The sequence below is a fragment of the Streptomyces sp. NPDC089919 genome, from assembly GCF_040684615.1.
Taxonomy (GTDB): Bacteria; Actinomycetota; Actinomycetes; order Streptomycetales; family Streptomycetaceae; genus Streptomyces.
Genome location: NZ_JBFBGK010000016.1, coordinates 1 through 56678, shown reverse-complemented (window position 1 = coordinate 56678; position 56678 = coordinate 1). Strand labels below are relative to the sequence as shown.

General features: G+C 74.3%; 46 protein-coding genes and 1 pseudogene (1 of these 47 running past the window's edge). 18 read left to right on the top strand and 29 right to left on the bottom strand.

Annotation, left to right across the window (positions count from 1 at the left end; genetic code table 11):
- The 3 genes in view from AB0O40_RS09810 to AB0O40_RS09800 are tightly spaced (at most 3 nt apart) and all read left to right on the top strand, a layout consistent with a single transcriptional unit that may run on beyond the window.
- Positions 1-590, top strand: partial view of a type III polyketide synthase gene (locus AB0O40_RS09810; protein ID WP_365037549.1) — the 3' portion only. Its footprint begins 526 nt before the window's first position; the window shows 590 of its 1116 coding nt (coding positions 527-1116); its start codon lies off the left edge, out of view; the stop codon is at positions 588-590.
- Positions 591-593: 3 nt separating this feature from the next.
- On the top strand, positions 594-1838 hold the full coding sequence (locus AB0O40_RS09805; protein WP_365037546.1) for a cytochrome P450: 1245 nt from the start codon (positions 594-596) through the stop codon (positions 1836-1838).
- On the top strand, positions 1832-2353 hold the full coding sequence (locus AB0O40_RS09800) for a cupin domain-containing protein (RefSeq protein ID WP_365037689.1): 522 nt from the start codon (positions 1832-1834) through the stop codon (positions 2351-2353). The genes AB0O40_RS09805 and AB0O40_RS09800 overlap by 7 nt, the downstream gene beginning before the upstream one ends.
- Here AB0O40_RS09800 and AB0O40_RS09795 read toward each other — a convergent pair.
- Complete coding sequence (locus AB0O40_RS09795; RefSeq protein ID WP_365037543.1) at positions 2325-2735, bottom strand: hypothetical protein; 411 nt, start codon at positions 2733-2735, stop codon at positions 2325-2327. The genes AB0O40_RS09800 and AB0O40_RS09795 overlap by 29 nt on opposite strands.
- Positions 2736-3074: 339 nt before the next feature.
- Positions 3075-3992, bottom strand: coding sequence for a MurR/RpiR family transcriptional regulator (locus AB0O40_RS09790; protein ID WP_365037540.1), 918 nt, complete (start codon positions 3990-3992; stop codon positions 3075-3077).
- A 347-nt stretch (positions 3993-4339) separates the two neighbouring features.
- Here AB0O40_RS09790 and AB0O40_RS09785 point away from each other — a divergent pair, with 347 nt between their 5' ends.
- Positions 4340-5251, top strand: coding sequence for an ion transporter (locus AB0O40_RS09785; RefSeq protein ID WP_365037537.1), 912 nt, complete (start codon positions 4340-4342; stop codon positions 5249-5251).
- Here the strand turns inward: AB0O40_RS09785 and AB0O40_RS09780 are convergent.
- The gene (locus AB0O40_RS09780) at positions 5223-5819 is read right to left on the bottom strand and encodes a hypothetical protein (protein WP_365037534.1); all 597 of its coding nucleotides are present in this window, start codon (positions 5817-5819) and stop codon (positions 5223-5225) included. The two genes, AB0O40_RS09785 and AB0O40_RS09780, sit on opposite strands and share 29 nt — an antisense overlap.
- Before the next feature lie 162 nt (positions 5820-5981).
- Here AB0O40_RS09780 and AB0O40_RS09775 point away from each other — a divergent pair, with 162 nt between their 5' ends.
- Complete coding sequence (locus tag AB0O40_RS09775; protein WP_365037531.1) at positions 5982-8390, top strand: serine hydrolase; 2409 nt, start codon at positions 5982-5984, stop codon at positions 8388-8390.
- Positions 8391-8439: 49 nt separating this feature from the next.
- Here AB0O40_RS09775 and AB0O40_RS09770 read toward each other — a convergent pair whose 3' ends face one another.
- Positions 8440-9120 carry a hypothetical protein gene (locus AB0O40_RS09770; protein ID WP_365037528.1) on the bottom strand — a complete coding sequence of 227 codons (681 nt, stop codon included), beginning with the start codon at positions 9118-9120 and terminating at the stop codon, positions 8440-8442.
- Positions 9121-9260: 140 nt separating this feature from the next.
- Here AB0O40_RS09770 and AB0O40_RS09765 point away from each other — a divergent pair, with 140 nt between their 5' ends.
- Positions 9261-9476 (top strand): hypothetical protein, encoded by a 216-nt coding sequence (locus tag AB0O40_RS09765; RefSeq protein WP_365037525.1) that lies wholly within the window; start codon positions 9261-9263, stop codon positions 9474-9476.
- Between the two features lie 158 nt (positions 9477-9634).
- A complete protein-coding gene (locus AB0O40_RS09760) occupies positions 9635-11167 on the top strand; it encodes an SPFH domain-containing protein (protein ID WP_365037522.1) in 1533 nt (510 codons plus the stop codon).
- Positions 11168-11256: 89 nt separating this feature from the next.
- Here the strand turns inward: AB0O40_RS09760 and AB0O40_RS09755 are convergent, their stop codons facing one another.
- Positions 11257-12594: a M64 family metallopeptidase gene (locus tag AB0O40_RS09755; protein ID WP_365037520.1), complete on the bottom strand. Its 1338-nt coding sequence runs from the start codon at positions 12592-12594 to the stop codon at positions 11257-11259.
- 141 nt (positions 12595-12735) lie between these two features.
- Between AB0O40_RS09755 and AB0O40_RS09750 the strand changes: the two genes are divergently transcribed.
- Positions 12736-14106, top strand: coding sequence for a helix-turn-helix transcriptional regulator (locus tag AB0O40_RS09750; protein WP_365037517.1), 1371 nt, complete (start codon positions 12736-12738; stop codon positions 14104-14106).
- On the opposite strand, the gene AB0O40_RS09745 is transcribed toward AB0O40_RS09750, so the two are convergent.
- The gene (locus AB0O40_RS09745) at positions 14096-14683 is read right to left on the bottom strand and encodes a putative glycolipid-binding domain-containing protein (RefSeq protein ID WP_365037514.1); all 588 of its coding nucleotides are present in this window, start codon (positions 14681-14683) and stop codon (positions 14096-14098) included. The genes AB0O40_RS09750 and AB0O40_RS09745 overlap by 11 nt on opposite strands.
- Before the next feature lie 139 nt (positions 14684-14822).
- On the opposite strand from AB0O40_RS09745, the gene AB0O40_RS09740 reads away from it, so the two are divergent.
- On the top strand, positions 14823-16550 hold the full coding sequence (locus AB0O40_RS09740) for a GNAT family N-acetyltransferase (RefSeq protein ID WP_365037511.1): 1728 nt from the start codon (positions 14823-14825) through the stop codon (positions 16548-16550).
- A 45-nt stretch (positions 16551-16595) separates the two neighbouring features.
- On the opposite strand, the gene AB0O40_RS09735 is transcribed toward AB0O40_RS09740, so the two are convergent.
- Both AB0O40_RS09735 and AB0O40_RS09730 read right to left on the bottom strand, forming a co-directional pair.
- Positions 16596-18554: an AMP-binding protein gene (locus tag AB0O40_RS09735; protein ID WP_365037508.1), complete on the bottom strand. Its 1959-nt coding sequence runs from the start codon at positions 18552-18554 to the stop codon at positions 16596-16598.
- A gap of 78 nt (positions 18555-18632) precedes the next feature.
- Positions 18633-19367: an SDR family oxidoreductase gene (locus tag AB0O40_RS09730; protein WP_365037505.1), complete on the bottom strand. Its 735-nt coding sequence runs from the start codon at positions 19365-19367 to the stop codon at positions 18633-18635.
- A 218-nt stretch (positions 19368-19585) separates the two neighbouring features.
- Here AB0O40_RS09730 and AB0O40_RS09725 point away from each other — a divergent pair, with 218 nt between their 5' ends.
- Entirely contained in the window at positions 19586-20536 is a 951-nt protein-coding gene (locus tag AB0O40_RS09725; RefSeq protein ID WP_365037502.1) for an SMP-30/gluconolactonase/LRE family protein, read from the top strand.
- A gap of 48 nt (positions 20537-20584) precedes the next feature.
- Here the strand turns inward: AB0O40_RS09725 and AB0O40_RS09720 are convergent, their stop codons facing one another.
- The gene (locus AB0O40_RS09720) at positions 20585-21397 is read right to left on the bottom strand and encodes a glutamate ABC transporter substrate-binding protein (protein WP_365037499.1); all 813 of its coding nucleotides are present in this window, start codon (positions 21395-21397) and stop codon (positions 20585-20587) included.
- Positions 21398-21757: 360 nt separating this feature from the next.
- On the opposite strand from AB0O40_RS09720, the gene AB0O40_RS09715 reads away from it, so the two are divergent.
- Positions 21758-24487, top strand: a complete 2730-nt coding sequence (locus tag AB0O40_RS09715) for a LamG-like jellyroll fold domain-containing protein (RefSeq protein ID WP_365037496.1) — start codon at positions 21758-21760, stop codon at positions 24485-24487.
- 64 nt (positions 24488-24551) lie between these two features.
- Here AB0O40_RS09715 and AB0O40_RS09710 read toward each other — a convergent pair whose 3' ends face one another.
- From AB0O40_RS09710 to AB0O40_RS09700, 3 genes are all read right to left on the bottom strand, one after another.
- Positions 24552-25490 carry an aldo/keto reductase gene (locus tag AB0O40_RS09710; protein ID WP_365037494.1) on the bottom strand — a complete coding sequence of 313 codons (939 nt, stop codon included), beginning with the start codon at positions 25488-25490 and terminating at the stop codon, positions 24552-24554.
- A gap of 68 nt (positions 25491-25558) precedes the next feature.
- The gene (locus AB0O40_RS09705; RefSeq protein ID WP_365037491.1) at positions 25559-26335 is read right to left on the bottom strand and encodes a beta-glucanase; all 777 of its coding nucleotides are present in this window, start codon (positions 26333-26335) and stop codon (positions 25559-25561) included.
- Between the two features lie 111 nt (positions 26336-26446).
- On the bottom strand, positions 26447-27259 hold the full coding sequence (locus tag AB0O40_RS09700; protein WP_365037489.1) for a helix-turn-helix transcriptional regulator: 813 nt from the start codon (positions 27257-27259) through the stop codon (positions 26447-26449).
- Positions 27260-27396: 137 nt separating this feature from the next.
- Here AB0O40_RS09700 and AB0O40_RS09695 point away from each other — a divergent pair, with 137 nt between their 5' ends.
- Positions 27397-28413 carry an NAD(P)-dependent alcohol dehydrogenase gene (locus tag AB0O40_RS09695; RefSeq protein ID WP_365037487.1) on the top strand — a complete coding sequence of 339 codons (1017 nt, stop codon included), beginning with the start codon at positions 27397-27399 and terminating at the stop codon, positions 28411-28413.
- A gap of 40 nt (positions 28414-28453) precedes the next feature.
- Here AB0O40_RS09695 and AB0O40_RS09690 read toward each other — a convergent pair whose 3' ends face one another.
- From AB0O40_RS09690 to galT, 10 genes are all read right to left on the bottom strand, one after another.
- On the bottom strand, positions 28454-29389 hold the full coding sequence (locus AB0O40_RS09690) for an RNA polymerase sigma-70 factor (RefSeq protein WP_365037485.1): 936 nt from the start codon (positions 29387-29389) through the stop codon (positions 28454-28456).
- A 5-nt stretch (positions 29390-29394) separates the two neighbouring features.
- Complete coding sequence (locus AB0O40_RS09685) at positions 29395-30330, bottom strand: NAD(P)-dependent oxidoreductase (protein ID WP_365037483.1); 936 nt, start codon at positions 30328-30330, stop codon at positions 29395-29397.
- A 160-nt stretch (positions 30331-30490) separates the two neighbouring features.
- Positions 30491-30883, bottom strand: coding sequence for a VOC family protein (locus tag AB0O40_RS09680; protein ID WP_365037482.1), 393 nt, complete (start codon positions 30881-30883; stop codon positions 30491-30493).
- 126 nt (positions 30884-31009) lie between these two features.
- Entirely contained in the window at positions 31010-31576 is a 567-nt protein-coding gene (locus tag AB0O40_RS09675; RefSeq protein ID WP_365037480.1) for a DJ-1/PfpI family protein, read from the bottom strand.
- A gap of 159 nt (positions 31577-31735) precedes the next feature.
- The gene (locus AB0O40_RS09670; RefSeq protein WP_365037478.1) at positions 31736-32905 is read right to left on the bottom strand and encodes an endonuclease/exonuclease/phosphatase family protein; all 1170 of its coding nucleotides are present in this window, start codon (positions 32903-32905) and stop codon (positions 31736-31738) included.
- Between the two features lie 389 nt (positions 32906-33294).
- Complete coding sequence (locus AB0O40_RS09665) at positions 33295-33960, bottom strand: DUF305 domain-containing protein (protein WP_365037476.1); 666 nt, start codon at positions 33958-33960, stop codon at positions 33295-33297.
- A gap of 80 nt (positions 33961-34040) precedes the next feature.
- The gene (locus AB0O40_RS09660) at positions 34041-34526 is read right to left on the bottom strand and encodes a DUF6153 family protein (protein ID WP_365037474.1); all 486 of its coding nucleotides are present in this window, start codon (positions 34524-34526) and stop codon (positions 34041-34043) included.
- A gap of 94 nt (positions 34527-34620) precedes the next feature.
- Positions 34621-34959: a hypothetical protein gene (locus tag AB0O40_RS09655; RefSeq protein WP_365037473.1), complete on the bottom strand. Its 339-nt coding sequence runs from the start codon at positions 34957-34959 to the stop codon at positions 34621-34623.
- Positions 34960-35770: 811 nt separating this feature from the next.
- Positions 35771-36943, bottom strand: coding sequence for a galactokinase (gene galK / locus AB0O40_RS09650; RefSeq protein WP_365037686.1), 1173 nt, complete (start codon positions 36941-36943; stop codon positions 35771-35773).
- 23 nt (positions 36944-36966) lie between these two features.
- Entirely contained in the window at positions 36967-37998 is a 1032-nt protein-coding gene (galT, locus tag AB0O40_RS09645) for a galactose-1-phosphate uridylyltransferase (RefSeq protein ID WP_365037471.1), read from the bottom strand.
- Between the two features lie 60 nt (positions 37999-38058).
- Here galT and AB0O40_RS09640 point away from each other — a divergent pair, with 60 nt between their 5' ends.
- Complete coding sequence (locus AB0O40_RS09640; protein WP_365037469.1) at positions 38059-38853, top strand: DeoR/GlpR family DNA-binding transcription regulator; 795 nt, start codon at positions 38059-38061, stop codon at positions 38851-38853.
- A gap of 28 nt (positions 38854-38881) precedes the next feature.
- Here the strand turns inward: AB0O40_RS09640 and AB0O40_RS09635 are convergent, their stop codons facing one another.
- From AB0O40_RS09635 to AB0O40_RS09615, 5 genes are read right to left on the bottom strand one after another with little or no spacing between them, the layout of a single operon-like run.
- A complete protein-coding gene (locus AB0O40_RS09635) occupies positions 38882-39883 on the bottom strand; it encodes a LacI family DNA-binding transcriptional regulator (protein ID WP_365037468.1) in 1002 nt (333 codons plus the stop codon).
- On the bottom strand, positions 39880-41682 hold the full coding sequence (locus tag AB0O40_RS09630; protein WP_365037466.1) for a glycoside hydrolase family 36 protein: 1803 nt from the start codon (positions 41680-41682) through the stop codon (positions 39880-39882). Before AB0O40_RS09630 ends, AB0O40_RS09635 begins: the two co-directional genes overlap by 4 nt.
- Before the next feature lie 2 nt (positions 41683-41684).
- Positions 41685-42557: a carbohydrate ABC transporter permease gene (locus AB0O40_RS09625; protein ID WP_365037464.1), complete on the bottom strand. Its 873-nt coding sequence runs from the start codon at positions 42555-42557 to the stop codon at positions 41685-41687.
- Complete coding sequence (locus AB0O40_RS09620) at positions 42554-43471, bottom strand: sugar ABC transporter permease (RefSeq protein WP_365037462.1); 918 nt, start codon at positions 43469-43471, stop codon at positions 42554-42556. The genes AB0O40_RS09625 and AB0O40_RS09620 overlap by 4 nt, the downstream gene beginning before the upstream one ends.
- The gene (locus tag AB0O40_RS09615) at positions 43468-44823 is read right to left on the bottom strand and encodes a sugar ABC transporter substrate-binding protein (protein WP_365037460.1); all 1356 of its coding nucleotides are present in this window, start codon (positions 44821-44823) and stop codon (positions 43468-43470) included. Before AB0O40_RS09615 ends, AB0O40_RS09620 begins: the two co-directional genes overlap by 4 nt.
- 201 nt (positions 44824-45024) lie before the next feature.
- Here AB0O40_RS09615 and AB0O40_RS09610 point away from each other — a divergent pair, with 201 nt between their 5' ends.
- The 3 genes from AB0O40_RS09610 (at position 45025) to AB0O40_RS09600 (ending at position 51779) form a co-directional block, all read left to right on the top strand.
- A complete protein-coding gene (locus tag AB0O40_RS09610) occupies positions 45025-46932 on the top strand; it encodes a hypothetical protein (RefSeq protein WP_365037459.1) in 1908 nt (635 codons plus the stop codon).
- 171 nt (positions 46933-47103) lie between these two features.
- Positions 47104-48906: an RNA ligase family protein gene (locus AB0O40_RS09605; RefSeq protein ID WP_365037457.1), complete on the top strand. Its 1803-nt coding sequence runs from the start codon at positions 47104-47106 to the stop codon at positions 48904-48906.
- On the top strand, positions 48906-51779 hold the full coding sequence (locus AB0O40_RS09600; protein ID WP_365037455.1) for a poly(A) polymerase: 2874 nt from the start codon (positions 48906-48908) through the stop codon (positions 51777-51779). The genes AB0O40_RS09605 and AB0O40_RS09600 overlap by 1 nt, the downstream gene beginning before the upstream one ends.
- Positions 51780-51798: 19 nt before the next feature.
- On the opposite strand, the gene AB0O40_RS09595 is transcribed toward AB0O40_RS09600, so the two are convergent.
- The gene (locus AB0O40_RS09595) at positions 51799-52728 is read right to left on the bottom strand and encodes a hypothetical protein (protein ID WP_365037453.1); all 930 of its coding nucleotides are present in this window, start codon (positions 52726-52728) and stop codon (positions 51799-51801) included.
- 58 nt (positions 52729-52786) lie between these two features.
- Complete coding sequence (locus AB0O40_RS09590) at positions 52787-53359, bottom strand: dihydrofolate reductase family protein (protein ID WP_365037451.1); 573 nt, start codon at positions 53357-53359, stop codon at positions 52787-52789.
- 115 nt (positions 53360-53474) lie between these two features.
- On the opposite strand from AB0O40_RS09590, the gene AB0O40_RS09585 reads away from it, so the two are divergent.
- Positions 53475-55958: a Helicase associated domain protein gene (locus AB0O40_RS09585; RefSeq protein WP_365037449.1), complete on the top strand. Its 2484-nt coding sequence runs from the start codon at positions 53475-53477 to the stop codon at positions 55956-55958.
- Between the two features lie 316 nt (positions 55959-56274).
- Positions 56275-56493: pseudogene (locus AB0O40_RS09580) on the top strand (helix-turn-helix domain-containing protein); the annotation flags it as partial.
- Positions 56494-56678 lie beyond the last annotated feature (185 nt).

Sequence of the window (56678 nt, the reverse complement as noted above, 5' to 3'; positions counted from 1 at the left end):
ACCTGAACGTCGGCAACCTGCTCTCCAACGGGCTCTTCGGGGACGGCCTGGCCGCCGCCGTGGTGCGCGGGGAGGGCGGCACCGGCATCAAGCTGGAGCGCAACGGCTCCCACCTGGTCCCTCACACCGAGGACTGGATCGCCTACGACGTCCGGGCCACCGGCTTCCACTTCAAGCTGGACAAGCGGGTGCCGGGCACCATGGAACCGCTGGCGCCGGCCCTGAAGGACCTGGCCGGACTGCACGGCTGGGACGCCGCCGACCTGGACTTCTACATCATCCATGCCGGCGGGCCGAGGATTCTGGACGACCTCAGCAAGTACCTCGGCGTGCCGCCGGAGGCGTTCCGCTTCAGCCGGGCCACACTCACCGAGTACGGCAACATCGCCAGTGCCGTCGTACTCGACGCCCTACGGCGGCTGTTCGACGAGGGCAGCACCGAACACGCGGCGCGCGGTCTGATGGCGGGCTTCGGCCCGGGCATCACCGCGGAGATCGCACTGGGCCGCTGGAGCAGCGCGCCCACCGCCCCCGGCCCGGTGGCCGTGGCCGGATCGGCCGACCAGACCCGAGCCGCTCGGAGGAAGTGACCCATGTTGGAGGCGACTGCCCCGTCGGACGAGCTGCGGCCCCCGCGCAGCTGGCCCGCCCAGAACCTGCCCGGTGTCGACTTCGACCCGGTGCTGGCGGACCTGATGAGCGAGGGACCGGTGACCCGGATCAAGCTGCCCAACGGCAGCGGCTGGGCCTGGCTCTTCACCCGCTACGAGGACGTGCGTCAGGTGACCAACGACCCCCGCTTCAGCCGCAAGGCGGTCGTGGAGGCCAACGTCACCCGTCTGGCCCCGCACTTCATCCCCGTCGACGGGGCAGTCGGCTTCGAGGACCCGCCCGACCACACCCGGCTGCGCCGGGCGGTGGCACCCGCCTTCACCACCCGCGGGGTGGAGTCCCTGCGGGCCCGGGCCAAGGTGATGCTGGACGAGCTGGTGGACGGCGTGCTCGCCGACGGTCCGCCGGCCGATCTGACCGAACGCCTGCTCGCGCCGTTCCCCCTGGCGGTGGTGTGCGAGCTGATGGGAGTGCCCGCCGAGGACCGGGGGCGGGTGCACGGCTGGACCGCGCTGATCCTCTCCTCCACCGCCGGCGCCGAGAAGAGCGAGCAGGCCAAGCAGGAGATGTGCGGGTACTTCGCCGAGCTGATGACCGCGTACCGCAGCGGCGCGGCCCACCCGCAGGGCGACGGGATGGGCGGCGAGGGCGTGATCGCCCTGCTCGCCAAGGCCATCGCGGCCGAGGAGATCACGCAGTCGGAGGCGGTGGGACTGGCCCTGCTGCTGCAGATCGGCGGCGAGGCGGTCACCAACAGCACCGGCAACATGATGTACATCCTGCTCACCCGGCCCGAGCACTGGGCCCGGCTGAAGGCCGAGCCCGCGCTGCGGCCGGCCGCCATCGACGAGCTGCTGCGCTACATCCCGCACCGCAACTCGGTCGGCCTGTCCCGGATCGCCATGGAGGACGTGACCGTCGCCGGCCAGCACATCAAGGCGGGCGAGGCGGTCTACGTCTCCTACCTGGCGGCCAACCGGGACCCGGAGGTCTTCCCCGACCCGCACGAGCTGCACCTGGACCGCAGCCCCAACCCGCACGTGGCCTTCGGGTACGGGCCGCACTTCTGCCCCGGGAACATGCTGGCCCGGCTGGAGCAGGAGCTGCTGGTGTCCGTCCTGCTGGACCGCTTCCCGGGCCTGCGGCTGGCCGTCCCCGAGGACGAGCTCCAGTGGCGGCCGGGCGCGCTGATCCGAGGCCCCGAGGCCCTTCCGGTGACCTGGTGAGCGGCCTGCTGGTACCGCCGGGACACGGCCGGTCGCTGCGTTCGGCGGCCCAGGACGTCACGTTCAAGGTGACCGGGGAGCACTCCCGGGTGGCCTCGAGCTTCGAGGTCGTGGTGCCGCCGGGCTTCGACGTCGGCGCCCATGTGCACGCCCACAGCGAGGAGTTGTTCTACGTGCTGGAGGGCGAGCTGGAGGTGCTGGCCTTCGAGCCGCGGGTGCGCACCGGCGGCGACTGGCGGGACTGGGACTGCCGGGACGGGCGGCGGCCGGTACGGGCGGAGCCGGGCACCGTGATCGCGGTGCCGCCGGGCTGTCCGCACGCCTTCGCCAACCGCTCGGACACGCCGGCGCGGATGTTCTTCCAGGCGTCCCCGCCGCCGGACCACGAGCGCTACTTCGAGGAGCTCTTCGCGATCCTCGACGATCCGGGGCCGCTGGACCACGCGGCCATCGCGGCCCTGCGGCTGCGCTACGACATCGAGCAGCTCACGCCGATGCGGCACCGCGAACCGTAGTGCGGCGGGGCGCCGGGCCGGCGGCGGCCAGCGCCTCGCCGACCAGGCGGACGCCGCGGGCGAGCCGGCCGAGCTGGGCCAGCTCGACGGCGTACATGCGGATGGTGTTCTCGATGACCGCGTCGACCACGCCGAGGGCGGGCAGTTCGACCCGGCTGGTCTCCAGGGCGACCCGGACGGCCCGCATCTCGTGCTGGATCTGGAGCTGGGCGTGGCGGGCGAGCAGGACGTGGTGGCGGGTGAGCGTCGAGTAGCCGGCGTAGCGGGCGGGCAGCAGGTCCCGCAGCCACCGGGTGGCCGTGCGCTCCCAGTCGTGCGTGCCCGGGGACTTGACCTGACAGGGCCAGTCCGGGCTGAGCGTGGTGAGGACCGTCTGTGTCATCTCGTCGCTTCCAAGGGTGGCGAAACTCTGATCGAGAGGTGGTGCGGCGGACCCGGCCTAGGGGTTGGCCGGGTCCACCGCGGGGCGCTCTGCGGCGTGCGAGAGCCGGGGCGAACACGTCGGGTACGGCGCGAGGAGGGAGCGCCGGCTCCTGGTGTTCCGGAGGACGTAGGGGTTCGTCTCCGTTCGGTTGGCATCGGATGACCCGAGCGCCGTATGAAGTAAATATATATACCGTCGAGTAAGCAAGGGCATGAAAAATTTCATGCATCGTGCAGGTGCGCAAAAGCTCCCGTCCGGGCGGCGCCGGACCGGGTGACATCCGCTGTCAGGGAGCCGTCAGAGGAAGAAATTGTGCAGGTCGGCGACCTGCTCGTAACTCTCCAGACGCGCCTGGGTACGCTCCGGATCCGCGTCGGCCATCGCCTGGAGCAGGGCCGCCGCCAGCACGCCCGGCGCCGCGTACGAGTCGAAGACCAGCCGGGAGCCGGTGCCGGCCGTCAGGGCCACGTCCGCCTCCTCGACCAGCGGCCCCAGGGTGAGGTCGGTGATCAGGGCGACCTTCAGCCCGGTGCTCCGGGCGGCCCGCAGGGCGGCCAGGGTCTCCTTGGCGTGCCGGGGCATGGCGAAGGCCAGCACCCAGCTGCCGCCGGCCGCCCGGGACTGGAGCAGCGCGTCGTACGCCACGCTGCCGCCGCGGGTGACCACCCGCACGTCCGGGTGGATCCGGCGCGCGGCGTACGCGAAGTACTCCGCGAGCGAGACCGAGATGCGCAGGCCGAGCACGGTCAGAGGGACCGAGCGGGCCAGCTCGCGGCCGATGTCCAGGACCTGGTTGGTGTCGGCCAGCAGCCGCCGGACGTTCTCCAGGTTGGCGATCTCGGCGTCCACCGCGGCCTGGAGTTCGTTGCGGCGGATCTCCTCGCGGCTCTCCGGGGAGCCCGCGACGGCGCTCAACGCCATCGGCTGCAGCACCTCGCGCAGCGCCGGGTACCCGCTGAAGCCGAGGGCGGTGGCGAACCGGGTCACCGACGGCTGGCTCACCCCGACCCGCTCGGCGAGCTCGGTGATGGAGAGGAAGGCCGCCTCGGTGAGGTGGTCGATGAGGTACTGGGCGATCCGCCGCTGGCCGGGCGAGAGCCGATGGCCGTCGAAGAGCGCGCGGACCCGGTCCGCCGGGACGCGGTCGTGGTCCACCGACTGCCCGGCCGGCGTGATCGCCGCCGCCTGCGCGCGTGCCTGCTGCCCCGATGGCACCGGTGCGCCTCCTTCTCCCCCGCTCGCGTTCCAACATAGCTCACGGTCTGCGACGGAACCGGGCAGGTTGATCTTCCGCCGGGTCCGGTGCGCCGGGGCGTCCGCGCTTTCCGCTCACCTGTCCGGTCCGGTCCGAAATGATCACTCGATCGGGTCGTGTTCCCCGCCGGGAACGGGGAAGGGCGTTCCGCCCTGCCATGATCGACCGGCTACACCGCCCCCGCCCTCCGCAACCGGCAACGGCCTTTCCGTGACCGGCACTTCCCCGTGCCGTGACGCCCCGTCGGACGCCTGCGGACCGGGGGCCGTACCCCACTCCCCCGCCGTCCGCACCGATGAGGAGCACCATGAGGGCCCCGACCCACCGCCCCGACCGCAGGAAGCTGGCCGCCCGCTGCCGGGCGATCACCGAGGACCCGGCCTTCGGCGTCCTGGTCTTCGCGGTGATCCTGTGCAACGCCGCGCTCCTGGGGGCCGAGACGTACAGCGGGCTCGCGGTCGAGTACCGGCAGGCGCTGACGGCGGCCGAGCGGTGCTGCCTGGCGGTGTTCACGGTGGAGATGCTGCTGCGCGCCGGCGCGCACGCGGACCGGCCGAAAGCTTTCTTCCGGGACCCCTGGAACCTCTTCGACCTGGCGGTCGTGCTCTGCGCCTTCGTACCGCTGGTGCGCGAGAACACCACCGTGCTGCGGCTGCTGCGGCTGGCCCGGGTGCTGCGCACCGCGCGGTTCCTGCCCCAGCTGCGGGTCCTGCTGGTGGCGGTGGGCCGCAGCCTGCCCGGCACCCTGAGCTTCCTCTTCGTCGGAGCGCTGGTGCTGTACGTCTACGCCATGGTCGGCTGGGTCTGCTTCGCCGGGCCCGACCCGGCCCACTTCGGCTCCATCGGCCGGGCCATGCTCACGCTCTTCCTGCTCACCACCCTCGACGGGCTCGGCGACGCGGTGCACGCGGGCCTGGAGATCTCCCGGCTCTCCCTCCTCTACTACGCCTCGTACGTCCTGCTGGCCTCCTTCGTCCTGGTCAACGTCCTGATCGGAGTGGTGCTCAACTCGCTGGACGAGGCCAAGGAGATGGAGGCGGAGGCCAACCGGCTCGCGGCGCTGGAGGCCGAGGGGCCGCTCGGTCCGGAGGAGGTGCGGTCCCGGATCGTCACCGCCCGGCGGGCCCTGGACGACCTCGAAGCCTCGCTGGGCGTCCTGGGGACGCCCGCGGACCGGCCCCTGGAGCCGGTCACCAGCCGTGCTGGGGCGGGCCGATGACCCGCTGTCCGATCTGCCCGGCCAGCCACTCGGCCCGGTCGGTCTCCCGCGGGCCGACGTGCACGAAGACGGTGTGGTCCGCGGCCGGCGCGCCGTCCAGGTAGATGTCCCGGTGGTTGAAGACCACCTGCACGTCGGCGTACTTGGGCCCGGCGGCCAGCCCGAGCTCCGGCACCGGCGGCCAGCACAGCCACCACCAGCCCAGCTCGGCGGGGGTGGACCCGACCAGCTCCAGCAGCTCCGCGTCGAGCCGGCCCGGCGCGACGTCCTCGAAGCGGAGGGTCAGCGGCAGGTGGGGCTCGATCGCGTACGGCGGCTCCGGCCGCCAGCCCTCCGGCAGCTCGCGCGGGGCCTCGCCCTCGGGCGGCGGCCCCAGCTCCAGGTCCGTGACGTAGCCGTGCCGGAAGAGCGGCCGGCAGCGCTCGACGTCCGCCCCGGTGGGCAGCTGGACCTCGCCGTGCATCGCCGTCCTGGGCGTGGTGCCGATCGCGGCGAGCCGGCCGGCCGTCGCGTGGGCCTCGTGGACGTCGGTGGTACGGAAGACCGGTACCGCGCGGGTGTTCCCCATACGGGGGATCTTCCCAGGGCGTCCTTGTCGGCGCACCGTCATTTTCCGTGACGGCGGAACCCCGAAGGTGCTTTCGAACGTCAAGCAGGGCAGACGAGGAGCACGGCACGGCGGACCGGCAGCAGGCGGTCCGGCACGAAGTGAAGCAAGGCGGCGCGACGGATGACGGCGGTACCGGTCGAGGGCGACGAGCCCGACACCCGGCAGGACGACAAGCACGAAACGGCGGGGGCGCCCGACACCGCCCCGACGGACGCGGCCGGCAGCGGTCCCGCGCGGGCCGCCGCCCCGGAGGAGGCCGTCGAACCCACCGGGGCCCCGGCCCCCGCCCCGTCGCCTGACGAGGACTCGGCTGACGCCGGGGCGACGGCCGCGGAGACCTCCCCCGCCGCCGACACGGACCCGTCCGCCCCGGACGGCCCCCTCGACGAGGGATCCGCGTCCACGGCCGACGACACGGCGGCGACCGCGCCGCAGGAGGAGACCGCCCCGGCCGCCACCGACGCCCCGTCGGATCCCGCCGACGGGAGCGACCGCAGGCCGGAAGCGGAAGCCGAGGAGCACACCACCGGGGCGGAGCCGGACACCGTGGCGGACGACGACTCCGCCGAAGCAGGCTCCGGCGAGGGCGACGACGTCGCCGCAGAAGCCGACGCCACGGCCGTGACCGCGAACCCCGAGGAGGACACGACCGCCGCCGAAGCGGCCGCCGACGAGGGCGAAGCCACCGCGGCAGCCGACGCCGAGGACGACGCCGTGACCGCGGGCCCCGAGGACACGCCTGCGCCCGCGGGTGACGGCGGCGGCGAAGCCGCCCCGGAGGACACGGCCGACCCCTCGTCCGAGGACGAGGGAGAGCGTGGGACCGAAACCGCCGCGCCCGCCGACGAAGCGGCCCCGGAGGCCGCTGCGGAGGAGAAGGACGGGGACGAGGAGGCCGGTGCCGGGACCGACGCCCCGGGCGAGGAGGCCGAGCCCGCGGCGACCGGGGGCCCGGTCAAGGCCGAGACGGACGCCGAGCGGACCAGCACGTTCGTCGCGCTCAAGCCGCTCGAGGCGGCCCGGGAGCGGCCGACCTGGGCGACCGCGGCCGACAAGGCCGAGGCGCCGGCGAAGGACAGCGGCGCCCCGAGCGCCGGGGCGGCCAAGGACGGCGCCACCGAGGCCGAGAAGCCCGAGGTCAAGAAGCCCGGGCCCACCGCGGTCGCCGCCGCGGAGGCCACCGCCGCGGTGCCGCTGCCGGAGCTCACCAAGGAACAGCCGCTGCCGCCGCTGGACCTGCTGGCCCAGCTCACCAACACCCCGCCGCCGCCCGAGACCCCGGTCCGGACCTGGACCCGCCGCGTCAAGATCTGGACCCCGCTGCTCCTGCTGGCGGTCGGCGCCTTCGCGACCGTACAGGCGCTGCGCCCGCTGCCCGCGCCCGAGCTGACCACCGACGGAGCCGCCGCCTCCTTCACGGCCGAGGGGAACCTCACGCTCCCGTGGCCCGCCGCGGGCCAGGGCGCGATCCGGGTCCAGGGCAGCGGCGACGTCGGGACGTTCGGGCCCCAGAAGCCCGTCCCCACCGCCAGCGTCGCCAAGATCATGACCGCGTACGTCGTCCTCAAGGGGCACCCCCTCAAGAAGAACGAGGAAGGCCCGAAGATCACCGTCGACGACAAGACGGTCCGGGACGGCACCGCCGGGCACGAGTCCCGGATCCGGGGGCTGGACGTCGGCAGCAAGTTCAGCCAGCAGGACATGCTCAAGATGCTGATGATCCCCTCGGGGAACAACATCGCCCGGCTGCTGGCCCGCTGGGACACCGGCAGCGCCACCGAGGCGGCCTTCGTGGCGAAGATGAACGCCGCCGCCAAGGACCTCGGCATGACCAACACCACGTACACCGACCCCAGCGGCCTGGACGCGAAGACCGTCAGCACCGCCGTCGACCAGCTCAAACTGGCCGAGGCGGTCATGAAGTTCGACGTCTTCCGCAAGATCGTCTCGCTGCCGAACGCGAAGGTCCCGGGCCTGGCCGAACCGCTCAACAACAACAACGACGACCTGCTCCTGGCCGGCCTCAGCATCAAGGGCATCAAGACCGGCTCCAGCTCGCCGGCCGGCGGCACCCTGGTGTGGGCCGCGTACAAGACGGTCGGCGACAAGACCCCGCTGATCATCGGCTCGATGATGGACCAGCACGCCCCCGGCCCCGACATCGACGGCGCCGACAGCCTGAAGCTGGTCAAGGCGAACAGCCAGAAGGTGATCGAGGCGGTGCGCGAGGCGCTGGCCCCCGTCACCGTCGTCAAGAAGGGCCAGGTCGTCGGCTACCTCGACGACCGGCTGGGCGGCCGCACTCCCCTGGTGGCGACCCGGGACGTCCAGGTCGTCGGCGTGCCGGGGCAGAAGCTCGCGCTGACGCTGGGCGACGGCGGCAAGGGCGTGCCGCACGAGGCGAAGGCCGGTACCCCGGTCGGGACGCTGACCATCGGCAGCGGCCCGGACACCGCCACCGTCCCGGTCGCGGTGCAGGGCGAGCTGTCCGCCCCGTCGTTCGGGGCGAAGCTGACCCGGCTGGGATAGCACGGACCGGGGTGGCGTGGGCTCGGGTCACCGGCCCACGCCACCCGGCTCACGGCCGTGGCAGATCGGCCGTCTTCGGCATCAGGTCGCTCTTCACCGGGTCTCCGGGAACCACCCGCACCGGGACGCCCCCCGTCAGCTTTTCCAGCTCGTGGCGGAACGCCTCCGACGCCGCCCCGGCCTCGCTGGACTCGAAGCGGACACCAGAGCCGTCGTGTTCGGCGGTGCCCGTGTAGAGGGGGAAGGCGAGGTGCTTCGCCGTGATGACCTTGTCGACCGCGGCCATCAGCCGCCGCTCGGTGAAACGGGCCCAATAGAGGTCGACATGGCCCAGGTCCACCGTCGGGTCGGCCTTCTTCGCCGCGGCCATGAGGTCCCGGCCCCGCTCCAGGTCGGTGACGCACAGCGTCACCCGGTCGCCGGCCCCGTTCCTGGCCTGGGTCGAGTAGACGTCCGCGAAGGCACCCATGCCCTGGTCCCCGATCGCCTGGGCGAGCGCCATCGTCCTGGGGTCGTCGGCGGGCGTCCCGTCGACGGTGGTGGGGGCGGCGCCGGTGTCCGCCACCTCGCCGGGGCAGGCCGGTCCGGCGGAGCGGGGCTTGGCCGGCCCCTCCCCCACCACCGGCTGCCGTCCGGTGCCGGGCCCGTCCCCCGTCGCCGAACCGCAGCCGACGAGCAGTACGGCGCTCCCGGCAACCGCCGCGCACAGCAGGGCCGTTCTTCTCTTCACAGAGGTGGTGCAGGGCATGGTTCCCCCGGTGTCTCGGTCCACGTCCCGGGCCGGTCGTGCCCGGGCGCGACTGTGACGTGCCGCCCCGGTCACCGGTTCCACACGTACCCCCGCCGTCCCGCTCTGGGTAACCTCCCGCCATGGACGTGGACATGGTGGGGCTGACCGGGCGGGTCACCGGGACGGTGGGGCCCGGGCTGGTGGGCGAGGTGATCGTGCGGGTCCGGGGCGGCGCGGAGCACTTCCTCGCGTACCCGGCGCTGGGGAGCGAGCGGATCGAGGTGGGCACGGTCGTGACGATCGTGGAGTACCTGCCCCCGCGGACGGTGTACGTGAGCGCCGCGTACGGCATCTGACCGCGCGGGCGGGCCGGAAGACGCCCGGCGGGACCCGCGCCGACCTGTATGTATCAAGATTGCGATAAAGATCCTGCGGTCTCTTCACCCCGACCCCGGCGAGGAGCAGTATCCGGTCAGCGGCGCCGATCGGGCGCCGCACTAAGGGGGCGTTGCCGATGGTCATCGGCGTCGTGGCGGGCGTGGTGCTCGCCGGACTACTGGTTCTGATCGGCCTGTTCAAGCTGATGTGGCGGGTGGCCGAGCCGAATGAGGCCCTGGTCATCTCCGGCTCGGCCCACAAGACCGAGGGCCTGGGCGAGGGCATGGGGTTCCGGATCGTCACCGGACGCGGAACCCTGGTCATCCCGGGCGTGCAGGCGGTCCGCAAGCTGTCGCTGGATCTCAACGAGACCATGCTGTCGGTGGACTGCGTGACCCAGCAGGGCATTCCGCTGCGGGTCAAGGGCGTGGTCATCTTCAAGGTCGGCGACGACTTCGTGTCGATCGCGAACGCCGCGCGGCGCTTCCTCGACCAGCAGAAGATGATGCCGGAGCGGGTGCACATCGTCTTCGCCGGTCATCTGCGCTCGATCGTGGGCGGTCTGACGGTCGAGGACATGATCCGCGACCGGGAGAAGCTGACCGGGCAGACCCGGGCCGCCTGCGGTACGGAGATGGAGAAGCTCGGCCTGATCGTCGACTCGCTGCAGATCCACGAGATCGAGGACCCGACCGGGTACATCAAGAACCTCGCGATGCCGCACGCCGCGGCCGTGCAGCGGGACGCGCGGATCGCGCAGGCGGAGGCCAACCGGCTGGCGACCGAGGCCGAGCAGACCGCGCAGGCGCGGATGGCGGAGGCCACCCGGGACAGCGAGATCCTGCAGGCCGGGTACCAGGCCGAGCGGGACAAGGCGGCGGCCGCGGCCCGGCAGGCGGGTCCGCTGGCGGACGCGGCGGCCCGGCAGGAGGTCGTGGTCCAGGAGACCCGGGTGGCGGAGCTGGAGGCGCACCGGCGCGAGCAGCAGCTCCAGGCGGACGTCCGCAAGCCCGCGGACGCGCAGGCGTACGAGAAGCGGACGCTGGCGGAGGCGGAGCGCGACGCGCGGATCTCGGCGGCGCAGGCCAAGGCCCGGGAGACCGAGCTCGCGGCGGCGGCCGAGGCGACCCGGGTCAAGACGGCCGCGGCCGCCGAGGCCCAGGCCACCGAGGCGCGGGGCGTGGCGGCGGCCAAGGCCACACGGGCGACCGGCGAGGCGGAGGCGGCGGCCACCCAGGCCAAGGGTCTCGCCGCGGCCGAGTCGGCGCGGGCGGCGGGTCTGGCGGAGGCCGAGGCGATCAAGGCGCGGGCCGCGGCGCTCGCGGAGAACCAGGAGGCGGTGGTCGCCCAGCAACTCGCCGAGAACTGGCCGGAGATCGTGGCGGCCGGGGCCGGGGCCTTCGGCAACGTCGAGCACATGGTGCTGCTCAACGGCGCGGAGGGCATGTCGGAGATGTTCGCCAAGGCGCTGACCATGGGCGGCACCGGGCTGGGCCTGGCCCGGCAGCTGCTGTCGTCGATGAACCAGCAGGGCGCCGCGGGCCAGTCCGCGGAGAGCCGGAACGGCCGGGCCGCGGCGAACGGTCACGCGGTGCCGGCCGGGGCCGGGGAGGTCCCGGCGGCCCGGATCCCCATCGCCGACGGCGACGGGGACGCGGACCGGTCCTGACACGACGGAGCCGGTGGCCCCCCGTTCGGGCGGGGGGACACCGGCTCCGTGCTGCCCGGCCGCCGCTCAGCGGCCGGTGGCCGGCCGGGTCAGCGGCGGACCTTCCAGTGGACCGAGTCCTTGAGCGTCGCGGCGATCTTCGGGTCGCGGACCGACCTGGTCGGATCCGTGACCGTGACGGTCAGCTTGTGCGTGAGCGCGTCCGACAGGTGCAGCGAGGAGACGCTGACACTGGTCTTGCCGTCCAGCGAGCGGACCGCCTTGCCGTCCAGGTACCAGCGGACCGTCAGCTTGCGGCCCGAGGAGGTGACCAGGTGCGGCACGGTGAGCTTGGCGCTCTTGCCGGTGCGCAGCGTGGTGCCGGTGGGGGTGACCGCGGTGGCGATGCGCGCGTGCCGGTAGAAGCCGGCGATCATCGACTCGACGCCGGGCAGGTTGAAGGGCACGCCCAGGATGCGCATCAGCGAGTTCTCGGTGGGGCGGTAGAGGCCCTTGGTGTAGTAGCCGGCGCCCTCGAAGGCGCCGACCTTGCCACCGTCGGGGGACTTCTCACCGATCCAGCGGTACCACTTGGCGCGCCGGTCCTTCAGGCGGGCGGCGGTGTAGATCGAGATGTTGGACTCCCAGGCCTCGGGGCCCGTGTACGTGTCGTACGGGTAGTCGTACTCGTCCGCGAGCTTGCCGAGGGAGTGGCCGGTCTCGTGGATCGCGACCTGCTCGGAGTCCTCGTTGTTGGCCGAGGCGGTGGAGATGCCCTCGTAGCCCAGCTTCGGGTTGGGCTGGTTGTAGCCGGCGCCGCCGTACTTGGAGCTGTTGGCCAGGACCAGGACGAGGTCGGCCGCGGGGGCCTTGGCCACGTACTTGTCGACCTTGGTCTGGTCGATGCAGAGCAGCCGCTCGGTCTTCTCGCACCAGAAGTACGAGCCGAGGGCGGTGTCGCGGTGGACGCCCTTGGTCGGGTCGCCGGAGACGCCGGACTGGTTGGAGACGGCGTCGACCGTCCAGACGTTGAAGAGCTTCTGGTAGGTCTTGTACGGCTCGACCTTGAGCAGCGCGGCCCACTTGGCCTTGGCCGCGGCGTGGAAGCTGCCGAGCTGGGAGGCCTTGTAGCCGTCGCCGACGACTACTACGTCCAGCCGGTCGCCGGTGCGGCCGTTGTCGACGATCTTGGTGACCTTGCCGTCGGCGGCGCGGTCGGCGGCCGAGAGCGGGGCGCTCAGGGCGCCCGCCCGGCCGCCGGCCGGCACCTCGATGTGGCCGGAGCCGGCCTGGGTGCCGCCCTCCGGGCCGGGTATCTCGACCTCGACGGTGGGTCGGGCCGTCGGTTCGGGACCGGCGAGTGCGGCGCCGGGCGTGGCGGCCAGGACGGCGGTCGCGGTCACGGCCACACCGGCGGCCGCAAGGGTTCGGCGCAGGGATGCGCGCATGAAGGTCTCTCCCCGTGGTGCGAGTTAAGTCATTTGATAACTTCAATGAACGGGGTGCTTAACTTATGCGGAGCGTGAAGCTCTGCGCAATGGCGTACTGCCCGTAACGGGCGGCGAGTTGACGGTCCGAGGGGGACAGCAATGGACGAACCGGTCGAGATCGGGCGCCGCGTGCAGCGACTGCGCGCCGAGCGCGGGCTGACCCAGAAGCAGCTGGCCGAGCCCGCGTACACCCCCGCGTACATCTCCACGCTCGAGGCGGGCAAGGTGCGCCCCTCGGAGGCCGCGCTGCGCTACCTCGCCGAGCGGCTGGGCGCCAGCTACGACGAGCTGGCCACCGGGCGGCCGGCCCGGCTGGCCACCGAGCTGCGGCTGGCACTCACCGACGCACAGCTCGAACTGGCCGCCGGCACCGCCGACGCGGCCGCGGTCCGCTACCGCCGCGTGCTGACCGACGCCGAACACCTGGGACTGCCGGCCGAGCAGGCCGAGGCCCTGCTCGGACTCGGCGACTGCGCCCTGGAGACGGGCGAACTGGCCGACGCCCGGCGGCACTTCGAAGCGGCCGAGCGGCTGCTGGCCGACCAGCCGCTGCCCCGCCGGGCCCGGGCGGTGCGCGGCCGGGCGGTGGCCCACCTGCTCGCCGGCGAACTGCGCTACGCCTGCTACCTGCTGGAGTCCGCCATCGACGAGCTCGGCAGCCGGGGCCTGGCCGATCCCGAGGCGCTGCTGCTCCTGTACGCGGCGGTCATCGGCCCGTACATCGACATGGGCGCGCACGCCCGGGCCGCCCACGCCGCCGAGCTGGCCCTGGCGCTGGCCCCCCGGGTCGCGGACCCGGCCCTGGTGGCGGGGATGCACCGGCAGGTGGCGCGCACCTTCCTGGCGGAGGGCCGGCTCGCCGACGCGGACGAGTCACTGGCCAAGGCACAGGCCGTCTACGCCCAGCTCCGGCTCAGCACCGACCTGGCGCACTGCCACTGGATGCGCGGCTACGTCCAGGCCCAGCACGGCGATCTGGAGGTGGCGGAGCGGGAGTTGCGCACGGCCCGCCAGATGCTCACGGCCCGGCGGGCGGTGCTGTTCGCCGCCCAGGTGGAGGTGGAGCTGGCCGACGTGCTGCGTCGGCTGGGCCGGTACGAGGAGGCGGCCGGGCTGCTGTCGGCCCTGCTGGACCTGGACGAGGAGCACGGCACCGTGCACGCCGGCGGCGCGCACCGGCTGCTGGGGCTGATCGCCGAGGAGCGCGGGGACGCCCGGGGCGCGGAGGAGCACTACGTCCGCGCCCTGGCCCTGCTGGGGCGCAGCGGGGCCAGCGGCGACCTGGCGGACCTGTGCCGGCTGCTGGGCGACCTGCTGCGGCGGGCCGGGCGTACCGAGGAGGCGCTGGAGGTCTACCGGACCGGGCTCGGCCACCGCGCCGCGCCGGGCACCACGACGCTGGGCCCGGCACCGGCCGCGCCCGGGCCGCCCGCCGTCCTCGCTCCCCCGGCGCGGCCGGTCAGCGGGTGAGCGCCGAGGCCAGCTGCGGGTAGTCCAGCACCAGTCCGTGCTCGTCCACCTCCAGATCGCTGCGGAAGGACCCGGACTCGTAGCGGATCCGGGCGCCGTGCTCGGCCGACGCCAGGTGCGTGTACCGCTGTCGCAAGGGCCGTACGGACAGGTCCGGTACGGACACCCAGGCCATCAGGAACTCCCGCGGGGCGGCCTCGGCCCGGCGGTGCAGCCCGTGCCGGAGCACCGGCATGGTGTTGGTCAGCGGACACAGCCCCAGGTCGCAGTCGAGTGCGTCGTCGAGGTCGGGGCGGGGGGTGCCGTCGGCGGTCCACTGGCCCGCCTCGTCCCGCCGCAGGTCCAGGCTGGTGGTGCCGGTCCCGGTCTGCACCGTCACCTCCAGCCGCCGGGTCACGAAGTCCTCGCCGGTCTGGAGGGCGTACGTCACCCAGTAGGGCTCGGGCGTGAGGCCCACCGCCCGCCCGCGGGCCCGCAGGGCCGTCGGGCCGAGGTCGATCCAGGAGGTCTCGCAGCCCCGGCTGGCCATGACCTCCCAGGTGCGTACATACCGGTGCATCAGGGTCGAATCACTCATGGGGCCACCCTACGACCGATCATGATCGACTCACGGCACCGGGCGAGGGGTTCGGCGATCGACCGGCGGACCGGGCCGCCGCTGGGCAGACTGGACGGCCGAGGAAGCGGCCGGCGGGCCGCCGGGGAAAGGGGAGGCCGTGGTGCGACTGCGCGCGGCGCGGGCCGGGGAGGCACGCGAGCTGAGCGCCCTCGTCATGCGCTCCAAGGCCCACTGGGGCTACGACCGGGCCTACCTTGCGGCCTGTGCGCCGGCGCTGCTGATCGGCGAGTCGGAGCTGGCCGCCCGCCGGATCGTGGTGGCCGAGGACGACCGGGGGCCCCTGGGGGTCAGCTCCCTCGAAGGCAGCCCCCGGGGCCCCGAGCCGGCCGCGGAGCTGGGGCTGCTCTTCGTCGCGCCCGGGGCGATGGGCCGCGGGGTGGGCCGCCGGCTGTACCGGGACGCCCTGGCCCGGGCCGGTGAACTGGGCTTCGCCCGGCTGCACATCGCCGCCGACCCCCATGCCCGGGCCTTCTACCGGGCCATGGGCGCCCGCCCGGTACCGGCCCGCGACGGCCTGCCCTGCTTCGAGGCGGTGCCCGCCCCCGAGCCCGGCTGGGTACGGGCCTGGACCGGCGGCGGCCGGGCCGTGCACCTGGGCAACGTCGCCGAGTTCAACGCGCAGTTCGGCCGCACCCGGCCGGAGCCGGCGGGCCGGACCGAGGACCACTACGCCTGCCTGGCCGCCTTCTACAGCCCGCACCCGGCGGCCCTGGTGCTGCCGCTGTCCGTGCCGCGGCCGTGGCTGGCGCTGGTCGCCCGCCGCCTGGAGTGGGACGAGGTGGAGCTCTACGACGGCCTGGCCGAGGAGGGCGCCCCGCTGACGGCCGCGCTCCGGGGCCGACCGGCGCTCGCGGCGCGGCTGCGCGGCCTCGGGCTGCCGGTGATCCCCTGGGGACGGGCCGGGGCGGACGCGGGCCTGCGCTACGAGTCCAAGTCGGCGGCCAACGCGCTCTTCCGGCGACTGGTCGGCACCGGCGGCCACCCCGGGATCCGGGTGCCGGAGCAGACCCGGGTCCCGGGCCGGCGGACCGCCGCCCGGCTGCTGACCGACCGCGCCCGGGCCGGCTCGACCACCGTCCTCAAGACCGAGCACGGGGTCGGCGGCTCGGGCACCACGGTCGTCACGCCGGGACGGCTGCGCGCCCTCGGCGGACCGCGCTCGGTGGTGCGCGCCCTGCCCCGGGGCCCGCTGCTCGTGGAGGAGTTCGTACCGGCCGACGGGGCGTACGGAGACCTGACGTACGACGGGTTCGTCGACGGCGCCGGCCGGGTGCACGAGGTCGGGTCGGCGGTGATGGAGGTGGCGGGCACGGCCTACCAGGGCGCCACCGTGGGCCCCGGGGCGGTGCCTACCGCACTCGCCGCGGCCGCCGGGGACTTCGGCCGGGCGGTGGGGGACGTGCTCGCCGCGGAGGGCTACCGGGGCTGGTACGACGTGGACTTCGTCGCGGACCCCGAGGGGCGGCTGGCGCCCACCGAGACCAACCTCCGGCTGACCGGCCCCTCGGTGGCCTTCATGGTCAAGGCCCGGCTCGACCGGCTGCGCGGGGCCGGGCACCTGGTCCGGATCGTCGACCGGGTGCCGCTCGGCGCCCGGCTGGCCGAGGCGGAACTGGTCGCCTTCCTCGACCGGTTGGGGGCGGCCTGCGCGGCGCTGGACGCCCTGCTGATCCCGGCGGTGCCGACCGCCGCCCGGGCTCCCGCCCCCTATCTGGGCGTCCTGCTGGCCGCGTACACCTGGGCCGCGCTGGAGGCCGCCGACGCGCTGGTACGACGGGAGGCGGCGGCCCTGCGGGCGATGTTCGGGGAGCCGGAACTGCTCTGAGCCGGGGCCGGGCCGGGCGAGCCCCGGCCCGGTGTCGGTCCGGCGTCAGTCCGCGAAGGCCTCCGCCGGCCTGCGGGTGGCCCAGACGGCCACCACCCCCGCCGCGATCATCAGCGGGATGTTGAAGGTGTAGACCAGGGCGGCCTGCCGGGGCCAGTCGTGCTTGTCGGCCAGCCGGTAGAAGTTGTCCTGGGGCCACCACGCGGCCAGCAGCCACACGACGGCCAGGTGGGCGGCGGCGGTCAGCCCGCGCGAGCGGCCCGAGCGCAGCATCCGCTCCCGGCCGGTGAAGAGGAAGACCACCCCCGCCCCGAAGGCCAGGCACTCGCAGCAGTACAGCAGGAAGAAGAGGAAGTTCCAGGGGCCGGGCACCCCGCCGAGCTCGGTGGCGCCCGGCCACAGCAGGGAGGTGAACATCAGGGCGACGGCACCCAGCAGGATGCTGACGCAGCCCGCGGCGCAGCCCGCGGCCCCTTCGGCGTCCCCGGCCGCGCCGGCGGTCTTGACCCCGCGGACCCCGGCCGCCCCGGCCGGCTGCGGCAGGGCCGTGCGGTCCTCCTGCCCGGCCCGGTTGCGCGGCAGCGCCCGCAACCGCACCACGGCCTTGGGCAGGTCCTCCTCGGCCACCCGGCCGGCCAGGTGGCCGCGCAGCTCGGTGGCGGTGGGCAGGCCGCGCGCACCGACCGCTCCCACGGCCGGGGTCAGGTACGCCACCAGGGTCGACCGGAAGGCCCCGTCGTCGACCACGGCCAGCACGGCGGCGCCGACGCCGGGGTGGCTCCGGATCTCCGACTCGACCCGGTAGCCGTCGACGGTGCGCTTGCCGGCCCGGATCCGGTCCCGGCCGCGGCCGCCGAACTCCAGCAGCCCGTCCGCCCGCAGGGTTGCGCGGTCCCCGGTGGCCACCGGGGCGTCCCCGTCCGGCGGGGTCAGCCACAGCTCGCCCTTCGGGGTCTGTGCGCTCCAGCCGGGGAAGGGCGTGCCCAGCAGGGCGACCCCCTCGGGGTGCTCGGCCGGCCCGGCGAGCTGCGCGATCTCGAAGTGGGTCCCGGCTCCGGCGCATTCGGCGGTGCCGTAGACGCCCAGCAGCCGCACGCCCGGGCGCAGCCGGCGCTGGAGGGCGGCCTGCTCGTCGAGGTAGTACCGCGCACCGGTGACGGTGACCAGCCGCAGGGTGGCGAGCGGGTCCGGGCCGGGGCGGGCCGGCGGGTCGGGGAGCCGTCCGGCGGTGCCCGGGTCGGTGTGCAGGACGGTGACGTCCTCGGCGGCGATCAGCCGGGCGAGCGCGGCGCCGTCCGCGCCGCCGGCGGGCCCGCCCGCGGGGAGCACGAGCGTCCCGCCGGTGCACAGGGCGCGGGTCCAACCGGCCGCGAAGGACAGCCCGTCGGGCCGGCCGGTGATCAGGTGCCGGTCCCCCGGCGCCAGCCGGCAGACCTCGGTCCAGCCCTCGAGGGCGGCGGCCAGCCGGGCCTGGCCGACCGGTACCGGCCGGATGCCCTCGGCCCCGCTGAGGAGGACGGCGGCCGTCTCCCCGGGGGCGGCCGCCCGGCCGTCCCGCGGCGGGCCGTCCGCGAGGTCCGCCGGGTCCTCGTCGAGGGCGAGGACGTGCGCCGGTCCGCCGTCCTCGAAGCGGGCCCGGTGCCGGTCCTCCGCGAGCAGCACCCAGGGGCGTATCGCGGCCAGCGCGCGCACGGCCGTGCGCGGGGACTCCGGGTCGAGCACGGCAAAGGCACCGCCGGCCTTGAGCGCGGCCAGCAGACCGGCCAGGACCTGCTCCGGACGGCTGCCGGCCACTGCCACGATCCCGCCCGGGGGCAGTCCGCGGGCGGTCAGCCGGCGGGCCAGCCCCTCGGCGCGCCGGTCCAGTTCGCGGTAGGTGAGCCGGGTGTCGCCGACCACGACGGCGGGGGCCGCCGGGGTGTCGCGCACCCGGCGCTCGAAGAGTCTGATGACGGTGTCGGTGGTGCGGGGACCGGGGCCCCCGGACTCGGATGCCTGCGTCATGCCCCGATGATGGCACCGCTCACCGACATCCACCGGGGGTCCGGCGGGACCCCGGACCAACCTGTGACACAGGGCCGTTCAGCGGCCGCCGGCCACCCGCAGGACCGTCCCGGTGGTGTACGAGGCGTCGGGCGAGAGCAGCCAGGCCACCGCGGCCGCCACCTCGTCGGCCTCGCCCGCGCGGCGCAGCGGGATGCCGGGGGCGGCCCGGGCCGCGCGGTCCGGGGCGCCCATCGCGGCGTGCATCTCGGTGTCGATGATGCCGGGGGCGACGGCGTTGACCCGGATGCCGGCCGGGCCCAGCTCCTTGGACAGGCCCACCGTCAGGGCGTCCACCGCGGCCTTGGTCGCGGCGTAGTGGACGTAGTCGCCGGGCGAGCCGAGGGTGGCGGCGGCCGAGGAGATGTTGACGACCGCCCCGCCGGCGCCCAGTTCGCGGGCCGCCTGCCGGCAGCTCAGCAGCACTCCGAGGAGGTTGACGTCCAGCACCCGGCGCAGGTCCTCGGTGCGGGCCCCGGCCAGCGGGCCCAGCGGTCCGGTCACCCCGGCGTTGTTGACCAGCCCGGTGACCGGCCCGAGTTCCCGCCGGGCGGTGTCGAAGAGCCGCGCCACGTCCTCCTCGACGGAGGTGTCGGCGCGGACGGTGACGCAGCGGGTGCCCGCGGCGCGGGCCTCCTCGGCCACCGTCTCGGCGGCGGCCCGGTCGCTCAGGTAGCCGAGGACGAGGTGGTGGCCCGCGGCGGCCAGCCGGCGGCAGGTCGCCGCGCCGATGCCGCGGCTGCCGCCGGTGACGATGGTGATCCGGTCCGTCATGTACGGAGTCCTTCCCGGTCGTGGTGCCGCGCGCGATCTTCACGGTAGCCGGGGCGGTGCAGCGGGGTGGCGGGCGGGGCCCCGGATCCGGGGCGCGAAGGGGAAGCTCCCCATTCCCTTGTGAATTGTCCGGATACGGGGACTGACGGGACGGGAGCGATGTGTTGGGGTGGGCGGGTCAACACCTTTGCCCGGCAAGACCGTTGGAAGGAATCACTGTGGCTGGATCGATCGACCGCCGTGGCCTGCTCGGCGTCGGCGCGGCCCTGGCGGGGGCCGCCCTGGCCGGTCCGCTCGCCCCGGCCGCCGCCGCGGACGCCCCGCGCCGCCCGGGCCCCGACACGATCGCGACCCCGCCCGGCTTCCAGCCGGAGGGCGTCGCGATCTCCGCCGGGGGCACGCTCTACACCGGCTCCATCCTGGACGGCTCGATCTACCGCGCCGACCTGGCCACCGGCACCGGCCGGGTCATCACCCAGGGGACCGGACCGATCTCGGTCGGGCTGAAGCTGGACCGGCGCGGGCGGCTGCTGGTCGCCGGCGGCGACAGCGGGGAGCTGCGGGTGGTGCACGCCGGCAGCGGGCGGGTGCTGGCCACCCACCGGGCGGCCACCGGCACCACCTTCGTCAACGACGTGGTCGTGGGCTGCGGCGGCGCCTGGTTCACGGACTCCTTCCGCGACGTGCTCTACCACCTGCCCGAGCACCCGGGCGCGGAGCCGGCCGAGCTGCGGTTGGGCGGCGAGTGGCCGGCCACCCCGCCCGGCGGCGCGTACTGGGGCTCCAACGGCATCGGGGTGACCCCCGACGGGCGGGCGCTGCTGGTGGTCAACGACACGGCCGAGGCGCTGTTCCGGGTGGACCCCCGGACCGGGCGCGCGGTGCGCACCGTGCTGGAGGGCGCCGGGTCGGTGGCCAACGGCGACGGGCTACTGGTCCGCGGCCGGACGCTGTACGCGGTGCGGAACTGGTCCTACGCGGTGGACGTCTTCGCCCTGAGCGGCGACGGCTCGCGGGCCGTCTTCACCCGGCGGATCACGGACGAGCGCTTCGACGAGCCCACCACGGCGGCGCTGCACCGCGGCCGGCTGTACGTGGTCAACGCCCGCTTCGACTCCGACTGGAGCGACCCGGCCACGTCCTCCACGATCGTCGCCGTCCCGGCGTGAGGGCGGGCCGGTGCGGCGCCCGGTCCGGGCGCCGCGCCGGCCGCGCGGTCAGCTGCCCTCGGTGATCTTGGGGGCGGGTTCGTTGTGGAACTCGGCCGCGCCGAAGTTCTTCTTGACGTACGCGGCCCAGGAGCCGTCCTGGACCATCTTGCGCAGGGCGGCGTTGATCTTCTTCTGAAGGTCGGTGTTGCCCTTCTTGACGCCGATGCCGTAGTGCTCGTCGCTCATCCGGAGCCCGGCGAGCTTGAACTTCCCGCGGTTCTGCTGCTCCGCGGCGTAGCCGGCGAGGATGGTGTCGTCGGTGGTCATGGCGTCCAGGACGCCGTCCTGGAGGGCGACCACGCACTCCGAGTAGCCGCCGAGCTCCAGCAGGTCGGCCTTCTTGGCGACCTTGTCCTTGACGTTCTGCGCCGAGGTGGAGCCGCTGACCGAGCACAGCCGCTTCTTGTTGAGGTCGGCGGCCTCCTTGATGTCCTTCTCGCCGGCCCGGACCATCAGGTCCTGGTGGGCCAGGAAGTAGGGACCGGCGAAGTCGACCTTCTCCTTGCGCTTCTCGCTGATCGAGTAGCTGGCCGCGACGAACTGGACCTCGTTGTACTCGAGCATCAGCTCCCGGTCGGAGCTGTAGACCTGCTTGAACTCGATCTGCTCGGGCTTGTAGCCGAGCTCCTTGGCGATGTAGGTGGCGACGTCCACGTCGAAACCGGAGAAGGTGCCGCCGTCGGCACGCAGGCCCAGGCCGGGCTGGTCGAACTTGATGCCGATCGAGATCGTCCGGTCCGACTCGCTCTCCCCGCACGAGGTGGCGGTGAGGGCCAGGGTGACGACCGCGACGACGGCACCGGCCTTGGAAACCTTCATGCTGGAACATCCTCCGAGTGGAACGGGTGTGACGCGGGCGTCGGTGGTGCGGGAGCTTCGAGAGGAGGTCCTTGGCACGGTCGCTGCGCTGGCGGCCGAGAGGGCTGCCCGGGAGGAAGCTAAGGATCCGGTCCGCGGACGCGCACTAGATCTGAGCAAGATTTGAGGATAACGATCCGGACAGACCGCAGGTCTTCCCGCGAATGCGGATCATCAGCGAAGATCTGCGGACACCGGACGGACAGCCGGTACCGAATGCGTCAAGAGGGTGTCCCCGGACCGTTTCGCCCCCTAAGGTGCGCTCCGTACCCCGTGGCCCGGCCCGAGGCCGCGGGTGGTCACTCGCGCACAGGGGGGTCCATGCGTAAGAGACACCAGGGGCTGACCGGAGCCCTGGTCCTGGCCATGGCGGCCGCCGGCCTCACGGCGGCGCTGGTGCCGCCGGCCGCCGCGATCACGCCGCCGGTCGCCTTCACCGCCGACGAACTGCCCACCTGGCAGACCAACGGCGTGGTCTGGGCGCTGGCCCAGGCCGGCGGCACGGTCTTCGCCGGCGGCACCTTCTCCGCCGTCCGGCCGCCCGACGGCTCCCCCGGCGCCGCCCAGCAGGCGGTGAACTTCGTCGCGCTCGACGCCGCGACCGGCGCGCCCACCTCCTGCAAGCTCTCCTTCACGGTCGCCGGCGGCACCGCCACCGTCCGCGCCCTCACCCTCTCCAAGGACCAGTCCACCCTCTACGTGGGCGGCTACTTCGGCGCGGTCAACAACGTCCCGGTCAGCAGCATGGCCGCCGTCGACGTGGCCACCTGCACCCCGAAGACCACCTTCCGGCCCAGCTTCCCGGCCACCGTCCGCGCCATCGCCGCCACCGACGACACGCTCTACGTCGGCGGCGACTTCGGCACCGTCGCCGGGGTCGCCCGGCAGCGGTTCGCCGCCGTCGACGCGGCCACCGGCGCCCTGCGGCCCGGCTTCACCGCCGACGCCGACGAACCGGGCCGGGCGGTGGAGCTCACCCCGGACGGCCGGCACGTCCTGCTCGGCGGCGACTTCTTCAAGGTCAACGGCACCGACTCGCACGCCCTGGCGGTGGTCGACGCCACCACCGGCGCCCTCGCCAAGGCCTATCCCAACGGCTTCATCCAGGCCAGCTCGGTGGTCAAGGACCTCACCACCGACGGCACCACCTTCTTCACCGCCAACGAGGGCACCGGCGGCTTCGACGGCCGGATCGCCCTCAACCTCAGCGACTTCAACCAGCGCTGGCGTGACACCTGCCTCGGCGCCACCCAGGCCGTCCTGACCTACCAGGGCGTCCTGTACAGCGCCTCGCACGCGCACGACTGCTCCAGCGTCGGCGAGTACCCGGACGGGCAGCGCCACCACCTGCTCGCCCAGCCGGTCACCGGTACCGGGAAGCTGGGCTGGGCCCCCGACACCAACGACGGCATCGGCGAGGGCATCGGCCCCCGGGTGCTGGCCGTCGCCCCCAAGGGCGGGGTGCAGTACCTGTGGGTGGGCGGGGAGTACACCACCGTCAACGGCAAGGCCCAGCAGGGCCTGACCCGCTTCGCCTCCACCGGCGACACGGGCGCGCCCACCACCCCGGTGGCCAGTGCGGGCAGCGTCCGGCCCGGCGAGGTGCAGGTGCGCTGGCGCACCAGCCTGGACCTGGACGACAGCCGCCTCACCTACCGCGTCTACCGCAACGGCGCCGCCACCCCGATCGCCACCGTGCCCGGCGACTCGCTCTTCTTCCTGCGCCCCCAGGTGTCCTGGACGGACACCACCGTCACCGCGGGCCAGACGTACACCTACCGCGTGAGCGCCACCGACGCGGCCGGCAACACCAGCGCGCTCTCGGGCACCGCGAGCGTCATCGTGCCCACCACCACCCAGGCCTACCCCGACCGGGTCCGGGCCGACGGCGCCCGGCTGTACTGGCGCTACGACGACTCCGTGCAGCCCTACGCCGCCGACTCCTCGGTGAGCGGGAACACCAGCGGGGTGCTCCTCAACAACCCGGCGCTGCGCCAGGGCCCCGGGGCGATCAGCGGGCCCAGTACGGCGGTGGGCTTCGACGGGAACATCCAGCAGGTCTACAGCGACCGCCGGGAGACCGTCACCGGCCCCTTCAGCATCGAGACGTGGTTCCGCACCGCCACCACCCGCGGCGGGAAGCTCTTCGGCTTCGGCAACAACCAGTCCCGCGACAGCGGTTCCTTCGACAAGCACATCTACATGACCAACGACGGCCGCCTCGTCTTCGGCGTGTACAACGGCGCCACCCGCACCATCACCACCCCCGACGCCTTCAACGACGACAAGTGGCACCACGTCGTCGCCACCCAGGGCGCCGGCGGCATGGCACTGTACGTGGACGGGCAGGCCAAGGGCACCCAGCCGTACACCAGCAACCAGCCGATCGCCGGCTACTGGCACGCCGGCGGCGACAACCTCGCCAACTGGCCCAACCGCCCCACCAGCAACCACTTCGCCGGACAACTGGACGAGACCGCGGTCTACCCCTCGGCCCTCACCCTGGCGCAGGTCCGCAACCACTTCGCGCTCGCCACCGGGCCCGCGGACACGCCGGTCCAGGTGACCGCCGCCGAGGACACCTACGTCAACGCCGGCGCCCCGGACACGAACTACGGCACGTCCGGATCGCTGGCGGTGCGCGGCGGGCCGCTGTACCAGAGCTACCTGCGCTTCACGCTGCCGACCGCACCGGCCGGGACGGTCCTGAAGTCCGCCGCGCTGCGGATCAAGACCAACACCCTGGCCGGCGCCGGCACCGCCGACACCGTCTCGGTGGTGCCGGTCACCGGCTCCTGGTCGGAGACGGGCACCACCTACACCACCCGCCCCTCCGTGGGCGGTACGCCGCTGGGCACCCTGGCCGGGGTCCCGGACGGCTCGGCGGTGGCCGAGGTCCCGCTGAACACCGCCCCGCTGGCGGGCGCGCTCGGTGGCTCCTACAGCCTGGCGCTGACCGGCGGCGGCGCGGACGCGCTGTGGCTGTGGGCGCACGAGGCGGCGGCCAACGAGGGCACCCCGCAGCTGGTGCTGACCTTCGGGCCGCAGTAGCCGCCCGCACGGGAGGGGGCGCGGACCCGGTCCGCGCCCCCTTCGGCGTGTCCGGCCGGGCCGCTCAGCGCGGGGCGGCCGCGTCGACCTCGGCCAGCAGGGCCGCGTCCGGGGTCCAGTCGGCGGCGGCCGCATTCGCCCGGACCTGCTCGGCGCTGGTGGCGCCGGCGATGACCGAGGCGCAGCCGGGCTGCGCGGCGAGCGCGCCCACGGCCAGCTCCAGGAGGGTGCGGCCGTGCTTCTCGGCGAGGGCGGCCAGCGCCTCGACCCGGTCGATGCGGGCCGCGACGTACTCGTCCCGGCCGGCCAGCCGGGCGCCCGCGGGGACCTCGGCGCCGCGCCGGACCTTGCCGGTCAGCAGGCCGTTGGCGAGCGGGAAGTACGGCAGCACGCCGAGGCCGTAGTGCCGGGCGGCGGGCACCAGTTCGTGCTCCGCAGCCCGCTCGAGCAGGGACCAGTGGTTCTGGGCGGAGACGAAGGGCGGCAGGCCCAGCTCGCGGGCGGTGTGCGCGGCCTCGGCGAGCTGCCAGCCGGTGAAGTTGGAGTGGCCGAGGTAGCGGACCTTGCCCTCGGCGACCAGCTCGGCCAGCGCCGCCAGGGTCTCCGCGACCGGGGTCTCGGGGTCGGGGCTGTGCAGCTGGTACAGGTCGATGTGGTCGGTGCCCAGGCGGCGCAGCGAGGCCTCGACCGCGCGGCGGACGTAGCCGCGGCCGCCGCGCGCGCCGGCGGCCGGACCGTAGCCCATGTCGGCGGCGCGGTTGCCGAACTTGGTGGCGAGCACGACCTGGTCGCGGCGGCCCTTGAGGGCCTGGCCCAGGCATTCCTCGGAGCCGCCGCGGTTGCCGTAGATGTCGGCGGTGTCCAGGAGGGTGATCCCGGCGTCCAGGGCCGCGTCGACCACGGCGCGGGTCTGTTGCGCGTCCAGCCGGGCGCCGAAGTTGTTGCAGCCGAGTCCCACCGCCGAGACGCGCAGTCCGGAGTTGCCGAGGGGGAGGTAGCGCATGGGTGTGCTCCTGTCGTGGTCGCAGCGGCCGCGGCGATCCTATGCGGGTCGGCCCGGCCGGAGCGCGGTCATGGCCGGAAGACGTGCAGGTACGACACCTCGAAGGACATCTCGTCCACCGCCGGGTCGGGCGCCGGGTGGTAACGCCCGGCACACACCGAGAGGTTGACGATCAGGTGGGCCCGCCAGCGGCGGCCGACCCCGCGGTGGTCGGCGAAGGCGCGGGTGCCGTTGACCCACCAGACCACCGAGCGGGCACCGAACTCCACCCGCAGGTCGATCCACCGGCCGGGGCCGATGCCGGGGTCGCGGTAGTAGCTCTGGCCGCCGCGGACGTGGTTGGTCAGCTCCAGCAGGTCGGGGTTGTCCGGGTGGTACTCGAAGACGTCGATCTCCGAACCGCCGTCGTACCAGGTCCAGATGGCGGGCCAGGCGCCGAGCCGGTCGGGCAGCTTGACCTGGGCTTCGAGGACGTCGCCGGTACGCAGGGTGAAGCCCTCGTCGCTGCCTTCGGTGGTGAGCAGGCCGGCGCTCCAGTCGCCGTCCTCACGGCGGGTGGCCAGGAAGACGCCGGTGCGGCTGTAGGCCGGGTCGGGGACCAGGTGGTCGAGCTTGTTGTCGCCGTGGTTGGTGGGGCCGCCGTCGGGATAGGCCCAGGAGCGGCCGGCCACCCACTGGGAGGTGGAGCTGAAGTCGGCGGTGAAGACGGCGCCGGGCGCCCCGGGGCGGTTCGGGGGCGCCGGGGCGCCGGGGCCGTCGGGCCCCGGCGCCCCGGTTGGTTTGCCGGGGTCACCCGGCTTTCCGAGCTTGCGCAGCAGTCGCTCCAGCCAGTCGGGCAGGTCCATGCCCCATCACTCCTTCGCCCCTCGGTGCCGCCCCGGGCGGTGCGGCGCCCCCGGGTGAGTGCCCGGGAGGGACCGGCATATGCCGTTCGGATGCAGAGAGTGATGGAGTTGTTACGTTGCGCGAGCTTCGGTGGCGCGTCGGCGGAGCAGGGACGCGGTGGCCTCGTCGGCCGGGAGGAAGGCCTCCAGGTGCAGTTCGGCGAGGGTGACGTCCACGGCCGTGGCGAAGGAGGTCAGCGTGGTCAGCAGCCTCATGTCGCCCTCCGCGGTGCGCAGGTGCAGCGGTACGGCGAAGCCGAGGTGGTCGGGGCCGGGCGGCTCGGCCGGCAGGTAGCCGGTGAGCTCCCGGGCGAGTTCGTCCAGGAGCGGGTCGGGGTGCGCCCGGGCCCGGCCGCGGACGTTCTCGACGATGTGGCGCCCCCAGGCCGCGAGGTTGGCGACCCGGGGCGCCATGCCCCGCGGGTGCAGGGCCAGTCGCAGGACGTTCACCGGCGGGGCGAGCAGGTCGGGGTCCGCCCCCTCGGTCAGCAGGCCGAAGGCGGCGTTGGCGGCGACCAGTTCGCCGCGCGGGCCGGCAACCAGCGCCGGGTAGGGCAGGTGCCCGGTCAGGATGGCGTCCAGGGCCTCGCGCACCGGCCGCAGCGCCCCGTCCGCCAGCGGCGACTCCGGATAGGCGGGCGCGTAACCCGCGCTCAGGAGCAGCGCGTTGCGCTCGCGCAGGGTCAGCCCGAGGGATTCGGCCAGCCGCACCACCATCGCCCGGCCGGGCAGCGACCGCCCGCTCTCGATGAAGCTGAGGTGCCGCTGGGTGGTGCCGGCCCGGGTGGCGAGGTCGAGCTGGCTCATCCGGCTCAGGGCGCGGCGGTGGCGCAGCTGCCCGCCGAGGGCGGAGGGCTCCGGACGGTGGTGCGCGCTGGTCGTCATGGGCCCGTTGTAGCCGCTGCCGGCCGGAGCCCGCGATTCCCTGCGGGGAATTGGCACGTCTCCCCCACCGGCCGCAGGATGCGGGATGTCCGGCGGCCAACGCCGGTGTGATGCACGGCGATTGGCGGAGGTGGGACATGCGTGCGTACCGGATCGAGTCCTTCGGAGCGGTCGAGGGGATAGAGCGGCGGGAGGTGCCGCTGCCGGAGCCGGGACCGACCGGTCTCCTGGTGCGGATGCGGGCCGCGTCGCTCAACCGGCGGGACGTGATGATCCTCCAGGGCCGGTACCCGCTGAAGGCCCCGGCGGGGGTGGTGCCGCTGAGCGACGGCGCGGGCGAGGTGGTCGCCTTGGGCTCGGCCGTGACCCGGTTCGCAGTGGGCGACCGGGTCTGCGGCAGCTACTTCCCGAACTGGCGCGACGGCCGCATCACCCCGGCCCTGGCCGACCAGCCCGGGGCCACCCTGGACGGGATGCTGGCCGAGTACGTCGTCCTGGACGAGCAGGGTACGGTGGCCGTCCCCGCGGCTCTGGACTGGGCGGAGGCCGCGGCGCTGCCGTGCGCCGGGCTGACCGCCTGGCACGCCCTGACCGGCGGGGAGGCGCTGCGCCCCGGGCAGACCGTACTGACGCTGGGGACCGGGTCGGTGGCGCTGTTCGCGGTGCAGTTCGCCAAGCTGGCCGGCTGCCGGGTGATCTCCACGACCTCCAGCGCGGCCAAGGCGGACCGGCTGGGGGCGCTGGGCGCCGACGCGGTGGTCGACTACCGCCGGCACCCCGAATGGTCCGTGCAGGTGCGGGAGTTGACCGGCGGGCTCGGGGCGGACCTGGTGGTGGAGACCGGCGGCCCGCAGACCGTCGAGCAGTCGGTGCGGGCCGCCGCCCTGTACGGGCAGGTGGCGCTGCTGACCACCGGCGACGCGCAGGGCCGCGGGATCGCGGTGTCCAACGAGGCCTACGCGTCGAGCCTGGCGACCCTCCGGCGGGTGTTCGTGGGCAGCCGGGCCCAGTTCGAGGCGATGAACGCCGCGGTCGCGGCCCACGGGATGCGGCCGGTGATCGACCGCACCTTCGGCTTTGATGAGGTCCACGAGGCCTACCGGTACTTCGAGAGCGGCGCGGCCTTCGGGAAGGTCGTGGTGCGGATCGGCTGAGCCGGTACGGGCCCGGGAACGCCGGGCCCGTACCGGGACTTCACGGGGCCTCGGGCGCCTCCGTACCGCCGGACTCCTGCGGGCCCTCCGGCCGGTAGTCCCGGACCCCGGCGAGCTTGTCCGGGTTGGCGACCATGCGCAGGTTGTGGATCACGCCGTCCTTGATGTCGAAGGACACCGTGCCGGTCACCTCCGCCCCGTCGGTGGCGATCAGGCCCAGCTCGCCGTTGACCTGAGCAAGGTGCAGCCGGAGGCCGACCGTGCTGGGCTTCTGCATGACGCCCACCAGCCAGCGCGCCACGTGGTCCGCGCCGTGCAGCGGGCGACGGGCCGCGCTGACCTTGCCACCGCCGTCGGACCAGGCGGTCACGTCCGGGGCGAGCACTTCCATGACGGCGTTGAGGTCGCCGCCGGCGCAGGCCGCCAGGAAGCGCTCGGTCACCTCCCGCCGCGACTCCGCGTCGGTGTCGAAGCGCGGCCGGCGCGCCTGGACGTGCTCCCTGGCCCGGTGGGCGGTCTGCCGTACGGTGGCCTCCTTGCGGTCCACGATGCCGGCGATCTCGGCGTACGAGTAGCCGAAGGCCTCGCGCAGCAGGAAGACGGCCCGCTCCAGCGGGCTCAGGCTCTCCAGGACGACCAGCATCGCGGTGGAGACGGTGTCGGCCAACTCCGCCTCCTCGGCGACGTCCGGCTCGGTGAGCAGGGGTTCGGGCAGCCACGGACCGACGTACGCCTCCCGGGTCACCCTGGCGGAGGTGAGCCGGTTCAGCGAGAGGTTGGTGACCGTGCGGACCAGGTAGGCCCGCGGGTTCTCGACGGTGCTCCGGTCCGCCTGGGACCATTTGAGCCAGGCGTCCTGGAGGATGTCCTCCGCGTCGGCGACGCTGCCGAGCATCCGGTAGGCGGTGGCGAAGAGCAGCCGACGGTGCTCCGTGAACGGTGTCAGGGCCTCGGGCCCGGCCTCGGTGTTGATCATTCGCGTCAGCGTGTCAGAGCGGTCCCGGCACCCGCAAGCGCGTTCGCCAGGGCGTCGATTCCGGCCACGGTGCCCGGCCGGGCCGGGGCCCAGCCCAGCTCACGGCGGGCCTTGGCGTTGTCCACGCACAGGCCGGTGGTCACCAGGGTGTGGGCCAGCGGCGCCGGGCGCAGCAACCAGCTCGGGACGACCACGGGCGCGGGGGCACCGAAGGCGGCGGCCACCGCACGCATGTGGTCGCCCCACGAGAGCGCCCCGTCGTCGGCGATGTTGTACGCCTGGCCGGCCACCCCGCGCTCCACGGCGGCGACCACCGCCCGGGCCGCGTCGCCCACCTCCACCCACGACAGCACCCGGCCCCGGTCGGCGACCACCGGCAGGCTCCGCTTACGCAGCAGCGGCACCAGGGTGGCATCGGTGACCCCGGCGCCGTGGAACATCCCGAAGCGCAGGCTGACGCCCTCGATGCCGTCGCTGGTGAAGGTCAGCTCCTCCTTGGTGCGCATCGCGCCGACGTGCTCCTCGAGGTTCCGGTCCGGCTGCCGGGGGCCGAAGACGGCGCCCTCCTCGGTCAGGGGTTCGGCGCCGTGGTCGCCGTACCCGTAGCCGAAGATCATCGACTCGGCGACGAAGCGGCGGGCGCCGGTGGCCCGGGCGGCGTCGATCAGGTGGGCGGTGCCGCGGGTGCGCAGCAGGTTGGTGCCGGCCATGTCCCGGTGGCGCATCATCGACTTGCCCTGGAGGGCGGTGGCGGCGTGCACCACCACGTCGAAGGCCCGCCCGTCGACGGCCCGCAGCACCGACTCGCGGTCCAGGAGGTCGGCCCGCAGGGCGTTGGCGGCGCCCCGGCCCAGCCCGGTCACCTCGTGCCCGGCCTCGGTCAGCCGCCGCACGGCCTGCTGTCCCAGTACACCGCTGGCGCCCGCAAAGAGGATCCTCATGTCCCACTCCTTCTCGCTCGGTCCTACACAGGGGACAGGCAGGCGGGCGGGAACGTGACACGGCCCGCTGTGACGCGCGTCACCCGGGCCGGGGAGGGGCGGAGACGACGACGGCCCGGCCCCTGCACAGTCAGGGGCCGGGCCGTCGCCACCGGTGGTGCTAGGCGGCGGGGAACCCGCCGTAGGGCACGGTCAGGATCTCCATGCCGTGACCCGACGGATCCGGGAAGTACACGCCGCGGCCGCCGTCGTTGTGGTTGATCTCGCCGGGCAGCCGGCCGTGCGGGTCGGCGAAGTAGGCGATCCCGCGCTTCTGGATCTGCGCGAAGGCCGCGTCGAACTCCGCCTCGGAGACGAGGAAGGCGTAGTGCTGTGCGGCGACCTGCTCACCGGGCGCGTCGGCGAAGTCCAGGGTGACGCCGTTCGCGGTGGCGACGGGGAGGAACGGTCCCCATTCCGAACCGACTTCCAGACCCAGGACCGCGGCCAGGAACTCCGCGGACTCGCGCTTGTCGCGGCAGAAGACGATGGTGTGGTTGAGCTCGACTGACATGTGTGGAGTGCTCCCAAGGGCAATCTCACGGGCGCCTCCATGCCTCACCCGGCCGGTGACCGGCACGCGATGCCCTGCCGCCGATCGTAGGCGCCGCTCCCCGCCCGGTCGACCGTATTTCCGGCCTCAGGCCAGCGGGGCCTTGCCCCGCAGCACCGTCAGGAACTCCCGCATCCAGACGGGGTGGTCGGGCCAGGCCCGGGAGGAGACGAGGGTGCCGTCGACCACGGCCCCGGTGTCCTCGAAGGCGGCCCCGGCGGTGGCCATGTCCGGCTCCAGGGCCGGGTACGCGGTGACCCGCCGCCCGGTCAGCGCACCGGCGGCGGCACTGATCAGCGGCCCGTGGCAGATCTGCGCCACCGGCTTGTCGGCGGCCGTGAAGGCCGTCACGATCCGCCGCACCTCGGGGTCGTTGCGCAGGTACTCCGGCGCCCGGCCGCCGGGCAGCACCAGCGCCGCGTACTGCGCCGGGTCCACCTCGGCGAAGGCCAGATCGGCGGGCCAGGTGTAACCGGGCTTCTCGGTGTAGGTGTCGAAGCCCTCCTCGAAGTCGTGCACCACGAACCGCAGCACCTTGCGCGCCGGCGCCGCGATGTGCACCTCGTACCCCTCCTCGAGCAGCCGCTGGTACGGGTACAGCACCTCCAGCGACTCCGCCGCGTCCCCGGTCACGATCAGCACCTTCACAGCCATCCCACCCTCACCCTCCCGCACCGACCCCCGGCACCCAGCCCACCAACTCCCCACCCCCACGGGGCCCAAAACCCACCACTGGATGGACAGACCGTGCGTGGAAGCGGGACCAGCCCCGCCGGCGGTGTCCGGCGGGGCTGGTCGAAAGGCAGGTGAGGCTTAGTAGAAGTGAGGCAGGAAACGCTGGTTGGGCGACTTGGTCGTGCACTTGTACAGGCCGAGGTACTTCGGACTGCTTCCCATGGTGTCCACACACAGCCTGGAGGTCACGTTCAAGAGCGACCAGGTGCCGGGCTCCTCGGGCCAGGGGCTGATCATGAAGATCGCGGTGCTCTGCCCCTGGCACTTCCATTCGACGAGTTTGTCACCGTTGACGTCGATGCATTTGCCGGTGGCGTTGTTGACGATGTAGAAGGAGGTGCTGCCGTAGCCCACGGCGTTCCGCAGTGTCCACTTGGAGCCGTTGGCGTCGTAGGAGTCGCTGACCACGCGAGTGCCGTCCTCGCTGCTCCGGCCTTCGAATCCGATGAACCTCTCGTGATCGTTGTCGCTGATCAGGTTGACGACGGCCCCGGCAGCCGCCAGACGGTTCTCGAAGTACACCGGGTAGTGGTCGGAACCCATGCCGCCCTGTCGCGCCGCCCGGTAGCCGGGCATGTAGCGGGACGAGATCATGTAGTCGAGTTCACCGCCACCCTGCTGGGTCGCTTCCCCACTGTGGTAGACGTAGGCGTCCAGGACGCGCGCGGTGTCGTGCATGCCCTGGTTCGGGTCGCGGTTGAAGTCGCCCAGGGCCGTCCACTGGCGGCCTTCGCCGGCCGCCTGGTTCCGGATGTTCGCCACGAGCTCACGCGCTTCGTTGCGCGTGCCTGATGCCTGAGCGTGCACGTTGTAGTAGATGTCGTTGTCGAAACGCACGCCCAGGGCGGCTCGAGCACCGTCCGCAGCAGGTGGGGCGAGGAAGACCTGGTCTGCCCGCCGGCTGGTGACGAAGGCCAGGTTGACCCGGCCGGTAGTGCCGCCCATCGGGTTGATCCAGTAGACGTAGCGGTCACCCCAGCGGTACTCACGGACGGTCTCAATGCCCTGTCCGTGGGTTCCGATGAGTTCCATGCGGTAGATGCTGGGTTCAGGCCCGGCCTCCTGGACGGCGACGATGTCGTTTCTGTCGGCGATGGCCCTGACATCACTCCACCTCGCGCCCTGCGAATTGTACGTCGCGATCCGGTAGTTGTTCGGCTCGGCTGCGACTGCGGGAGTCGGCAGGCCGGCCAGGACACCGATGAGGCCGGTGATCGACATCAGCAGGGCCAGCGCTCTGGCGGACATGGGGAAGGTCGTGCAACGGCGCAAAGCAGGAAACTCCTCACTATCGACAAGCCCTCGGCATGCGGCCTGTCTGCCGCCCAGGGCCAGAAGGAAGCACCCTCGGTGACCGGTGGTCGCGGTGCGCCTACAGGGTTCGAGACCGGTGCTTCGGATCGGCTTTCGTGCGGCTTCCAACAGCGTGCAGTCGTGTACCGGTTGTGTATCGGACGGCCGGTCACCTGCGTCCGAGAGAACCGCATGTGAGGCGTGCAGGCTCCATCACAGGGCGGCGCGGGCCCGCAGCGGGGCGGCCGTATCGACCCGGATGCGGCCTGGGTCGTATCCGCTGACCGGCGGGAGTGACGGCGCCAAGGGCGGGCCGGGGCTACGGGGCCCCGGCCCGCGGGGGCTTACGGGGTGGTGAGGAGCTTCTTCATTCGGGTGATCTCGGAGGTCTGGGCGTCGACGACCGACTGGGCCAGCTTCTTCGAGGCCGGGTCGGCGCCCTGAGCCAGTTCGGTGCGGGCCATCTGCACCGCGCCTCGGTGGTGTTCGACCATCAGGCCCAGGAAGGCCTTGTCGAAGGCCGGGCCGGAGGACTTGGAGAGGGCGGTCATCTCGGCGGCGGTCATCATGCCGTCCGTCCCGGTCATGCCGGACATGCCGTCGTGGCCGGCGTGTCCGGTGCCGGCCGGCTGGGGTACGGGGCGGCCCCAGGCCTTCAGCCAGCCGGACATGGTGGTGATCTCCGGGGCCTGGGCCTGCCGGATCTGTTCGGCCAGGGCCTTCACCTCGGCCGAGGCGGCGCGTCCCGGGGCCAGCTCGGCCATCGCCACGGCCTGGCGGTGGTGCGGGATCATGCCGGTCGAGAAGGCGACGTCGGCGTCGTTGTGCGCGGCGGCCGGGGCGGACGGGGTCGCGGAGACGGCGGCCCCGTCAGCGGCGTGACCGGCCGGGGAGCCGTCCCCGCCGCTGCCGCAGGCCGCGAGCAGCAGCGCGGCCACGGCGGTGGCGGCGGCCCGGGCAGCCCTGCGGGTCGTGGCGGCGGTGGACGGGGTGGATCGGTACATGGTCATGCGGAAGCAACTCCTGTGCGTGAAGGGTGTACGGCGTGCGCGAGGGCCCGGGGCCGGTACGGCCCGGGCTGCGGGGACGCCTATATGCGCAGGAGCTGGAGTTCGCTGAGGGAGGGCGGGGCCCGGCCGCCGGTACGCCCCGGGACCCCGGCCGCCGGCCCCCCGTACGCCGCCGCGGGCGCCCCGGCGAGCCGAACCGGCAGCAGCCCCGGCAGCACCGGCCCGCCACTGGTCCCGGCCGCGGCACAGGTGGCATCGGCGTGCGCCAGGTGCCCACCGCCGTGCCCGTGGTCCATGCAGGGGCAGTGCGCGGTGGGCCCGCCGGGGGCGGGTGTGCGGCCGGACGTGGGCGGGTGGCCCGCTTCCATGCTCTCCGTGTGGGAGGCGTCTGCTGTTCGCGCCGCCACGTGGGCGGACGTGGAGTCGTGCGGACGGGTGCCCGCCGTGGCCTGGGGCAGGGCGTGCATGGCGAGGACGCCTGCCAGGACCAGCAGCACGAGCAGCACCGTGCGCAGGGCGGGGGGCCCGTGCGAGGTGGCGGCGTGGTGCCGGGTCCGGAGGGTCACGCCGATCATCGTAGGCGGCGCGGCCGGGTGCGGGTGCGGCGGCACCCCGTGCAGCACCGGGGCCCGGTCCCGTGCACCCCCGGCGGCCCGGTGGTCAGCGGCTCAGGCGGGAGCGGCGGGGGTTGCTGACCGGGCCGCGGGGGGCCGGGAGGGCTTCGGTGCCGGAGAGGAGTTCCTGGTGGCGCAGGCCCAGTCGGCGGCGGAGCTCGGCGAGGGCGGCGTGTACGGGGGCCAGGACGGCGGGGGCCTCCGGTCGTAGCGTGCCCAGGGCGAGGGCGGTGGTCTCCACGGCCTCGATCGCGTCCTCGGCCGCCTCCTGGCTCCAGGCGCCTTTGCCGGTGCCGACTGCGTCGTGCAGGTGACAGGCCGATACGGCCACGTCGGCGGCGCGGGCGCCCACCCCGGGGGCGGCGACGGTGGGCAGTTGGTCCATGCCGGTTTCAACGACGGGGGTGGCGGTGGGGAACGCCCTTGCTTGTGCCTGCTCCTGGCTCTCCTTCTGGCGCCTGTTGCGGCGCCGTTGCCTGTGGCCCGGCCTGGGCCGTGCCCCTGTCTACGCTCGGGTCCTGCCTGTGCCCTGCCGGGCTGTGCCCGTGCCTGCGTCTGTGGCTGTGCCCTGGTCCTGCCCGTGCCCTGCCGGGCCGCCCGTACCCGTGTCTGCGTGTGTGCGCAGGGCTATGCCCGTGGCCGTGACCGGGGCACCGTCCGTACGCCCCTGCTCGTGGGCGTGCCCGAGAGGTGGCCGTGCGGTGGGGGCGGGGGCGCCATGGGTGGGGGCGGGGTCGGGGGGCCGCTGCGCGGAGCGGTTCCCCTACCCGCCCCTTCCCGAAACCGTGGGCTCCGCCCCCGGACCCCCGGAGCCCGGGCGCTGCGCGCCGGGCCTCTCGGGGCTCCGCCCCGGACCCCGCGCCTCAAACGCCGGCGAGGCTGGATATGCCCGTCCACCGCTGGAACGTGACCCCAGCGAGGCTGGATTGGGCTGGCGAGGCTGGAGATGTACGCCTCCTCCGGCCGTCCGTGGTGTGTGGGGTAGCCCCTTGACGGGGTGTGGCAGGCTGGCGCGGAGGCAGGCCCGGGCCGTGGGTGGCCGCAGGCCACGGCGAAGCCGCGAAGCCCACGGGGTGGGCCTGCCGCAGGGCCTGCAGGCCACACCCCGTCAAGCGGCGCGGGGACCCACACACCACGGACGGCCGCCGCCCGACCCGCCCACCGGGGACCCCGCCCACCACAACCGGCACTGCCCCTCAAACCACCCTCCCCGCCCCCCGACCAGCCTCCACCCCCCTCACCACCGGCGCCCGGAACCCTGCGTGGGCGAACGCCCGGTCCACGGCCCCGGTCACCTCCCCCACCAGCCCCGTCGGGGTCAGGGCGATGACCGACCCCCCGAATCCACCCCCTGTCATCCGGGCCCCCAGCGCACCGCCGGCGACCGCCGTCGACACCGCCAGGTCCGTTTCGGGGCAGGAGACGCCGTAGTCGTCGCGGAGGGAGGCGTGGCCGGCTGTCAGGAGGGGGCCCAGGGCCGGGGTGTCGCCCGCGCGGAGGTGGGCGACGGCCTCGGTGACCCGGGCGTTCTCGGTGACGACGTGGCGGACCAGCGGGACCAGTTCGGCCGGCAGGGTCCGCAGGGCGTCGTCGAGGTCCCCGGGGGCCAGGTCGCGCAGGGCCGGCAGGCCGAGCAGCGCGGCCGCCCGCTCGCAGCCGGCCCGCAGGGCGGCGTACGCCCCGTCGCCGAGGTCGTGCTGGACGCGGGTGTCGATCACCAGCAGCGTGAGGCCGTGGGCCGCCAGGTCGAAGGGGACCTGCTGGAGGGCCAGGCTCCGGCTGTCCAGGTGGAGGGCGGCGCCCGCCGTGCAGCAGACGGAGGCCATCTGGTCCATGATCCCGCAGGGCACCCCCGCGAAGCCGTTCTCCGCCCGCTGCGCGAGCCGGGCCAGTTCCGGCCCGGTCAGGCCCAGTTCGTACAGGCCGTCGAAGGCCACCGCCACCGCGCACTCCAGGGCGGCGGAGGAGGAGAGGCCCGCCCCGGTGGGGACGGTGCTGGTGACGTAGAGGTCCGCGCCGCCGATCCGGTGGCCGGCCCCGGCCAGCGCCCAGACGGCCCCGGCGGGGTAGCGGGCCCAGCCGTCGACGCCGCCGGGGGCCAGCGCCGGTACGGACAGCTCCGTCACCTCGCCGCCGGCCTGGTCGCTGAACAGCCGCAGCCGGTCGTCGCCCCGGCGCCGGGCCGCCACCAGCGTGGTCTGCGGCAGGGCGATGGGGAGGGCGAACCCGTCGTTGTAGTCGGTGTGTTCGCCGATGAGGTTGACCCGGCCGGGGGCGGACCACAGGCCCTCGGGGCGGGTGCCGTACAGCTCCTCGAAGCGGGCGCGGGTCTGCGCGTACCGCTGCCGCTCGGCGCGTTCGCCGGCCAGTACGGCGGCGTCGTCCCGGCCGGTCACAGCGCCTCCCGCAGGGCGCGGGCCGCGGCCTCCGGGGTGACGTCGTTGATGAAGGCCTCCATCCCGGACTCGGTGCCGGCCAGGAACTTCAGCTTCCCGGCGGTCCGGCGGACCGTGAACAGCTCCAGGTGCAGGGCGAGTTCGTCCCCGCCGTGCAGCGGGGCCTGGTGCCAGGCGCTGATGTAGGGGGTGGGGGCGTCGAGCCCGAAGAGCCGGTCGAAGCGGCGCAGCAGGTCGAGGTAGAGCCGCGGGAACTCGGCGCGCTCGGCCTCCGAGAGCCCGGTCAGGTCGGCGACCCGGCGGTGCGGGTACAGGTGGACCTCGTACGGCCAGCGGGCCGCGTAGGGCACGAAGGCGGTCCAGTGCTCCCCCGCGAGGACCACCCGCTCGGTGCCGGCGCGGGCGCGTTCGAGCAGGTCCTCGAAGAGGTTGCGGCCGGTGGCGGCGCGGTGTCGGTCGGCCGCGGCGGTCATCTTGACGGTGCGGGGGGTGACGAACGGCCAGGCGTAGATCTGGCCGTGCGGATGGGGCAGGGTCACGCCGATCTCGGCGCCCCGGTTCTCGAAGCAGTAGACCTGCGCGACGCCGGGCAGCTCGGAGAGTTCGGCGGTGCGGTCGGTCCAGGCGTCCAGGACCAGCCGGGCGCGCTCCTCGGTCAGGTCCGCGAAGCCGGCGTCGTGGTCCGGGGTGAAGCAGACCACCTCGCACCGTCCGGCGTCGCCGGCCAGGGAGGGGAAGCGGTTCTCGAAGACCGCGACCTGGTAGTCGGCGGCCGGGATCTCGCTGGGCCGGTCCGGTCGGGAGGGGCACAGCGGGCAGGCGTCGGCGGGCGGGTGGTAGGTGCGGGACTGGCGGTGGGCGGCGATGGTGATCCAGTCGCCGGTGGCCTCGTCGCGGCGGATCTCGGGCCGGCTCTCGACCCGGTCCAGCGGCCGGGGGTCGGGCGCCTCCGTGCGGACCGGGGTGTCGTCGGTGTCGTAGTAGATCAGCTCACGGCCGTCGGCCAGTTGCGCGATGCTCTTCTTCACCCCCCAAGAGTAAACACAAACAATCAAGACCCAACAGTCCTTGCGTGCTACCTTGTGGATGTGCAACTGGCTCAGCAGAGACGTGCGTTCATCCTCGAAGCGATACGCCGCGACGGCGCGGTCCGGGTCGCGGACCTGGTCGAGCGGCTCGGGGTGTCCGACATGACGATCCGTCGGGACCTGGACGCGCTCGCCGCCCGCGGCGCGGTCGAGAAGGTCTACGGCGGCGCCGTCGCGGCCTCCGGCACCCGCGGCGAGGAGCCGGGCTTCGACGCCAAGGCCGACCTCCAGGAGGGCGCCAAGGCCGCGATCGCCGCCACCGCGGCCGCCCTGGTGGAACCGGGCGCCGTGGTCGCGGTCTCGGCCGGCACCACCGCCCACGCGGTGGCGGCCCGGCTGCTGGACGTGCCGGGGCTGACGCTCCTGACCAACTCCCTGCCGGTGGCCGAGCTGGTGCGCACGGCCGCCCGCGAGCGCGGCGCCGGGGCGGCTCCGGCCCTGCTGCTGACGGGCGGCTCCCCCACGCCCTCGGCCGCGCTGGTGGGGCCGCTGGCCGACCTGGTGATCGGGTCGCTCCACGTCGACCTGCTGGTGCTGGGCGCCCACGGCGTGGACGAGCGGGCCGGCCTGACCACGCCCAACCTCGCCGAGGCGCAGACGAACCGGGCGTTGGTGGCATCGGCCCGCCGCGTGGTCGTGGTCGCCGATCACAGCAAATGGGGCACCGTCGGGCTGAGCGGCTTCGCCCCCCTCGACCGGATCGACTGCTTCGTCACCGACGACGGGCTGCCCGAGGAGGCCCGGGCCGTCCTGACCGACACGGTCGGCGAACTCCTGGTGGCCGACCGGTCCTGAGGCGGCCCGCCCAGGCGGCGGCCCCCCGCTACGACCCCGCCGGCGGCGGAGCCGTGCTGGCGCGGACCACCAGCTCCGGGTCGAAGAGGAGCTCCCCGGCCGGCACGTCCCGGTTGCCCACCAACGCCAGGATGCTGCGCCCCACTTCGAGGGCGAGCCGGTCGGCCGGCTGGCGGACCGTGGTCAGCGGCGGGTCGGTGAACTCCGTGATCGCCGCGCCGTCGTAGCCGACCACCGAGACGTCCTCGGGGACCGACCGGCCCTGGCGGCGGATCGCCCGGATCGCGCCGAGGGCCATGTAGTCGCTGGCCGCGACGATCGCGGTGGCGCCCAGCGCCAGCAGCGGCGCCACCGCCGCCGCGCCGCCCTCCACCGAGTAGGACTGCCGGATCACCCAGCGCTCCGCGTCCTCGATGCCCCGCTTGGCCATGGCCTCGAGGAAGCCGCGGACCCGCCGGTCGGCCGGGTGGTTGCCGGCCGGGCCGGAGGCCATGCCGATGCGCCGGTGGCCCAGCCGGTAGAGGTGGTCCACGGCCAGCTCGGCGGCCAGCACGTCGTCGGTGGAGAAGACCGGGGTGGGCACGCCGTCGGCGAACTCGCCGTTGATCCCGACGTACGGCACCCGGCGCTGGCGCAGCATCTCGTAACTGCCGGTGTCCGCGCCCTCCACGGTGTTCGAGGCGGAGAGGAAGACCACGGCCGCGATGCCCTTGTCGACCAGCGCGTCGATGAACTCCGGCTCCGGCACCCCGCCCGGGAAGGCGGCGCACAGCACCGTCTTGAGCCCGTGCGGGGCGAGGGCTGACTCGATGCGCTCGGCCACGTCCGCGAAGAAGGGGTTGGAGACGAAGCCGGTGACCACCGCCACCAGCTGGCCCTGGGTCTGCCGCTCGTAGCCGAGCTCGGCCATCGCCTGCTCGACGGCGTCCCGGGTCTTCTTCGACACGCCCTGGCGGCGGTTGATCACCCGGCTGACGGTCGCCTCGCTGACCTGCGCGCGGGCGGCGACTTCGGTGATGCCGACCTTCATCGCGGTCCTTCCGTGATCGTGAGCGACGCCAGACCGCCGCGTGGCACGGCCAGCGAGCGGGGCCCCTCCGGCAGGACCGTCAGCGTGTCCTCGATCATACGGCCGTCCGGGGTGTGGACGGTGATCCTCACCGCCGCCCCCGGTCCGCGCACCTCCAGCATCAGGCGGTCCCGGTCCGAGCCGTTGACCAGCTCCGTCGTGCGGTGGGCGGCGAGGTCGAGTTCCACGACCACGTCCGCGTGGACGCTGATCAGGGCCCGGTCGCCGGCGCTCGCCCGCACCAGCGGGTACAGGCCGTCGGGCCGGCCCGGCTCCACCTCGCCGGCCAGCAGCAGCTCGCGGTTGCGCCGCCAGGTGGCGAGCCAGAAGGCGATCACCGCGTGGTGCTCCGGCGGTACCCGGTCCAGCCGCACGGAGATCTGCGGGACGGCGTGCAGGGCGCCGGTCAGCTGGCGGGCCACGGCCGCGGCGTCCGCCTCGGCGGACCACATGATCATGTCGGAGTGGACCGCGCCGCCGACCGCGAGCAGCGCGGTGTCCAGGGTGCGGACCCGGTTGGCGGTGGCGTCCGCGGGGCAGTCGAAGGAGCGCAGCATGTTGCCGAAGGGCGACATGCCGGGGCCGGTGTAGGGCTGGCGCAGCTCCAGCAGCAGCCCGGGGCGGACCGCCTCCAGCTCCTGGCGCAGTGCGGTCAGCAGGGTGACCATGGCCTCGCCGACGTCCCCCGCTCCGTCACCGGCGTAGACCATGACCTCCTCGAGGAAGTCGAGCTTGAGGCCGTCCAGCCCGTACCCGCGCACCAGCTCCACGCAGAGGTCCACGACGTGCCGGCGGACCTCGGGGCGGCGGGGGTCGAGCACCAGCGCGCCGGGCACGGTGGCGGCGGCCGGGGCGTACCCGCCCCACTGCGCGTGGCTGCGCGATTGGGGGCCGAGCAGCAGGGGCGCCACCCAGGCCAGGTAGCTCAGCCCGTGCTCCCGGACCCGCGCCACGTGCCCGGCGAAGTCGGGGAACTTGTCGGGGTCGGGCTCCCAGTCGCCGCAGCGGGCGTACCCGCGGCCGTACCCGCCGAGCTGCCAGCCGTCGTCGAGGATCAGGGCCCCGCAGCCCAGCGCCGCCGCCTGCTCGGCCTGGGTCTCGACCGCCGCGGCGCTGACGTCCTGGTTGAAGGCGTACCAGGTGGAGTAGACGGGGACCTTGGCGGCCTCGGGCACCGGCATCGGCGGGCACTCCCGGGCGAACCAGCCGCGCAGCGCCCGCAGGGCGGTGGCGACGGAGGGGGCCCGGGGCACCAGCAGCAGCCGGTGCGGGTGGCCGGCGGCGGGCAGCCGCAGGTGCACGACGTGGGTGTCCTGCTCCTCGGAGACGCCGAAGCGCAGGGCGGCCTCGGGGACGGGATCGGTGGCGGCGAAGGCCAGGAGGGTGGCTCCGGTGTGGTCGTAGAGGCAGCCCGCGGCGTGCCCGTCGACCAGGGAGACCGTGGCGCGGCCGGACCAGTCGGCGACCAGGGTGCGCCGCCAGCCGCCCTGCGGGTGCCAGTAGCCGGCCGCGTCGCCGAGCGGTACGGAGAAGCGGAGCTCCACGGGGCCGTCGGCGGCGGCCACTTCGAGGAGGCGCAGCCCGCCGGGGAGGTCTTCGAGGGTCCAGCCGGGGTTCCCGCCGGGGGCGAGGACGGCGAGGGAGACCCCGTCGAGCAGGGGGGCGTGCTCGGCCGGGGGCAGTCCGGCGGTGGTGACCGGCTCCTCGGGGTGGGGCCCGGGGCCGGCGGGGTTCTGGAGGGTGGGGGACGGGGTCTGCACGGTCACTCCTTCACGGCGCCGGCGAGCAGGCCGGAGACGAAGTGGCGCTGCAGCGCCAGGAAGACGACGGCCATGGGGACCGCCGCGAGGGCGGCGCCCGCCAGGAGGGCGCCGTAGTCGGTGTCGTCCAGGCCCTGGAGCGAGGCCAGGGCCACGGGCAGGGTGAAGGACGCGCTGTCGCGGAGCACGAGCAGCGGCCAGATGAAGTCGTTCCACTGGTAGAGGAAGAGGAAGATGGCCAGCGCGGCGAGCGCGGGCTTCATCGGCGGCAGGGCGACCCGCCAGAAGAGCCGCAGTTCGCCGCAGCCGTCGATCCGGCCCGAGTCGAGCAGTTCGTCGGGGAGGGCGGCCATCGACTGGCGCATCAGGAAGATGCCGAAGGGCAGGGCCAGGTTCGGCATGATCACGGCCTGGTAGGTGTTGAGCCAGTGCAGTTCGGCGGTCATCTTGAACAGCGGGACCAGGGTGACCTGGGCGGGGATGACCAGGCCGAGCATGATCAGTCCGAAGAGCGCGTCGCGGCCTTTGAAGCGGTACTTGGCGAAGCCGTAGCCGGCCAGCGTGCACACGGCCCCCGCGCACACCGTGTAGAGGACGGCGATCAGCAGGGAGTTGAGCAGCACCCGGCCCAGCTGCGCCTCGTGCTGGAGGGTGGCGAGGTTGTCGGCCAGGTGTCCGCCGGGGAGCAGCGGCGGCGGGCTGTCGAAGATCTCCGCGTTGCTGCGGGTGCCGGCCACGGCCAGCCAGTAGAAGGGGACCGCCACGACGGCGAGGCCGAAGGCCAGGCCGGAGGTGAGCAGGATGGACCGGCCGCGGCGCCGGGACGCGGGCGAGGCGCCGCGCGCGGTACGGGGGTGGGTCACGGAGGTGGTCATTTCTCGTCCCCCAGGGCCTTGAACTGGATCAGGCCCAGGACGGCGATCAGGACGGCCAGGGCGTAGGCGATGGCGGAGGCGTAGCCGAAGTCGAAGTACTTGAAGGCGTTCTGGTACAGGTACACGCCGATGGTGAGGGTGGCGTTGTCCGGGCCGCCGCCGGTGAGGATGAAGGGCTCGTCGAAGAGCTGCAGGGTCCCGATGGTGGACATCACGGTGGTGAGCAGCAGGGCCGGGCGCAGGCCGGGCAGGGTGACGTGCCGGAAGGCCCCCCAGGCGCCGGCGCCGTCCACGGCCGCCGCGTCGTAGAGCTCGCCGGGGATGGTCTGCAGCCGGGCGAGCAGGATCACGGCGTTGTACCCGGTGTAGTGCCAGGTCAGGGCGAGGCCGAGGGAGACCTTGGCCCAGAGGGGGTCGGTCAGCCAGGGCACCGGGCCGGCGCCGAAGAGCCCGAGCACCCAGTTGACCAGGCCGTAGTCCTTGTTGAGCAGGACGGAGAAGATGATGCCGTAGGCGACCAGCCCGGTGACCATGGGCAGGAAGAAGCCCATCCGGAAGACCGACCGGCCGCGCAGCAGGCGGGAGTTGAGCGAGACGGCGAGTCCGGTGGCGAGCGCCAGCATCACCGGGACCTGGACCGCGAGGATCGCGCCCGTGTTCTTCAGGGCGGTCCAGAAGAGCGGGTCGTGCAGCAGCCGGGTGTAGTTGTCGGCGCCGGCGAACTGCTCCTTGCCGTCGACGGTCCGGTGCAGGCTCAGGAGGAAGGACCAGCAGATCGGGTAGATCTTGAAGACGCCGAACAGCAGCAGGGCGGGCAGCACGAAGAGGTAGGGGGCGGGGCGCCGGCGGCGGGCCGCGCCGGGGCGGCGTCCGGTGGCGGCCCCCTCGCGCGGACGGGCGAGCGTGGCGGTCACCGGACGACCTTGCGGCCCGTCTGCGTGGCGAGCTGTTCGGCGGCTTCCTTGAGGACCTTGGCCGGGTCGGCGCCCTTGAGCAGGACCTTCGACTGGGCGTCGGTGACGAGCTTGAGGGCGCGGGCGTAGTCGGCGGTGAAGTTGACGGCGGGCTGGGGGGCCTTGAGGGCCTCGAGGAAGATCTCGCCCCGCTTCTGGCCGCCGAAGAACGGCGAGGGCTCGTGGAAGACGGCGTCGTCGTAGGCCTTCATCAGTGCGGGGGCGATGCCCTTGCCCTTGTAGATCGCGACCTGCGAGGCGGGGCGGGTGAGCACGAACTCGACGAAGGACCAGGCGGCAGCCTGGTGCTTGCTGGTGCCGGCGATGGCGAGGTGGGTGGAGTTGACGGTGGCGGCGGTGGCGCCGCCGCGCCGGACGGCCGGGGGCAGCCGGACCTTCCACTTCCCGGCCTGCTCGGGGACCTGCTCCTCGACGACCCCGCCGAACCAGGTGGGCATGGGCAGCACGGCGGCGGTGCCCTGCTTGAGGGAGCTCATCAGCGTGTTCCAGCCGCCGGCGAGGTCGCTGACCAGGCCCGCGTCGTTCATGGTCTTGATGAGGGTCATGGCCTTGACGGCCTCGGGCGAGGCGAGGGCGATGCGGCCGTCGAGGTTGAAGTAGAAGGTGCCCTGGAGCTGGAGGAGCATCTGGAAGAAGTTGGCGGCGTCGGCCTGGGAGGCGGGCTTGTCGATGCCGAGCAGGTGGGCGCCGGTCCTGGCCTTGATCTGCTTGCCGGCCTCGATGGTCTCGTCCCACGTCTGCAGTGCCGCGCCGTCCACCCCGGCCTTCTCGAAGAGGTCGGCGCGGTAGTAGAAGCCGGCCGAATTGGCTTCCCAGGGGAGGGCGTTGACCCGCTTGCCGTCGGGGCTGACGGTCTCCCACAGGCCCTGGGCGAAGGCGTTCTGGTAGGCGGTGGCGCCGAGCGGGCCGAGGTCGGCGAGGCCGCCGGGGAACTTCTCGACGTAGCCGGGCAGGTAGTCGACGCCGATGTGCAGGACGTCGGCCAGGCCCTGGCCGCCGGCCGCCATGCCGGTGGTGATCTTGTCCCAGATGGCGGGGTTGCCGATGTCCTCGACGGTGACCTTGATGTCCGGGTACTTCTTGTTGAACTCGGGTATCAGGGCCTTCAGTTCGGCGGCCGGGCCCTGCCAGGACCAGACCCTGATCGCGCCCTTGTCCTTGTCGCCGGAGCTGCCCGCCGCACCCGTGTCGCCGCTGCCGGAACAGCCGGCGAGGCCGCCGACGCCGGCCGCGGCGGCCAGGGCGCCGCCCAGTTGCAGCACTCTGCGGCGATCCACGTGGTTCAGGTCCATGGCTGACATCCCTCTGTTCGAAGCCGTGCGGAAGCTGACTGGCCGGAACTCAATCACGGCCGATGGTCGACTTACAAGACTTCACTGAAAACTTTCAGTCTGATCAGACAGTCTTCTTCCGCCGGATCCATTGCAAGGCTGCCGATCTGCTTGCTAGCGTGCCGCCGCGCCCCGCTCTCACCCCCCGAACCGGGAGTCCCCATGCCGCTGTCCCCCGTCCCCCTGATCGCCTCCCTCGCCCTGCTCGCGCCACTGGCCGTCCTCAACCCGGGCTTCGAACAGGGCCCGGAGGGCTGGCAGTTCGGGCCCGGCACCGGAATCGCGAGCAACTACCCGCACGGCGGGGGCAAGCTGATCTACCTCGACGAGGGCGCCGGCCGGAAGGTCGCCCAGACCATCACCGCGCAGACTGCGGGCAGGTACGACATCTCGGCGTGGATCGCCACCGGCGGTGCGAACGGCGGCTACGTCGCCCGGGTCAACGGCGCCGTCCGGGCCGCGCTGACCCTGCCCGCCTCGGTGAACTACCGCCGCTACACGCTCAGCCGGATCTCCCTGGCGGCCGGCGACCGGCTGGAGATCGCCTTCGAGTCCGGCGACGGCTGGCTCAACGCCGACGACGTGATGCTCTCCCCCGCCGCCCCCGCGGACCCCTCGGTCAGCTCCTCCGACCCGAAGATCGTCGAGATGTTCGACTGGGCCAAGCGCAAGGCCAACAGCTGGGTCCAGCTGCCCGGCACCCAGGGCCCGCTGAACGTCGACGAGAACCACACCGGCGGCAGCGGCACCGGCACGTACGCGCCCTCCTACTGGGCCGGGTACGCCAACCGCAGCGGCTACTACTCGCGCGACATGGCCCACCAACTGGCCGGCGCGAACGTGCTGGGCCTGGGCGCGGCGAACAAGGCGATGCTCAGGTCCTTCGCGGCCTCCGCCACCCCCGAGCACAAGTACTACCCCGTGTGGGCCCTGAACTTCGACGACCGCACGCCCCTGTCGATCGACTACCGCAACCCGGACCTGTTCGTGCGCGAGGTGCCGGCCACCTTCGAGCTGGTGCAGAAGGCCGCGGAGGCGTACCGCTGGAGCGGCGACCGCGGCTACCTCGACGACCCGGCACTGTGGGACTTCTACCGGCACGCCACCGCCGAGTTCGTCGACCTGCACGACGGCCTCAAGGACAACGGCGTCGTCAAGGTCGCCGAGGGCACCGGCGCCGGCATCTTCCGGGGCACCGCCAGCTACAACGAGCAGAGCGGCGAGCCGCTGGCCGAGGCGGGCGACGCCATCGGCTCCCAGTACCAGGCCTACCTCGCGATGGCCTCGCTGGCCCGCGCCAAGGGCGAATGCACCCTCGCCGGCAGCTACGACCGCAAGGCCCGCGACCTGAAGACCTACTACAACACGGTCTGGAGCGGCACCGGTTCCGGCGCGGACATGGTCCGCGGTTACACCACCGACGGGCACGCCCTGACCGGCTGGGGCAAGGAGAACAGCTGGTTCATGCCGATGAAGCAGATCATCGACCCGGGCCCGCGGCGCGAGGCCTACCTGGACTACATCGACCAGCAGGCCACCGGCGACGGCCGCCCGGACAACATCGAGGCGCTGACCTACCTGCCGGACACCTTCTTCACCGCCGGCCGCAACGACACCGCCTGGAAGTGGATGCGGCAGGTCTACGACCAGAAGGACGTCCAGCACGTCAACACCGCCCAGGGCACCAACGGCGACTACCCCGAGGTCTCCTTCACCCTGCTCGGCCAGACCGTCCAGGGCCTGCTGGGCGTCACCCCCGACGCCCCCGCCCGCACCCTGACCACCCTCTCGCACCTGCCCACCGGCATGGACTGGCTCGCGCTGGACGACCTGCGGATCGGCGGCTCGGTCTTCTCCCTGCGCCACGACGGCGCGACCGCCTCGACCCTGACGCACACCTCCGGGACCACGGCCTACACCTGGCAGGCCCGCTTCCCCGGCCGGCACGCCAGGGTCTCGGTCAACGGCGTGACCCGCCCGGCCCGCACCGAGGTCGTCGACGGCACGACCTACACCGTCGCCACGGTCCGCGTCGCCCCCGGCGCCACCGTCACGGTCCGCGCCCGCTGACCCTCCGGACGGCCCGGACACCGCGGCCGTCCCCACGAGTTCCCCGCCCGGCGCCCTGCAGCCGGGCGGGGACCACGGACCGGGTCCCCGCACTCGAGGGGAGCGCGGGGGCCCGGTCCCGACGCGTAATTGGCTCGCCCCGGCCGCATCCGTTTCCTAGGGTTTCGACCCATGCGTACGCACTACCCCCGGACCCCGCACCTGCCCTGGTCACCGGGTTTCACCCCGGACGACCTCCGGGCGGCGGCCCCCTCGGGACCCGCGGCGCTCGCCGGCCGCGAGGTGGTGGTCACCGAGAAACTGGACGGCGAGAACACCACCCTCTACCGCGACGGGCTGCACGCCCGCTCGCTGGACTCGGGACACCACCCCTCCCGCGCCTGGGTGAAGGCGCTCCAGGGCCGGATCGGCCCCGGCATCCCGCCGGGCTGGCGGGTCTGCGGGGAGAACCTGTACGCCCGGCACTCGCTCGCCTACACCGGTCTCGACTCGTACTTCTACGGGTTCTCGGTCTGGGACGCCGACGGCCGCTGCCTGCCCTGGGACGACACGGTCCACTTCCTCGGCCGGCTGGGCGTACCGGTCCCCCGCGTGCTGTGGCGCGGCACCTACGACGAACGGGCGCTGCGCCGGCTCCGGTTGGACACCGGCCGCCAGGAGGGCTTCGTCGTCCGCGCCGTCGAGGGCTTCGGGGCCGAGGAGTTCGCCCTGCGGGTCGCCAAGTGGGTGCGCCCCGGGCACGTGCAGACCGGCACCCACTGGATGCACGCGGCCGTGGTGGAGAACGGCCTCGGCCCCGCCGCCCCGCTGTGGGCGGTCCGGTCCGGCGCCGCGCCCGAACCGGGGGCCCTGCTCGGCGCCCTCGGGTACGACGGTGGACAAGGGCCCGACGAGCGGACTTCCGAGGCCGTGCGCGAGGCCGCGGGCCGGCTCGACGTACTGGGCCGGACCGGGGACGCGCGCCTGGCCGGGGTGCTCGCCACCCTGCTGCACGAGGCGCCCCGGGCCGCGCTGTTCCCGGGACTGCGGCCCGTGCTCGGCCTCCCGCTGGCCCGGCGGGTCGCCGACCTGACCGGTCTGCACCGGCTGCTGCACGCGCCCTTCCCCGACGAGGAGCGCCGGGCCGGCCTCATCCGGCTCGCGGCCGCCACCGACCCCGGGGTGCTGCACGCGGTGGCCGCCGCGGTACCCGCCGGGGCGGCGGCGCTCGAACAGGCCGAGTGGTCCGCCCTGTACGCCCAGGAGGCCGGCCTGCTGGCCGAGGACCCGCTCGGACCGCTGCGCGAGGGGCTGCGCACCGCGCTCGCCGGCGCCGGGGTCGGCTCCGCGGCGGCCGACCGCTGCTGGGCCCGGGCCCGGGAGGCGTACGCCCAGGGCCGGATCGGCGGTGTCGAGGAGGCGGTGGCCGCCACCTGGCCGCTGCGCGCGGAACCCTTCCCCCGGCTGCTGCACCTGGTCGGCCCGGCGGGCAGCGGCAAGAGCACCCTGGCCGCCGCGGTGCCCGGGGCCCGCTGCGTGTCGCTCGACGCGCTGCGGGCCGCCCGCGGGGACCGGTCCGACCAGTCGGCCAACCCCGCGGTGCTGCGCGCCGGGCTCGCCCTGCTCGATGCGGAGCTGGCGACCGGCGGCACCGTCGTCTGGGACGCCACCTCCCTCACCGAGCGGCAGCGCGAGCCGGTCCTGGCGGCGGCCGCCCGACGGTCCGCCCTGGTCACCCAGGTGGTGTCGGTGGTGGGCGAAGATGAACTGGTACGGCGCAACGACGCCCGGACGCACCGGCTGCCGGCCGGTGCCCTGGAGCGGCAGCTGCGCCGGTACAGCCCCCCGTACCCGGGGCGGGCGCACCGCATCCGGTACGCCGGACCGGACGGCGGGATCGAGGACCGGGCCGGTGGCCTGGCGGACGGGGGCCCCTGGGAGGTTCCGGCGGCGGTCGCCGGGCCCGGGCCGGAGCAGTGGGGTGTGAAGGACTGATGCGTACCAGCGAGGAGATCTACCACCAGGTGCGCTGGGATCCGCGCCTGGACCCGGCGCGCTTCGTGCTCGGCCTGCTGCAACGCGGCGCCCCGCCCAAGCGGGTGCCGCTGCCCGCCTTCGTCCCCGGCGGCGACATCCCCTGGCACCGGGTGCTCTTCATGGAGGCCGACGGGGAGCTGGTGTGGGACCGGGCCGCCGGCCTGGACCGGGTCGGGCAGGGTGACGCCGGCCGGGTTCGGGCCGACCGGCTGCTGCGCTCCCCCTACTTCGCCACCAGGACCCCGCACTCCTGGGACGGCGCCGGCTGGTCGGCGGCCGAGCCGGTCCCGGCGACCGCGCCGTCCCGGGTCCGGGTGCTGACCTGGAACACCCTCTGGGACCGGTACGACCCCGAGCTGATCGACACCGCCCGGCGGCGCCCGCTGCTGCTCGCCGCACTGGCCGCCGCCGACGCGGACGTGATCGCGCTCCAGGAGGTGGAACCGGCCCTGGTGGAGATGCTGCTGGCGGCCGACTGGGTGCGCGCCGGGTACACCCTGGGCACCGACCCGCACGGACCGGACCCGGCCCAGCACGGGCTGCTGCTGCTCAGCCGGCTGCCCGTGCGGGAGGCCGGCTGCCACGAGCTGGGTCGGCACAAGGCGCTCACCGCGGTCGTGGTGGAGACCGCGGCCGGACCGCTGACGGTCGCGGCCGTCCACCTCTCCTCCGACCACTCCGCCAACAGTGCGGCCCGCCGCACCGCCGAACTGGCGCAGGTGGCCGAGGGCTTGGCGCTGCTGCCCGGAGAGGTGGCACTGGTCGGCGACTTCAACGACGGACACGTCGGCGCGCGCGGGCCGGAGGGGGTGCTCGGACTGCGGGACGCCTGGACGGAGCAGCGGGGCCCGGCGGACGACACGCCCACCTTCGACCCGGCCGCCAACCCGCTGGCCGCGCTCGCCTCCCTGACCGGACAGGCCGGCCGGATCGACCGGGTCCTGCTGCGCGGCACCGCCCGCCCGGTGGAGTGCGCCCTGACGGGCGACCGCCCCTCCCCCGACGGGCTGTTCGTGTCGGACCACTACGGCCTGCGGGCCGACCTGGACTTCGCGACGGCGGGCGGGGAGGGCCGGGAGCCGGCCCTCGCGACCCTGGCGGGCGCGCCGAGCGTGCGCACCGCGCTGGCCTGGCTGCCGCCCGCCGGACTGGTGCCGCCGCTGCGGGAGTTGCGCACCGCCCACGACCCCCAGGTCCGGCGCTGGCCCGAACACGTCAACCTGCTCCACGGCTTCGCGCCCGAGCACGACTTCGACCGGGCCGCCGGGCTGGTCTCCGAGGTCGCCGCCGGTACGCCCGCCTTTCCCGTACGGCTGTCGGGGGTGCACACCTTCGGCCACCGCGAGGAGGCGACGGTCTGGCTGGACCCGGCGGCTGACGGGGACGGGGCCTGGCAGGAGCTGCACGCGGCGCTGACGGCCCGCTTCCCCGGCTGCTGGGGCCGGTGCGGGGGCTTCACCCCGCACCTGACGCTCGGCCGTTCCCGGGACCCCCGGCGGGTGGCGGCGGCCTGCGCCGAGCACCTGGCCGGTCGGCCGGACCGGGCCCGGGTCGGCGAACTGGCCCTGCTCTCCCGGCGCGGCGAGGAGCCCATGCGGGTCCGCGCCACCGTGGAGCTGGGCACCGGCACCGTCCGCTGGCTCCCCGAGGAAGTGGCCGGGGACGGCCCGGCGGACCCGCCCGGGGAGATCACGGCATCACCTCCCGGCGCACCGGACACCGCGGAACTGACCCACCGGGTCGCCGCCGCGCTCCCCGGCGCCCTCGTCGAGACCGTCGGCTCCCGCCGGCTGGGCTGCGCCCTGCCCGGGGCCGACCTGGACCTGGTGGCGGCCGTCCCCGGGACCGTGGACCCGGGCGCGGTCGCGGACCGGCTGCGGGCCGCGCTCCCGGCGGCGGCACGGCTGCGGGAGGTGACCGGGGCGCGGGTGCCCGGACTGCGGTTCGCCCTCGGGGACCTGGACGTGGACCTGGTGCTGGTGGGCACCGGCCCGCTGGACCCGGCCCGCGCGGTGGCGCGCCGGGCGGAGCTGGGCGAGGCGGCGGCCGTGGCACTGAGCGCGGTGGCCGACGCGGATGCCGTGGCCGCGGCCGTCGGAGCGCGCGGGGCCGCCTTCGGGCGACTGGCCCGCACCGTCAAGGGCTGGGCGCGGGCCCGCGGGCTGGACTGCGCTCCGTACGGCGGGCTGCCGGGGATCGCGTGGGCGGTGCTGGCCGCCCGTACGGTGCGGGCCGCCGGACCGGACGCCTCGGACGCCGAGCTGCTGCGGGGGTTCTTCGCCACCTGGGCCGCCTGGGACTGGCGGGAACCGGTGGCCCTGGCGGACCCGCCGGCCGGGCCCGCCCCCGGCGGGGACCCGGTCACCGTGCTGACCCCCGCGGCGCCGGTGCGCAGTTGCACCGCCCAGGTCTCGGCGGGCTTCCGGGACCTGCTGGTGGCGGAGCTGTACCGGGCCTGGGAGGCGCTGGAGGCCGGGGACCCGGGCGCCCTGACCGAACCGCCGCCGCTGCACCGCCGGCACGCCGCCTGGGCGCTGGTGAGCGTACGGGCCTCCGGTCCGGAGGCCTTCGAGGAGCTGCGGGGGCGCGTCCGCGGGCGGCTGCGGGCGCTCGTGCGGGCTCTGGAGGAAGCGGGCGCCCCCGACGCGCACGCCTGGCCGGTGCCGGTGCGCGACCGCCCGGACGCGGTGCGGCTCGCCATCGGCCTGGGCCGCACCCCGCCCGACGCGGACCGGCTGGCGGCCGTGGCCGCTGCCTGGTGCCGCGACCTGCCGGGGGTGACGGTGAGCCGGGCCGAGGGCGGGGCCCTGGGGAACTTCCGGCGGCCCTGAAGCCCGGAGGTCCTGAGGGCTATCCCACCAGCCGGCGGCGCCAGTCCAGCGGTGTGACCTCGATCGCCCGGGTCGGGTCGCGGTCCCAGACGGTGGGGAGGCCGGCCGCCGTCAGGGCGGCCCGGACCTCGGCGCCGACCGCCGCGGTGGTCGCGGGCGAGCCGTCGAAGCCGCCGTACAGCAGCATCAGTCCCTGGCCGGCCGCGGCCGAGTCGGTGCACTGCGTGTGGAAGTAGACGTACCCGCGGGCCCCGGGCCGGGCCTCGGCGCCGATCTCCGCCTCGCCGCAGCTGCGGCAGCAGGTGAAGTTCTCCCGGGCGGTGATCCCGGCCTCCTCCAGCGCGGCGAAGGCGCGGGTCAGCTTCTCGGGGTCGGTCTCGCCGCGCCAGGAGGCCTGCTCTGCCACTCGCTCCAGCCACAGCCGGTCGGCCAGCGCCGCCGCCTGGGCGCGGGAGAGCGGCCGGCGGTCGGCGGTGACCAGGTAGTCCTCGGCGAGCTCCGCCAGCTGGGCGCGGTCGGCGTAGCCGCCGGCCAGCACCTCGCGCACCCGGCGCGCCAACTCCCGGCGGTCCTCGTCGGAGAGCTCGGGCTCCGGTACCTCGGCGGCGGGCCCCATGTCGAGCAGCGACCAGCTCGCGCCGACCCGCTCCGCCGGCCCGGCGGCGGCCGGGCCGCGGGCCCAGTCCGTCAGGAACCCGGCCACCGCGGCCGCGTCGGCGACCTGCGCCTGGAAGTGCCGGCCGGGCGAGCCGTCCCGGTACTCCAGCGTGTGGTCACCGCCGCTCTCGTGCCACACCTGGGCGAAGACGTCGGGCAGGTCGGGTATCCGCTGCACCACCAGGAACCGGTCGCCGTCCGCCCCGATGCGCCGCACCAGGGCGGTCAGTTCCGCCGCGGACACCCGCACGTGCCGCCGGCCGTCCTCCGTCTTCACCACGATCTCGAGCATGGTCCGCACTGTGCCACGCGCCGCTGACAACGCCGCGGCCGGGCTCCCGGCCGCGGCGCTACGACCGGTCGCGCTCGTAGCGGAGCATGACCACCCCGTTGCCGAAGGTGCGGGTCCCGACCAGGTGCAGCGGCTGCTCCGGGGCCTCCAAGGGCGGGAATGCGGGCCGCCCGCGGCCGATCAGGACGGGGTGGACGTAGTGCTCGTAGACGTCGATCAGGTCGAGCCGGCGGAACTCCGCGCCCAGCACGGCGCCCCCGACCGCCAGGTCCCCGCCCGGCTGGGCCTTCAGCGCCGCGATCTCGGCCGGGTCCACCTCCCGCCGCAGCTCCGCCGTCCACTCGTCGGGCCGCTCCAGCGTGCGCGAGTACACGGTCTTGGGCATGTCCCGCCACAGCGCCGCGAACTCGGCCTCGATCGGGGTGGCGTCGGGCCGCCGGTCGGCGGTGGGCCAGTAGTCCGCCATCAACTCGTGGGTGACCCGGCCCTGGAGGAAGCCGCCCATCGGGGCCAGCCGGCGGTTGAAGTGGCCGTGCAGCTCCTCGTCGACCCGGTGCCAGTCGATCTCGCGGTCCGGTCCTTCCATGTACCCGTCGAGGGACACGCCCATCATGAAGACGATCTTCCGCACGGTTCCTCCGCTCCGCCGATGACGCGCACCCTACGCCGCCGGGTACGGCGTGCCCGGCAACCGCGTGGGCGAGAATGGCGGCGGGCGTGTCACGGGATCCGGACGGAGGTGCGGGATGGCGAAGAAGGAACTGCGGGCGCACCAGCGCGAGGCCGTGGACGCCGTCCTGCGGGCCCTGGAGCCGGGGCCCGGCGGGCGGCTACCGGCACGGGGCCTGCGCACGCAGGTGGTGATGGCCACCGGCGCCGGCAAGACCTTCGTCGCGGCCCGCTGCGCCGAGGAGCTGCGGGCGCACCGCACGCTGGTGCTCGTCCCCTCCCTCGACCTGCTCACGCAGTCCGTGGACGGCTGGCGGGAGGCCGGCCGGCGCGGGGCCGTGATCGGCGTGTCGTCGCTGCGCGAGCGGGAGACCGGCTTCCGCAACACCACCTCGCCCGAGGAACTGGCCGCCTGGTGCCGGGCCGAGGCCAAGGTCACCGTCTTCGCCACGTACGCCTCGCTGGGCCTGGGCACCCTGGAGCGGGCGCATCTGGCCGGGCTGCCCGCCTGGGACCTGATCGTGGTCGACGAGGCGCACCGCACCTCCGGCCGGCTGGGCAAGGCCTGGGGAGTGGTCCACGACAACACCCGCGTCCCGGCCGACCGGCGGCTCTACATGACCGCCACCCCGCGGCTGTGGCAGGAGGACTCCGAGGGGGCCGGGCCGGGCGAGCCGGTGGCGTCGATGGAGGACGATCCGGCCGGGCCGTTCGGCGCGGTCTGCCACCGGCTGACCCTGTCGGAGGCCATCGACCGCGGGATCGTCGCCCCGTACCAGGTGGTGTGCGTGGACGTCACCGACACCGCCTTCCAGGCGGCGCTGCTGGTCGGTGCGGACGCCCGCTCGGACGCGGTGCGCGGGGCCCGGCTGGCCGCGCTGCAGACCGCGGCGCTCAAGGCCGCGGCCGAGGAGGGGCTGAGCCGGACCCTGGTCTTCCACCACCTGACGAAGGAGGCCGAGGCCTTCGCGGCCGGCCTGCCGAGGGTGGCCCGGCGGTTGCGTGCGGCCCGCGGCGGGCGGCGCCTGTACCCGGCCGGGGTGTGGGCGGACTGGCTGTGCGGGGAGCACCGGCCGCTGCACCGGCGCCGGGTGCTGGCCGAGTTCGCCGAGACCGAGCACGCGTTCCTCAGTTCGGTGCGCGCCCTGGGCGAGGGCGTGGACACCCGGACCTGCGACTCGGTCTTCTGGGCCGACCTGCGCGGTTCGATGCCGGACCTGGTCCAGGCGGTCGGGCGGGCGCTGCGCATCCGGCCGGGCGAGGGCAAGGTCGCCTCGCTGGTGGTGCCGGTGCTGCTGGGGCCGGGCGAGAGCCCGGACACCATGCTCGCCTCCCGGGCGTACGGCGACCTGGCCCGGCTGCTGGAGGCGCTACGGGCCCACGACGCGCGGGTGGTCGAGGCGCTCGCCCAGCCGCAGGCGCCCGGCTCGTACCAGCCCACCGGCCGGGGCGCGGGCGGGGCGCGGGGCGGACTGAGCGGACCGGCGCGGCAGTTGCTGAAGTTCTCCACGCCCCGGGATCCGGCGGCGCTGGCGGCCTTCATCCGGCTGCGCGTCCTGACGCCCGAGAACACCCAGTGGCAGCGCGGGATGACGGCGGCGCACCGGTACGCGCGGCTGGCCGGGGACCTGAAGGTGCCGTTCGGCTTCCGGGTGCCGGCCGGGGGCGGGGATCAGCTCGCGGCGGGTAGCCGGCCGGGCGCGCCCGCGGAGGTCGTCGAGGAGCCGGGGGTGACCGGGGCGGTGGGCGCGGACGAGGCGGCCGGCTGGCCCGCGGGGCTGGCCGGGTTCCCGCTCGGGCAGTGGATCGCCGACGCCCGGCGGTCCTTCAAGCGAGGAGCGCTCTCGGCGGAGCGGGTGGCCGGGCTGGACGAGCTGGGCATGGTCTGGTCGCACCTGGACGTGGCTTTCGAGGAAGGGCTCCAGGCGGCGCGCGGCTGGGCGGCCGAGCACGGCCATCTGCTGGCCCCGTCGGAGGCGACCTGGCAGGGGCATCCGGTCGGGGTGTGGCTCAAGAACAACCGGGCCGCCGGACGACGGCCCGAGGGCGGACCCGGCGCGCTGTCCGAGGACCGGCGCGCGGCCCTGGAGGAGATCGACCCGGCCTGGTGCCCGGCCTGGCCGGTGGACTGGCAGCGATGCTTCCGGCTGGCCCGGCTGCACGCCGAGGCCGGCGGCCGGGTCCCGGACGGCGGCGGCGAGCTGGTGGTCCAGGGCGAGGACCTGGGGAAATGGCTGTGGACCCAACGCCTGGGCTGGGACCGGCTGTCCATGGCGCAGCGCTGGATGCTCGAACACGTCCTCGGCGCCGGCCCGCTCACCGCGCGCGAACGGCCCCCGGCGCGCACCCCGCAGGCGGCGAAGTGGGCGGCGAACCTGGCCGCGGCGCGGCAGTTCCACCGGCGCGAGGGGCACCTCGACGTCCCGCGCAGCCATGTGGAGACCGTCTCGGGGGTGCCGTACCGGCTGGGCACCTGGGTGGCCAACGCCCGCAGCCGCGCGGACCGGCTGACGCCGGAGCGGGTGGCGCAGCTGACGGCGCTGGACATGCGCTGGGCGTAGGACGCGGCCCGGGGAACGCGCCGCGCGCCCCCCGGCGCGCCGGGCACGCTCGGTGAGGCCGGGGGCCGAGAAGTCACCACTCTGTGTATCGGTCGTGTATCAGAGAGTGACAAAGCGCTGGTTCGGGGGTTGCGAAGGGCAGTCGGCGCGGCATGATCCCCGCCAAGATCCCGCGGCGTCCGTCCGTTCCACGGTCGGATGATCGTAGGGTCGGGCTGATGCCGGCCGGGCCGGCATGACCCGCCATTGACCGACCAATCCACGGGACGGACCCGGAGTTTCGGATCCGTATCCCCCTCGATCTGGGAGAGCACCAATGGACACCGCCCACACCCCCAAGGACGGCACCACCCTCATCGGTTCCGTCCAGCGCGCACTGCGCCTCGTCGAGACCCTGCACGCGGAGGGCTCCGCCACCGCCAAGCGGCTGTCGCGGCTCACCGGCATCCCCCTCCCGACCACCTACCACCTCCTGCGCACCCTCACCCACGAGGGATACGTCCACCGCGAGGACGGCACCTTCCGCCTCAACGAGGGCCTGCCGCTCCCGATGGCCTCCTGACCCCGGGGGCATGAAACCCTGCCCCCATGGACAAGATCGTCGAGGAGCTGCGCGAGGTGCTGGCGGCCGGGCTGGCCGACGCCGCCGACCGGCTCGCGGCCCGGACCCTGGCCGAGGACCCCGCGTACGCCGCCCTGCTCGGCCACGACGAACTCCGT

What these genes read in the sequence shown, in the direction of transcription:
- AB0O40_RS09805 (WP_365037546.1), top strand. Translation starts at nt 594, where the DNA reads ATGTTGGAGGCGACTGCCCCGTCGGACGAGCTGCGGCCCCCGCGCAGC.
- AB0O40_RS09795 (WP_365037543.1), bottom strand. Translation starts at nt 2,735, where the DNA reads ATGACACAGACGGTCCTCACCACGCTCAGCCCGGACTGGCCCTGTCAG.
- AB0O40_RS09785 (WP_365037537.1), top strand. Translation starts at nt 4,340, where the DNA reads ATGAGGGCCCCGACCCACCGCCCCGACCGCAGGAAGCTGGCCGCCCGC.
- AB0O40_RS09780 (WP_365037534.1), bottom strand. Translation starts at nt 5,819, where the DNA reads ATGGGGAACACCCGCGCGGTACCGGTCTTCCGTACCACCGACGTCCAC.
- AB0O40_RS09775 (WP_365037531.1), top strand. Translation starts at nt 5,982, where the DNA reads ATGACGGCGGTACCGGTCGAGGGCGACGAGCCCGACACCCGGCAGGAC.
- AB0O40_RS09765 (WP_365037525.1), top strand. Translation starts at nt 9,261, where the DNA reads ATGGACGTGGACATGGTGGGGCTGACCGGGCGGGTCACCGGGACGGTG.
- AB0O40_RS09760 (WP_365037522.1), top strand. Translation starts at nt 9,635, where the DNA reads ATGGTCATCGGCGTCGTGGCGGGCGTGGTGCTCGCCGGACTACTGGTT.
- AB0O40_RS09755 (WP_365037520.1), bottom strand. Translation starts at nt 12,594, where the DNA reads ATGCGCGCATCCCTGCGCCGAACCCTTGCGGCCGCCGGTGTGGCCGTG.
- AB0O40_RS09750 (WP_365037517.1), top strand. Translation starts at nt 12,736, where the DNA reads ATGGACGAACCGGTCGAGATCGGGCGCCGCGTGCAGCGACTGCGCGCC.
- AB0O40_RS09745 (WP_365037514.1), bottom strand. Translation starts at nt 14,683, where the DNA reads ATGAGTGATTCGACCCTGATGCACCGGTATGTACGCACCTGGGAGGTC.
- AB0O40_RS09735 (WP_365037508.1), bottom strand. Translation starts at nt 18,554, where the DNA reads ATGACGCAGGCATCCGAGTCCGGGGGCCCCGGTCCCCGCACCACCGAC.
- AB0O40_RS09730 (WP_365037505.1), bottom strand. Translation starts at nt 19,367, where the DNA reads ATGACGGACCGGATCACCATCGTCACCGGCGGCAGCCGCGGCATCGGC.
- AB0O40_RS09720 (WP_365037499.1), bottom strand. Translation starts at nt 21,397, where the DNA reads ATGAAGGTTTCCAAGGCCGGTGCCGTCGTCGCGGTCGTCACCCTGGCC.
- AB0O40_RS09715 (WP_365037496.1), top strand. Translation starts at nt 21,758, where the DNA reads ATGCGTAAGAGACACCAGGGGCTGACCGGAGCCCTGGTCCTGGCCATG.
- AB0O40_RS09710 (WP_365037494.1), bottom strand. Translation starts at nt 25,490, where the DNA reads ATGCGCTACCTCCCCCTCGGCAACTCCGGACTGCGCGTCTCGGCGGTG.
- AB0O40_RS09705 (WP_365037491.1), bottom strand. Translation starts at nt 26,335, where the DNA reads ATGGACCTGCCCGACTGGCTGGAGCGACTGCTGCGCAAGCTCGGAAAG.
- AB0O40_RS09700 (WP_365037489.1), bottom strand. Translation starts at nt 27,259, where the DNA reads ATGACGACCAGCGCGCACCACCGTCCGGAGCCCTCCGCCCTCGGCGGG.
- AB0O40_RS09695 (WP_365037487.1), top strand. Translation starts at nt 27,397, where the DNA reads ATGCGTGCGTACCGGATCGAGTCCTTCGGAGCGGTCGAGGGGATAGAG.
- AB0O40_RS09690 (WP_365037485.1), bottom strand. Translation starts at nt 29,389, where the DNA reads ATGATCAACACCGAGGCCGGGCCCGAGGCCCTGACACCGTTCACGGAG.
- AB0O40_RS09685 (WP_365037483.1), bottom strand. Translation starts at nt 30,330, where the DNA reads ATGAGGATCCTCTTTGCGGGCGCCAGCGGTGTACTGGGACAGCAGGCC.
- AB0O40_RS09680 (WP_365037482.1), bottom strand. Translation starts at nt 30,883, where the DNA reads ATGTCAGTCGAGCTCAACCACACCATCGTCTTCTGCCGCGACAAGCGC.
- AB0O40_RS09675 (WP_365037480.1), bottom strand. Translation starts at nt 31,576, where the DNA reads ATGGCTGTGAAGGTGCTGATCGTGACCGGGGACGCGGCGGAGTCGCTG.
- AB0O40_RS09670 (WP_365037478.1), bottom strand. Translation starts at nt 32,905, where the DNA reads ATGTCCGCCAGAGCGCTGGCCCTGCTGATGTCGATCACCGGCCTCATC.
- AB0O40_RS09665 (WP_365037476.1), bottom strand. Translation starts at nt 33,960, where the DNA reads ATGACCATGTACCGATCCACCCCGTCCACCGCCGCCACGACCCGCAGG.
- AB0O40_RS09655 (WP_365037473.1), bottom strand. Translation starts at nt 34,959, where the DNA reads ATGGACCAACTGCCCACCGTCGCCGCCCCCGGGGTGGGCGCCCGCGCC.
- AB0O40_RS09635 (WP_365037468.1), bottom strand. Translation starts at nt 39,883, where the DNA reads ATGAAGGTCGGCATCACCGAAGTCGCCGCCCGCGCGCAGGTCAGCGAG.
- AB0O40_RS09625 (WP_365037464.1), bottom strand. Translation starts at nt 42,557, where the DNA reads ATGACCACCTCCGTGACCCACCCCCGTACCGCGCGCGGCGCCTCGCCC.
- AB0O40_RS09615 (WP_365037460.1), bottom strand. Translation starts at nt 44,823, where the DNA reads ATGGACCTGAACCACGTGGATCGCCGCAGAGTGCTGCAACTGGGCGGC.
- AB0O40_RS09610 (WP_365037459.1), top strand. Translation starts at nt 45,025, where the DNA reads ATGCCGCTGTCCCCCGTCCCCCTGATCGCCTCCCTCGCCCTGCTCGCG.
- AB0O40_RS09605 (WP_365037457.1), top strand. Translation starts at nt 47,104, where the DNA reads ATGCGTACGCACTACCCCCGGACCCCGCACCTGCCCTGGTCACCGGGT.
- AB0O40_RS09600 (WP_365037455.1), top strand. Translation starts at nt 48,906, where the DNA reads ATGCGTACCAGCGAGGAGATCTACCACCAGGTGCGCTGGGATCCGCGC.
- AB0O40_RS09595 (WP_365037453.1), bottom strand. Translation starts at nt 52,728, where the DNA reads ATGCTCGAGATCGTGGTGAAGACGGAGGACGGCCGGCGGCACGTGCGG.
- AB0O40_RS09585 (WP_365037449.1), top strand. Translation starts at nt 53,475, where the DNA reads ATGGCGAAGAAGGAACTGCGGGCGCACCAGCGCGAGGCCGTGGACGCC.